Here is a 55460-nt window from a genome sequence, read left to right as displayed (position 1 = left end):
TCGAGCAGCACCGTGCCCAGCGCCACTTGCAACAGATAGAGGCCGATGAAGGGATTGGTCGCCCCGCCGCTCAGGTAAAGCTGCGCCGTCAATACCAGCACGTCGAACAGCAGGGCAAGGAACAGTTCGGGCCGGGCCACGTCGGTCCGGCGGCGTAATATCGCGAAGCTCGCGACGTTCATCGCGCAGGCCAAGGCCGCGATCAGCAGCATCGGCGCGATCGGCAAGTGGATGCCCATGCCGAAATGCACGATCAGGATCGTCGCGACCTGCCCGGCGATGGCGATCCAGCGCAACTGCACCAGCAGCGCCATGTTCCGCCGCCCGGCGGCGTCGGCGGGCCACTGGCTGGGCAGCCACTGGGCATTGATCGGCAATTTTTTCATTCCGCCCCGCGCGCTGTCAACTCCTGACGCATGACGAAGATGTATGCGCCCGCGCTCATGATCGCCAGAGCGAACCATGTGATCGCGTAGGAAAGATGGCTATTGGGAAAGCGCACGACCGTAAGCCCGCCGACGGGCAGCGCGTAGGGGGAGGGGGACGCCTGGGCGTCGATGAAATAATTCGCGACCGGCCTTAGTCCGCGTTTCGCCGCGATGGCTGCCACGTCCCGCGAATACCAGCGGTCCGCGCCCGGATCGTTGGCGCGCAGGAAACCGCCGCCCGGCTCGCTCAGGCGCAGCAGCCCGGTCAGCGCCACGCGGCCCCTTGGCTGTTCATAGCTGGCCTTCGCTTCCGGCGGCACGAACCCGCGATTGACGATCACGGCGAAACCGCGATCCGTCATCAGTGGCGTCATCACCCAATAGCCGGAGCCGCGCACCGTGGACGCCTGAACCAGCGCCGCCCTGTCATGCAGGAAATGCCCCTGCACGGCGACGCGCCGATATTCGTCGGCTGCGCTCGCCATGGCGGGCGCCGCCACCGGAGCGGCATGAACCCGCGCATCCACCCGCGCGATCAGGTCTCGCTTCCATGCCAGCCTGTGCACCTGCCAGACGCCCAGCGCGCCAAAGCCCGCCACCAGCATCGCCGCGATCAGCGTCAGCCCGATCAGGAACCCCGCTGACCGCCGCTTCGCCTTCACGGCATCTGGCTCATGTCATGCGCGCTCATGCCCTGCATCTGGGGCATCATATTGTGATTGAGGTGATACATGACCCACATCGACCCGGCCAGCGTGATGACGACCAGCACCAGCGTGAAGATCAGCGCCATCATCGTCCACCCGCCTTCCGACCGGGTGTTCATGTGCAGGAAGTAGATCATGTGCACCACGATCTGCACCACGGCAAAGGCCATGATGACCATGGCGGTCGTCTGCGGATTGGCGAAATAACCCGTCATCACCAGCCAGAAAGGGATGGCCGTCAGGATCACCGACAGGCCGAAACCGATCATATAGCTGCCGAAAGTGCCATGGGCATGGCCATCGTCATGATGACCGTGATTGCTCTGTTCGTGCGCGCTCATCGCAGCATCCCCATCAGGTAAACGAAGGTGAAGACGCCGATCCAGATGACGTCCAGAAAGTGCCAGAACATCGAAAGGCACATCAACCGACGCTGATTGGCGGGGATCAGGCCCTTTTTGGCGACCTGCACCATCAGCGTCGCCAGCCAGATGATGCCGAAGGTGACGTGCAGCCCGTGCGTGCCGACCAGCGCGAAGAAGGCGGACAGGAAACCCGACCGCATCGGCGTCGCGCCTTCATGGATCAGATGCGCGAACTCATAAAGTTCGATGCCGAGAAAGGCGAGGCCGAACAGTCCGGTGATCGCCAGCCATCCCTGCGTCGCGCCGATCCGGTTCTTTTCCACCGCCAGCATGGCAAAACCATAGGTGATGGATGAAAAGAGCAGCATCGCCGTGTTCAAAGCCACCAGCGACAGGTCGAACAGGTCTTTCGGCCCCGGTCCCGCCGCATAATTGCCGCCCAGCACGGCATAGGTCGCGAACAGGCAGGCGAAGATGAGGCAATCGCTCATCAGATACATCCAGAAGCCCAGCATGGTGCTGGACCCTTCCGGATGATGCGGTTCATGCTCCAGGTGGAAGAGCGGCTTGCCGTCCTTGTCGAGGAAGGCGGGGTCTATGGTGGGTGCGCTTGCCATGATATTAGCCCTGCATCGCGAGCTGACGGGTGCGCTCGCCCTCAGTGCGCTCGACCACGTCCCTAGGGATATGGAAGTCGCGCTTATAGTTGAAGGTATGGCCGATCGCGACGGCGAGGATGCCGACGAAGCTCAATCCCGCAAGCCACCACATGTACCAGATCATGCCGACCGAAAAGGCGATGGAAAGCCCCGCGATGATGACCCCCGTGCCGGTGTTGCTCGGCATATGGATCGGCTCGAACCCGCTGGTGGGGCGCTGATATCCGCGCTTCTTCATGTCCGCCCATGCGTCGCCGTCATGGATGACCGGCGTGAAGGCGAAGTTATAGTCGGGCGGGGGCGAACTGGTCGCCCATTCCAGCGTGCGGCCGTTCCACGGGTCGCCGGTGGTGTCGCGCAGCTTGTCGCGGTTCTTGATGCTGACCCCGAACTGGATGAACATGCAGGCGATGCCGGCGGCGATCATGACCGCGCCCAGCGCCGCGATCTCGAACCATATCTGAAGGCTCGGATCGTCGAACACCCGCATCCGGCGCGTCACGCCCATCAGGCCCAATATGTAGAGCGGCATGAACGCGAACCAGAAGCCCACGACCCACAGCCAGAAGCTGTAGACGCCCCATTTGCGGTCCAGCTTGAACCCGAATGCCTTGGGCCACCAGTAGTTGATCGCCGCGAACAGGCCGAACAGCACGCCGCCGATGATGACGTTGTGGAAGTGCGCGATCAGGAACAGCGAGTTGTGCAGCACGAAGTCGGCGGGCGGCACCGCCAGCAGCACGCCGGTCATGCCCCCGACCACGAAGGTCAGCATGAAGGCGACCGTCCACATCATCGGCAGTTCGAAGCGGATGCGTCCGCGATACATGGTGAACAGCCAGTTGAAGAGCTTCGCGCCCGTCGGGATCGAAATCACCATCGTCGTGATGCCGAAGAAGCTGTTGACGCTCGCGCCCGACCCCATGGTGAAGAAGTGGTGCAGCCACACGAGGTAGGACAGGATCGCGATCACGACCGTCGCATAGACCATCGACGAATAGCCGAAGAGCCGCTTGTTCGAGAAGGTCGAGGTGACTTCGGAAAACACGCCGAACAGCGGCAGGATGAGGATATAGACTTCCGGGTGGCCCCATATCCAGATGAGGTTCACATACATCATCGGATTGCCGCCCATGTCGTTCGTGAAGAACGCCGTCCCGACATAGCGGTCGAGGCTGAGCAGCGCCAGAACGGCGGTCAGCACGGGGAAGGCCGCGACGATCAGCACGTTGGCGCAGAGCGACGTCCACACGAAGATCGGCAGCTTCATCATCGACATGCCCGGCGCGCGCATCTTCACGATGGTCGCGATCAAGTTGACGCCGGACAGCAGCGTCCCGATGCCCGCTATCTGTAGCCCCCATATATAATAATCGACGCCGACGCCGGGGCTGTAGGCGATCCCAGACAGCGGCGGATAGGCCAGCCAGCCCGTCCGCGCGAACTCGCCCACGAACAGCGACATCATGACGATCACGGCGCCCGCCGTGGTCATCCAGAAGCTGAAATTGTTGAGGAAGGGGAAGGACACGTCCCGCGCGCCGATCTGCAACGGCACCATATAGTTCATGATCCCGGTTATCATCGGCATCGCGACGAAGAAGATCATGATGACGCCATGCGCCGTGAATATCTGGTCGTAGTGATGGGCGTTCAGATAGCCTTCCGATCCGTTGAAGGCCATCGCCTGCTGCAACCGCATCATGACCGCATCGGCAAAGCCGCGCACGAACATGATGAGGCCCAGGATCATGTACATGATCCCGATGCGCTTATGATCGACCGTCGTGAACCAGTCGCGCCACAACATGCCCCACAGCCGATATTTGGTGACGAGGCCCAGCACCGCGACGCCGCCGATGGCGACCGCGATGAAGGTGCCGATCAGGATCGGCTCATGGATCGGAATCGCGCTCCAGTCGAGCCGTCCGAAGATCAGTTTCCAGATGCCGCTATTTTCCGAGGCGGGATGAGGGGACATGGTCAAGCCTTCAGGCGAAAGGAAAGGGGGAAGGGACGGCGGGCGCTCGGGGCGCGGGGTGGGGGATCACATGCCATGATGCCCCTCATGCCCATCCTGATCCTGCTGATGCGGCGCCTGATGACCCTGCTCTGCCGGAGTCTTTTCGGCGGCGGGCGTCATGCCCGCGGGCTGGGCGATCTCGCCCGCCCGTCCCGGCTCGACCGGATGGAAGCCGCCGACATCGATGGTGCCGTCATGACGCAGCCCTTCGGTGTCGCGGGCCGATTCCTTGCCCGCGCCGCCCCTGGCGTCGGTCATCATCACCGCGTCCATGCATTTCTTGCCCGGTTGGACGCACATGTTGAGCGCGGCGTGGAACAGGTGCGGCTCGACGCTGCCGAAATAGATCGGCGGCACCTTCTCGCTCGGCTGCTCCAGCTTCACATAGGCGGCGCGGTCAAGGCTGGCGCCGCTGGCCTTCACCTTGGCGACCCACTGATCGAAGCCCGCCTTGTCCAGCGCGTGAAAGCGGAACCGCATGTTGGAAAAGCCCGCGCCCGAATAATTGGCGGAAAAGCCTTCGAAATTTCCCGGCTTGTTGGCGACGGCATGCAGCACCGTCTGCATCCCCGGCATGGCATAGATCTGTCCGGCCAGCGCCGGCACGAAGAAGCTGTTCATGATGCTGGACGATGTGATCTTGAACTCGATAGGCTGGTCCACCGGCGCGGCCATCTCATTCACCGTCGCGATGCCCAGTTCCGGGTAGATGAACAGCCATTTCCAGTCCATTGCCACCACTTCGACCTGCAGGCGTTTGGCGGCCGGGTCGACCCTGCGCTCATGGTCGATGCGCTCAATGGGGCGGTATGGGTCCAGCAGATGCGTGCTGGTCCAGGTGATCGCGCCCAGCGCGATGATGATGAGCAGCGGCGCGGACCAGATCAGCAGTTCCAGCGTCGTGGAATGATCCCAGTCGGGATCATGGTCCTTGGCCTGCGCCTTTTCCCGATAGCGCCACGCGAACCACACGGTCATCGCCATGACCGGCAGGATGATGAGCAGCATCAGGGCGGTGGAGATCAGGATCAGGTTACGCTGCTGCAATGCAACATCGCCCGCCGGATTCATCAAAATCCAGTCGCAACCGCCCAGCGGCAGCAGCAGGGCGGGGCTGAGGCGGCGCAAAAATGCGGAACGATCAAGGAAGCGGCGAACGGTCATGCTGTCCGCATAGGCTGGGCGTTTACGGATCGACATTGGACCTTTTGTCCTATCCCCTCGCAGGTGCAAAATAGGGCATGGCCTGTTCGACCACCGGTACGATTCGACTTGTTGCAACGAAATGCGGCATGGATCGTTCCGCAGACTGAAGGCCAGCGAGACACCATGACTTCCGTGACGACCACGCCCAGTTCGACCGCGATGGAACGCGATGCGCGCAATGTGACCGCGCGGGACAAGCGCGTCGCGCCCGGCGAGATCGCCATCGGCGTCATCATCGGCCGCACGTCGGAATTTTTCGACTTCTTCGTCTATGCCATCGCATCGTGCATCGTCTTTCCCGCGCACGTCTTCCCCTATCTCAGCCCTCTCGCGGGGACGCTCTGGTCTTTCGCCATCTTCGCGCTCGCCTTCATCACGCGGCCCATCGGCTCGGTCATCTTCATGTGGGTGGACCGGCATTATGGCCGGGGCGTAAAGCTCACCATCGCTCTTTTCCTGCTGGGCGGATCGACGGCGGCCATTGCCTTCCTGCCGGGCTACGACACCATCGGCCATTGGTCGGCGGCGCTGCTGGCGCTGTTCCGCTGCGGGCAGGGCGTGGCGCTTGGCGGCACATGGGACGGCCTCGCCTCGCTGCTGTCGCTCAATGCGCCGAAGAACAAGCGGGGCTGGTACGCCATGATGCCGCAGCTTGGCGCGCCGCTCGCGCTGCTGGTGGCGAGCGGCCTGTTCGCCTTCTTCCTGTCCACCCTGTCGCGCGCGGATTTCCTCGACTGGGGCTGGCGTTATCCTTTCTTCGTGGCCTTCGCGATCAACGTGGTGGCTCTGTTTGCCCGCCTCCGCATCGTCGTCACCCATGAGTTTGAGCGCCTGTTCGAATCGAAGGAGCTTCAACCCTCGCCCGTGCTGGAAACCATCCGCGGCGATGGGCGCAACATCGTCATCGGCGCGTTCGCTCCGCTGGCGAGCTTCGCGCTGTTCCATATGGTGACGGTATTCCCGCTCTCATGGATCGCGCTTTACACGGAGCAGCCGCTGGAGCGTTTCCTGGGCATTGAGATGATCGGCGCGGTCGTCGGCATCCTCGCGATCGTCGTGTCGGGCTTCGTCGCCGATCAGGTCGGCCGCCGTTCGCTGCTGGGCTATTCGGCGATCGGCATCGCGATTTTCGCGGTGGCTTCGCCGCTGCTGCTGGATGGCGGCGAACTGGCCGAAGTCGCCTTCATGGTGCTGGGCTTCATCCTGCTCGGCCTCAGTTTCGGCCAGTCGTCGGGCGTGGTCGCGTCCAATTTCTCCAGCGCCACACGCTATACCGGCTCCGCGCTGACGTCCGATCTCGCCTGGTTGGTCGGCGCGGGCTTTGCGCCTTTGGTCGCGCTGGCATTGTCGGCCAGCTTTGGCCTTGCCGCTTCGGGCGTCTATCTGCTGTCGGGCGCGGTCGTGACGGGCATCGCCCTTTTCATCAACAAGGAACTGGCGGGCCGCGACCGCTGAACGGGATCAGGCCCGGCTCTGCCTCTGCATCCGGGCCAGCGCCTTGCGATCGAACCAGCCGGTCATCCCCCCTCTCGGTCTGAAGCGCGGCAGCCATTCGCCATAAAGATCCTCCATCCGGTGGGGCAGTCCTTGCGGACCTTCCCGCCCCATGATGTCGGAAATGATGCGGTTCTGGAAATAGCGCACCGAATAATTGCTCATCCGTCGATATTGCATGCGCCAGCTTGCCGGGCTGAGCAGGCTGACCGGCTCGCAGCGGAAGCCCGCGCCTTCGCATGGGACGATCCGCTCGGACACCCAGTTCGCGTCGCGTTCCAGATCGGTATGCGCCCATGCGGCGACCATCCCGTCGTCGCCGACCAGATCGTCGGGCAGGCGTAGCCCCCGCTCCCGGATCGCGGCGAGAAATCGCCGGGGCAGGGCATAAAGATCGCCGAACAGCCCGCGCTCCACCTTCAGATTGTGCCGGTAAATCTGCGCCCGCCGCCCATTCATCGGCATACCGGCGGCGGCATTGGCTTCCGGATGGGCCGCGAGATCCGCGACCAGGGCGTCGATGGAGCCGGGCGTGATTTCGGCGTCGCCGTCCATGAAGATGACGGCCTCTTCCTCTCCGGTCAGCAGATCGTGCACGAAATGATTCCAGGTCCGCGACTTGCCTCCCTGAGCGATGTCGTGGACGACGACATGCGTCCGCCCCGCCGCGATCCTTTGCGCGTGTTCCACGGTCGCATCGGTGGTGCCGTTCACCAATATGTGGAAGCGGATGTCCGCCCTGTCCAGCGGCAGCGAGCCGAGGCACAGGCCGATGCGCCGTTCCTCCTGATGCGCGAAAATGCCGACCGCGATCGTCATGTTTCAGTGGATATCCCAGGCCTGTTCGCCGTGCAGCGCCATATCCAGTCCGGTTTCCTCCTCCTTGGCGCTGGCCCGCAACGGAAGGAGCATGGAAATCAGCAGCGCCGCGATGGCGGTCCCCGCCATCGACCACAGGGCAACCGCGGCCACGCCGGTAATCTGGCTCAGCATCGCGTCGCTCAGGCTGATCGCGCCTTCAAAACCGACGCCGCCCAGCATGGGAAGGATGAAGACCGGCAGCAAAAGGACGCCCGCAAGTCCACCGATCCCGTGAAGCACGAAAATCCGCGCCGGATCGTCCGCCCTCTTTCCGATGAAGCCAATGATTCCACGGCAGATCGCCGCCGCCGCAAGGCCGATCAGCATCGCGCCGCCCGCGCCCACCAGCGCCGCGCTCGCCGCGATGGCCGCGATACCCGCCAGAGCGCCCGAAACCGCGCCCGTCGCGGCGGCGCGCCCGCTCAGCACTCTGTCCAGCGCCATCCAGCCCAGCGCGCCCGCGCAGGCCGCGAAATGCCCGTTGAGAATGGCCGTCGCCGCATCGTCGGTCGCGCCCAGCGCCCATCCGCCGACGCCGCCCGCCAATCCCAGCCAGATCAGCGCACCGCCCGCCATGCCCAGCACCGGCGCATGGCCGCTTGCCGTGGCGGAGGCGCGCCGTCCCGCGATCAGGGTCAGCGAAAGCACGGAAAAGCCCGCGCACAGATGCACCACAAGCCCCCCGGCGAAATCCATGACGCCCAGGCCCGCCAGCCATCCGCCGCCCCATGTCCAATGGGCGACCGGCACATAGACAAGCAGCAGCCAGAGCGGCGCGAACAAGACCATCCATCCCGTCCGCCCCCGATCGACGACCGCGCCGCCGACCAGGCAGGCGGCGAAGACGGCAAGGCTCATCTGGAACAGGACAAAGGCCGATTCCGGCACGGTCATGCCCTCGCGCAAGGCTGCCAGATTGGCGAGCAGCAGATTACCGCTTCCCCCCAGCCACGCATCGCCCGGCGCATAGATCAGGCTGTATGCCGCTATGGCCCAGGCCAGCGACACGCCCGCCGCGACGCCCATATTCTGCGCCATCGCGCAAAGGGCGCTTCGCACGGAAGATGCCCCCGCCAGCCGCAGCGCCAGCCCCGGCAAAGCCGCCAGCAGAACCAGCATGGCGCACAGCATCATCCATGCGGTGTCGCCGCTGTCGGCCGCCGCGACCTGCGCGAAGGCGGCTTGCGGCGTCAGCAGGGCCATGGCGAAGGGCAGGGCAAGAAAAGGGCGCATGATGAAGACCGGCTGTTTCATATCGGCCTTCCTTAATCCTCCGCCGGTAAAGACTTCGATAAAACAGGCGCGGACGGCGGACATCGTGGCCGCGATGCCTGCCCTCCATCTCCATCGGAACGATGATTCTAGAAGGATTTGCCGCCGCAACTGATGCGGCCGGTCCCGCGATTGTCGACGCTGCACGCGGCCTTGCCCGCGACCGTGATATCGCCCGATCCCGATGCGGTCACTCTGGCGTTCACGTCGGCGGTGATGGAAACGCTTCCCGCACCATCGTTGCTGATTCTGGCCTGCCGCGCCGAAAGCCCCTCGGCGGCGACAGCGCCCGGTCCCGTGATACGAATGTTCGCATCGCCCGCACGGCCGTTCAGCGTAGCCCGGCCGCCGCCTGCCAGCCCAAGGTCGAGCTGGTCCAGCGTCACCGCATCCACCGTGACGTCGCCATTGCCGCCCAGCAAGATTTCGCCGCGCAAGCCCTTCATGCGGTCGATCCTCACCGATCCGCCGCCCGTCAGCACGACGCGACCCAGCGCGCCGGTTGAAAGGCGAAGGGTTACTGGCCCGCCGCCGCTTTCGCCCGGCCGCGCCCGTTCCATGGTGATGGAGAGCAGCCGTCCCGATATGTCGATTTTCAGCCGGTCAAGCATATGCTGGTCGCCATCGGCGCGGGCGGACGGTCCCATGCCGGTGGCGACGACGACATTCACGGGCGCTTCCACCCGGATCGCATCGAAGCTGGTGATGGTATAGCCCCGGCTCGCCGCGTCGGCCGACGCACCGCATCCCGCAGCGCCCAGCAGGATCAGGGCGCGCAGCGCGCCTCGCCCGGGCCGATACCATTTGTCCTGCATTGTGCCTTGCCCTTCACCGTAACATTGCCCGGTCCCATGATGTTGATAGCAACCGCGCCGTCGGACGCAAAGTCGATGTCGCCGCTGCCCATCAGCGAAGCGTCCGCCTTGCCCAGTTTCAGCTTTTCTCCATCGATATCGCCCGATCCGGTGAGGGACAGCTTGCCTTCATCCGCCGTGCCCGCGATCTCGATGGAGCCGGAGCCGGTAATATCGGCCTTCAGGCTACCCAGCCGCACAGCGCCGATCTCCATGTCGCCCGATCCGGTCAACGACAGGTCCAGCGCCTTGCCTTCCGCGCGATCGAGGTCGAAATCTCCCGATCCGGTCAGCGTGACAGCGGCAATGGAGGGCATGGTGACGCGGACCGTCGCACCCCTGTCGCTGGAGCCGGTCCATTGCGACTTGCGCCCGATCTTCAACCGGCCATTCTCGACCTTGATCTCCAGCTTTTCGATGGCATTGGGATCGCCCTCCGCCTTCACGGCAAAGCCGTTGCCGATGGTCACGGCCACATCATCCGGCCCCACGGCCTCGATAGAGCTGAAGTCCTTGAGTCCCGACCAGTCTTGCGCGGCCTGCGCGCCCTGATTGCCCGAAGGCGCGGCATTGCCGCCGCTTTCCTTCGAACAGGCAGGCGTCATGATGGAAAGGCCCGCCAGCAGCAGCGCGGACAAGGGAAGGGATTTGGGCATCGCACACTCCTTAACTGTATTGTATTGTTAATACAGAATGCCGCTTCGGGTTCCAAGTCCCAATGGTTCGCGGATGCATAGAACGCCGGATCTGCCCATGTCCTTCCTGACAAGGAGCAAAGTCCAGCCAAAATGCGCCTCGTGTAACCGCCCCGGACATGCTTTGCCCCCGCCTTCGCTTGATCCGGGAAGGGGAGGGGCCTAAACCCCGCCCATGACTTACGCTTCCTATCCGGCGCTGCGTCTGCGCCGCCCCCGCGCTTCGGCCTGGAGCCGGGCGATGCACGCCGAAAACCGCCTCAGCCCCGCCGATTTCATCTGGCCGCTGTTCGTGACCGAAGGGCAGGAGGTGGAGGAACCCATCGCCGCGCTCCCCGGCGTGTCGCGCTGGTCGGTCGACCTGATGGTTCAGCGCGCGAAGGAAGCCCGCGACGCCGGTATCCCCTGCCTCGCGCTCTTTCCCAACACCCAGCCCGAACGCCGCAGCGACGACGGCGTCGAAGCGCTCAACCCCGACAATCTCATGTGCCGCGCCATCCGCGCCATCAAGGACGCGGTGCCCGACATCGGCATCCTGACCGACGTGGCGCTCGACCCCTATACCGCGCACGGGCAGGACGGCCTGCTGGACGAAGCGGGCTATGTCCTGAACGACGCCACCATCGACATGCTGATCGGCCAGTCGCTCAATCAGGCGGCGGCGGGCGCGGACATCATCGCGCCCAGCGACATGATGGACGGTCGCATCGGCGCGATCCGCGAGGCGCTGGAGGAGGAAGGCCACGCCAATGTGCAGATCATGGCCTATTCCGCCAAATATGCGAGCGCCTTCTATGGCCCGTTCCGCGACGCGGTGGGATCGCGCGGGCTGCTCAAGGGCGACAAGAAAAGCTATCAGATGGACCCCGCCAACAGCGAGGAGGCGCTGCGCGAAGTCGCCCTCGACCTGGAGGAAGGCGCGGACAGCGTCATGGTGAAGCCGGGCCTGCCCTATCTCGACATCATCGCCCGGTTGAAGGACGCCTTCGCCGTGCCCGTCTTCGCCTATCAGGTGTCGGGCGAATATGCGATGATCGAGGCCGCCGTGGCCGCCGGGGCAGGGGACCGCGACGCGCTGGTGCTCGAAACGCTGATGGCGTTCAAGCGGGCGGGCTGTTCGGGCGTGCTCACCTATCACGCGCTCCACGCCGCGCGCCTGCTCCATGGCTGATGTCGCGCTGGAGACGGAGCGGCTGATCCTGCGCGCATGGCGCGACGCGGACGCCGCGCCCTTTCAGGCGATCTGCACCGATCCCCTTTCGGAGGGGAACCCCTTCGCGCCCATGTCACCTACAGCCTAAACAGACCGAATTGAGGACGCCTGCCATGACCAACCATCCCGGAGCGACCATCATCCCCTTCAACGGCAAGATGCCGGTCATTCACCCCAGTGCCTTCATCGCGCCGGGATGCCGCATCATCGGCGATGTGGAGATCGGGGAGGACGTCTCCATCTGGTATAATTGCGTCATTCGCGCCGACGTGAACCGCATCCGCATCGGCGCGCGGACGAACATCCAGGACGGCACAGTGGTTCATTGCGACAGCCCGGACGAAGGCCATGGCCCGGCGGAGGGCTATCCCACCCTGATCGGTGAAGAGGTGCTGATCGGCCATATGGCGATGATCCACGGCTGCACGCTGCTGGATCGCGCCTTCATCGGCCTGTCGACGGTGGTGATGAACGGTTGCGTGGTGGAAAGCGACGCCATGCTCGCCGCCGGAGCGCTGCTGTCGCCAGGCAAGACGGTCCCCCACCGCCAGCTCTGGGCAGGCCGCCCCGCCAAATATATGCGCGACCTGTCGGACGAGGCGCTGATCGGGATGCGCGAAGGCGTCGAACGCTATGTCCACAATGGAAAGGCGCACAAGGGCGTGGTCAAGGCCGCGCGCTGATAAGGGTTCAGGGCTGAGCCAACCGCGCCCGGAGCGCGTCCAGCCGATCGTTCTGGCCGTCCACGATGGCGAGTGCGGTCGACCGTGCGGCATCGATCTCCTCCGTGCCGCCCTGTTCCTCGCCCTCGGCGATGGCGTTGCTGCGTTCGACATACAGTGTGTCGAGGCTGGCGAGCGCCGATACGCTGTCGTTGCGGGCGGACTCCAGCGAACTGACAAGGACCTGCGCCGCGATCCAGCCATCGCTTGATACCGGCGCGCCGCGTGCCGCCTGCGTGGCACGGTCCGCCGAGGGATAGGCATTGTCGAAGGCGGTTTTCCCGGCCTGCGCCTGGGCGGAAAGCTTGCCCAACTGCGCTTTCAACGCCGCATCGGCCGCGACAGGGACGGACGGCGGAGTGACTTGCGCCATCGGCGCGTCTTCCACTGCGCGCTTGGCCAGCGAAGGATAACCCTGCTGCGTCCCCGCGCAGCCGGACAGGAAAAGAGCGATGGAGGTCAGCAGCCGGCGCGATATCATGGCCTTCCATCTAGGGGGCGGCGGCGCGGCGCGCAATGGCGCTTGTGCCGCGTCAATCCTTCGGCTTGTGCTTTGAAAACAGATAGCGCCACACGCCGATCGCGTTGATGACCAGCAGCGCGACATTCTGCCATCCAATGCCTTCGCTGTCCTCCGCCAGGAATCCCCAGAGGATCAGCGCGACCGATGAGGTGACGAAAAGGACAAAGGCCCATCCGGTGATGCGCCGCCCCAGATGCAGCGACACGACCAGCGCCGCCAGCGTCGCCGCCCCCGCGCCATAATATTGAAATGCGTCAAGGACGGTTTCGCTCACCCCTGTTCAACGCCCATCGCACGCCAAAGGTTGCGGGGCGGCGATACCCTCTTTAGGCACGGGGCGATGATCGCCAGCATCGAACCCTTTCACGCCATCGCCATCAGCCGCGAAGCCCATCGGCTGGAAGCGGAAGGGCGCTCCATCCTCCACATGGAATTTGGCCAGCCCTCGACCGGCGCGCCCGCCGCCGCCATCGCAGCGGCCCATGACATCCTCGACACCGACCCGATGGGCTATTGGGAAAGCCCCGCGCTCAAGGCCCGCATCGCCCGCCTCTACGACGAACGCCATGGCGTGACGGTCGACCCGGAGCGGATATTGCTCACCTGCGGCGCATCGCCGGGGCTGGTGCTGGCGCTGTCCTGCCTGTTCGCGCCGGGGGCGCGGGTGGCGACGGCGCGGCCGGGCTACGTCGCCTACCGCAATACGCTCAAAACCCTCTATCTGGAGGTGGAGGAGGTCGATTGCGGCCCCGCCGACCGCTACCAGATCAGCGCGGCCGCCCTCGTGAAGCTTGACCCAGCGCCCGGCGGCCTGATCCTCGCCAGCCCCGCCAATCCCACCGGCACCATCATCCCGGCGGAAGAACTGGCGGCCATCGCGCAGGTCTGCGCGGAGCGAGGCATCCGCATCATCTCAGACGAGATCTATCACGGCCTCTCTTATGGCGAGCCTGCCCATTCCATGCTGGAATATGCATCCGGCGCCCTCATCGTGAACAGCTTTTCCAAATATTTCAGCATGGCCGGATGGCGGCTGGGCTGGATCGTGGTGCCGCCCGGCCTGATCGATGCGGCAAGGGCGCGCATGGGAAACCTGTTCCTGACGCCGCCGTCCCTTGCGCAACATGCGGGCTTGATCGCCATGGACTGCGCGGAGGAGTTGGAGGGGCATGTCGCGACCTATCGCTGCAACCGGCAATTGCTGCTGGATGCGCTGCCCGCGCTCGGCCTCAAGGAAATCGCGCCGCCGGACGGGGCCTTCTACATCTATGCCGATGTGGGACACCTCACCAATGACAGCCTGTCCTTCTGCCGGAAGCTGCTGCGCGAAACTGGCGTCGCCGCCGCGCCCGGAATCGATTTCGATCCCGTGGACGGCCAGCGCCACATCCGTTTCAGCTTCGCGGTGTCGACCGACAGGGTGGAGGACGCCATCGCCCGCATGATTCCCTGGTTCGCCGCGCAGGGAATTTGATTGGAGATTATATGGTCTGCAAACGTCCGCGCCGAATGGCGATTATAAGGGTGTGCGGACGTCGCTCATATCGTTTCCGTCATGCCGGCGAAAGCTGACATCCGGCCCTAAAAAGCCGGACGCGGAAGTCAGCCGCCCGTCCTGTCGAGCAAAAGCTGCTCGGCGGCGTGCAGGCCCGCGGCGCTTTCTATCGCGAGATCCAGCGGACGGGCGCCCAGCGCCTCGTCATGTCCGTTCAGGAACGCGATGGCGTTTTGCGCGCCAACGCGCGCGATCGCCAGTTGCGATATGCGCCCCTGCCGTACCGCCTGTTCGGGTGAAAGGCGAGGACCGCCTGCATTTTTCCTGAATTGCCTAGCCAATGGACTGCTCCTGATCGATCGCCTTTGCGGCGATTTGCCGCTTGCGATCCGCTTCCCCTTTCAGAACCCGGTCGGCCATGGCCTGCCATGCCGCCTCGGCCCGCAGGCAGCGCTCGCGGACATTGACCAGATTGGTTTCGCCGGCCTCACGCTCGCATTGTGCGGCGCGGGCCAGATAGAAATCGCTGGTGGCGGACATGGCAATCTCCCGGACGGGCGGAGGCCGAAGCCTTTCAGCCGAGCATTTCGGCTACGATACGGCGCAGATCCTGCGTTGACAAAATACCGGCGGGGATGGGCTTGCGCTGCGAACGGAGAAGCCGGCGATGGGAAAGGGAAGAAATAGAATGTGTCTTGAAACTCATGATAATCCTGGCGCGCAACAGGCGCGCAATGGGTGGAAAAGGGCGCCGCGTTCGTTAAGCGCGGCCCGCGCCGGCAGACTTGCATCGGTGCAAGCCCGCGGGCTGAAAAATCGGCCGCGCCAAGGCGGCGGCTCCCTGCGTTCAGGGGGACAGCCTCCGCATTCCCATCAGCCGTGCGGACAGGAATGCGAAGAATGTGGTCCGGCAACGCCGATGGCCTTGCCGGGATAGGATCGGACTTTGCGTGAAAACCAGGTTTACCGCAAATCCGGCCTTCAAACCGCTTCGAGGTTGACGGCGGACTGCTTGCCACGGCGGTCGGTTTCGACTTCGTAGCTCAGCCGCTGGTCCTTTTGAAGCGTGGCCATGCCAGCGCGTTCTACGGCGGAGATATGCACGAAGCTGTCATTGCCGCCGTCTTCGGGCGCAATGAAGCCATAGCCTTTGTCGGCGTTGAAAAATTTGACGGTTCCGATGGGCATGAGGTGTTTCCTTTCACGAAAACGATTGACCCGCCCGCAAAAAGCACGGGCGGAGCTGGTAGCGCGAGAAGGGAAGGAGAACCCCATGGGGTCAAATTCCGTCGCAGGCGACGTTAGCGCACCCTATATCGACCATATTCCCGGAAAAGTCAATGCGGCGCCTTCGCGGACGGCATCGCGTACCAGCCCGCCGCCGATCTGCCGATAGAAATGGCAGATGGCGGCGATAGATTCGGCGGACAGGAAAAGCCGGGGATATTCATCGTCGATTACGTCGCGGCCCGTGGCCAGGCGAAGATCGTTCCTCAATGCGGGGGCGTGGATCACCCCGGAACAATGGTGCAGGCAGGCGGATATTCGCCCGATGGCGCGAAGGCGCGGGATGGAGGGGCCGTCCAGGTCCATCATCCTCGCGACGGCAATCAGCTTGCGCGGCGTGTTGCGCTGCCGCGCGAAGGCGCGCCGGTCATGGCCGGGGCCGCCATGGCGAAGAGCCGCTTCATCCAGAAGGACGGACAGAAAGCGATCCAGCTCCCGCAGCCGGTTGCCGGTCAGGCGCGCGACTATCGTGGACCTGCGCCCGGTGGCCAGCTTGTCGCCGATCGGGGCATGGCGTTCCCAGAAGGAACAGCCCGACAACAATGTCAGATAGGCGCGCGTCAGCGGATCGCAGGCGGCGTCTGCTTCGGGCCGGCAGGATCGCGATGGCTGGGTGACGCGCAATTCCCATCAAAAAGCACCGCGCCGGAAAGCGCGCCGTATTGCATGACGGGAACGATTAGCATTTCAGCATCCGGTTCGCCACTTTTCGCCGTCCCTTATCGCGGCGTCCCGCGGACCACGCTGACCGTCACGTCGCCATTGGCGGCATAGGCGGTGGTGGCCTGGGCCTGCGCGGTTTGCGGGTCCTTGCCGTCGATGATGGCGGCGATCTGGCGCGTGCTGGGAACGCGGTCATAGACGCCGTAAAGGTCGGTCCGGCCCAGCGCGTGCATCGACAGGCGGTAGCCCGTTCCGTCCGCCGCGGGATCGAAGGCGATCAGGCCGCCCATGTCGTCCGTCGGCACGATGATCGCGCCGCCCTCCACCCCGGCCTGTTGCAGCATCTCATAACGGCCCTCCGCCGTTTCGATGGTGCCGCGCAGGCACAGGCTACCCTGACCGTCGCGGGGAATCGCTATTATGCCGCTTCCTTCCGCGCCGGCGGGGGCCGCATCGGTGAGGCGGGCGTCGCGGCTGTCGGGGGCGGGGCAGGGGTTGATCTTTGCCGGGGCGGCCGCGTGGAGCGTCTTGGGATCGTCGAAGGCGAGGCTTGCGATCATGCCGTCCAGCCCCGCGAGCACGTCCTTGCGGCGCTCGGCAGGGCCGGTGACGCGCATCTTCACGACCCAGCGGCCCGCATGGACGAAGGCGGCGGCGGTGGCGAGCGCGCCATCGGCGGCATCGTCATAAACCGCGCGGATGGCGGTGCCGGGATGGCCGCCCGCCGCTACGCTGGCGTAGCTGGTGCGGCGGGTCTTCGCGCCGAAGCGCTCCATCACCGCCTTGTCCGTCATATATGCGGCGAGCGCGGCGTCGGCGTAGCTAGGCAGATAGACGTAGAGCGTCGCCTGGATCGTGCCGTCTTCGGACAGATATTGGGCGTAGTTGTCGATGCCCTTGCCGCCGTTCGACGCTTCTCCGCTCTTGGCGAGGGAGAGGCCCGCCACCGTCTGCGGCAGGGCTATGCCCGCGGCATTGGCGCGCAGGGCGGTTTGCGTGGGCGTCCAGGCTTCAACGGCGTCAGCCGCGCGCGCGGAGGCGGGCGCGCTGAGCGCCAGCAGGACCGAAACGAGGGGCAATGCACGCGGCAGGGGCATATCGGCATCCTTTTCCTGATCCAGACCGTCTTGGCGCAGCCTTGAATGACAGGAAATCAGGATGCCGGGCTTGCAAGCGCTCGGCAAGGGATTCGGTCAGGATTTTGATCGCGAAGACGCGGAGAGGCGGAGAGTAGCTTACAACCTCTGTGCGGAATGGCGGTTATGGAGGTGGATTCCTGCCATTCCTCCGACATATTGAATGGCGGAAATGGCCGAAAACAATCCTTGCATGAGCGGATTTGCAAAACTGCATAACCTCCCAACAAAAAGCCTTCGGCCGCGTCCATATTCTCCGCGTGAACCGGCCCCGATCTAGCGAAAGCGGACTTACCGCCCCTGCCGCCGCGCCATGAAGGCGAGGCGTTCGAACATCATGATATCCTGCTCATTCTTGAGCAGCGCGCCATGGAGGGGCGGGATCGCCTTGGTCGGGTCGCTGTTCTGGAGCACGTCCAGTGGCATGTCCTCATTGAGGAGCAGCTTGAGCCAGTCTAACAGCTCGCTGGTCGAAGGTTTCTTCTTGAGGCCGGGCACTTCGCGGATGTCGTAGAAGATATCCATCGCCTTGCTGACCAGGATCTTCTGGATGCCGGGGAAGTGGACGTCGACAATGGCCTGCATCGTCTCGCGGTCGGGGAATTTGATATAGTGGAAGAAGCAGCGGCGCAGGAACGCGTCGGGCAGTTCCTTCTCATTGTTGGAGGTGATGACGACGACCGGGCGTTCCTGCGCGGCGATGGTTTCGCCGGTTTCGTAGACGTGGAAGGCCATGCGGTCGAGTTCCTGCAACAGGTCGTTGGGAAATTCGATATCGGCCTTGTCGATCTCGTCGATCAGCAGCACGGGCAGCCTGGGTGCGGTGAACGCTTCCCACAGCTTGCCCTTGCGAATGTAGTTGGAAATCTCATGGACGCGCGGGTCGCCGAGCTGCCCGTCGCGCAGGCGGGCGACCGCGTCATATTCATAGAGCCCCTGATGCGCCTTGGTCGTGGACTTGACGTTCCACTCGATCAGCGGAGCGTCCAGCGCCTTGGCGATTTCCTGCGCCAGCACGGTCTTGCCGGTGCCCGGCTCCCCCTTCACCAGCAGCGGGCGGCGCAGCAGCACGGCGGCGTTGACCGCGACCTTCAGATCATCGGTGGCGACATAATCCTGCGTGCCTTCAAATCGCATGGTGTTCCCGTTCCTTGCTGTCCGTCCAACGGACTAGGCAAAGCGAGGGGCGGGCGCAATGCGTTTTGTGCGGCGCGGCGGATGCCGGGCGATCAGGAGCGGGCGCGGATTTCGGCGCGGGCGGCCATCAAATCCCACAGGCCGCGATGCTGGGTCAGCAACTGGCGCGCACCGAACTGGAGCGCACGGTCGATGGCGTCGTCGCCGCCGATGGCGCGGGCGACGTCCAGCGTGGCGCGGCGGTCGGGAAGCGTGGAAAGGGCAGGTTCAAGGCCCGCGCGAATCGCGGCCTTGTCCAGCACGCGGCGCACGGCGCGCCAGTCGAGCGCCAGCGCCAGCGCCGCGCCCATCGCGCAGCCGCGCCGGTCGGACTGGGCGAGCATGTCGAGCGCATGGCGCTGCTGGCTGACGGTCGTTTCGCAATCGGCCTGTCCGGCGGTGCTGGGGGCGGGGCCGACTGCCACGGTCACCTGCGTCAGATAGGCGCGCTCGCGGGCGAATCCGTCGGCGGTGGCAATCAACCATTGGCGCGCGGCATTGTCGGCGGATCGGGTGGCGGCATGGTCGATGACGCCGGGATGGCGTCCATGAAGCAGGCAAAGATAATAGGCGGCGTCGGCAAGGTCCGACAGCGACGGCAGCGCGTCGCGCAGACCGTGATCGCCAGCCGCCCGATGCGCATAATGATGAGCGCCGGTGCCGTCCGCCGCGATCAGCGAGTCGAGAACCTGCGCTATGTCCCCAGGCCGATAGCGTTGCGCCGCGTCGTTCATCACCAGAAAACCCCTGTGCCCACATGCATTTAAGGCTGAGGGGAGAAACTATCGCACCGGGGTAAACGAGGGGTTTACGGCAAGAAAAAAGGCGGCTTTTTCCGCCGCCTTTTCCCCGATTTCGTCGTGCAAACCTCTCTATTGGTCGAGGAAGCTGCGCATCTTGCGCGAGCGCGACGGGTGCTTGAGCTTGCGCAGCGCCTTCGCCTCGATCTGACGGATGCGTTCGCGGGTCACGCTGAACTGCTGGCCCACTTCCTCCAGCGTGTGATCGGTGTTCATGCCGATGCCGAAGCGCATCCGCAGCACGCGCTCCTCGCGGGGGGTGAGCGACGCCAGAACGCGCGTCACCGTTTCCTTAAGGTTCGCCTGGATCGCCGCGTCCACCGGGATGATGGCGTTCTTGTCCTCGATGAAGTCGCCCAGATGCGAATCCTCCTCGTCGCCGATCGGCGTTTCGAGCGAGATCGGCTCCTTGGCGATCTTCATGACCTTGCGGACCTTCTCCAAAGGCATGGAGAGGCGTTCGGCCATTTCCTCGGGGGTCGGTTCGCGGCCCTGCTCGTGCAGGAACTGGCGGGACGTGCGGACCAGCTTGTTGATCGTTTCGATCATATGGACCGGGATGCGGATGGTGCGGGCCTGATCCGCGATGGAGCGCGTGATCGCCTGCCTGATCCACCAGGTCGCATAGGTGCTGAACTTGTAGCCGCGCCGATATTCGAACTTATCGACCGCTTTCATCAGGCCGATATTGCCTTCCTGAATAAGATCAAGGAATTGCAGCCCTCTGTTCGTATATTTTTTAGCGATGGAGATGACAAGGCGCAGGTTCGCCTCCACCATTTCCTTCTTCGCGATGCGCGCTTCGCGCTCGCCCTTCTGCACCATGTTCACGATGCGGCGGAACTCGCTCAGGGACATGCCGGTCGCCTGCGCGATTTCGCTCACCTCGTTGCGGATGCGATCGACCGCGCGGGCTTCGGCGGCGGCGAAGGCGGCCCATTTCTTGTCGAGGCCGCTGACCTTGTCGAGCCAGCCGTCGTCAAGCTCGTGATTGACATAGCGCCCGAGGAAATCCTTGCGGCTGACCTTGTGCCGTTCGGCCAGCCGCAGCATCTGCCCGCCCAGCGCGGTAAGGCGCCGGTTATAGGCATAAAGCTGGTCGACCAGATATTCGATCTTCTGCTGGTGGAACTGGACGCTTTCGACTTCGGCCGTCAGTTGCTCGCGCAATTCCTGATAGCTGTCCTCCGCCTTCTGGCTCAGGGTTTCGCCATTGGCCATGGCAGCCATGCGCGCCGCCTGGGCGTTCGAGAAGGTTCGGAAAATTTCCGTGATGGTGGCGAACTTCTCCAGCGCGACCGGCTTGAGCGTCTCTTCCATCTGGGCGAGGGAGAGGGTGTTGTCTTCCTCTTCTTCCTCTTCCACCCGGCGGGAGCGGCGTTCGGTCAGGCCGTCCTCATCCTCGTCGGCGTCGGCGGATTCCTCCTCCGGCTCTTCCTCTTCCTTGAAGCTGGGGCCGGCGGTCTTTTCACTGATTTCGCCGTCATCATTCTCGGCCCCTTCCTCCAGATTTTCCGGAGCCGGATCCTTGGACAGCATGGCGTCGAGGTCGAGGATCTCGCGAAGCTGCATCTCGCCATTGTTGAGGGCGGTCGACCATTCGATGATCGCGTTGAAGGTCGTCGGGCTTTCGCAAAGCCCAAGGATCATCGTGTCGCGGCCCGCCTCGATCCGCTTGGCGATGGCGATTTCGCCTTCGCGGCTGAGCAGTTCCACCGCGCCCATTTCGCGCAGGTACATGCGGACCGGGTCGTCGGTGCGATCGATGGTTTCCTTCTTCTTTTCGGCGACCGGACGCGGCGAGCCATCGTCTTCGGCGCTCTCGTCGGCGCTGTCGTCCTCGGCATCGTCGCGCTGATCGTCGCCGTCTTCGCTGGCTTCCTCATTCTCGACGATGTTGACGCCCATTTCGTTGAGCGCGGACATGATGTCCTCGATCTGCTCGGAGGACATCTGGTCCTGCGGCAGGGCGTCGTTCAATTCGTCATAGGTGATATAGCCGCGCTTCTTCGCACGGGCGATCAGCTTCTTGACCGACGCCTCGTTCAGATCGAGCAGCGGCGCGTCGCCGGTATCCGTATCCTCACCTGAAGCCTTGCCGTTCGCTTTGGTCGCCATTTATTCGCCTTAAACTTCATCGGCCCGAAAGGGACGATCCAATCAAATAATGTCTTCGGACTGCGCCAGTTCCGCCAGGCGGGCCAGATGGTTCCGATGCGCGGTCAGGGCCTGTTGCTGAGCGGACAGGTTCGCCTCACTGACATCTTCCATCGCCCGCCGGGTGGCCGCAGCCAGGTTCATTTCAAGCTCCGGTCCCTGCGCCATCACCCGAATCGCTTCATCCAGATCACGCGCCGCGCGACCGGGGTCGGCTGTCATTCTGTGGGGGGTGAATGTGAACGTGTCGGCCCGGAGCATCCCCTTCGCCATATTATACACTTCACCTTGCCCCAATATGGTAAGGAGGCCCTGGGTTTCAACTGTTTCTTTGCGGAAGGACGCTGCAATCATCGCGTCGAGCAATTGCGCGAGCGCGGAGTCGGCGATCTGAAGCCCCGAAAGCATCTCGCGATGGAGCGCGATCTGTTCGGGATGACGCAGCAGGCTGGCGAGAACCGCGCGCAAAAGGCGCTGTTCCATGCCGCTTTCGCCGATGGCGCGGACTTCGGTTCCGGCGGGCGGGAGCGGCGGTTTCCAATTGCCGCGCCGGTCGCGCTGCCAATTGCCGCCGCCCGTGCGCGGGCTGTGACGCGGGCCGGAGGCGAAGGCCGGGCGGCGGGCGAAGAACAGGGCGTCATAACGCTCGCGGAACGCCTGCACATAATGGGCGCGCACATCGGGATGGGCGATGGCGTCGGTCAGGGCGGAAAGGCGCTGCTTGAGCGCGGCCCGCTGTTCGGGCGTGTCGAGCGGGGCAGCGCCATGCTCATGCTTCCACAGGCGCTCGACCAAGGGTTCGGAGCTTCCCAGCACGGTTTCCATGGCGGCGGGACCTTCGGCGCGGATCAGGTCGTCCGGGTCCTGCCCGCCCGGCAGGGTGGCGAAGGCAAGGCTCATGCCGGGGCGCAGCAGGGGCAGGGCGCGGGCGGCCGCGCGGATCGCGGCCTTCTGCCCCGCCGAGTCGCCATCGAAGCAGAGGATCGGCACGTCCGCCATCTTCCACAAGCGCTCGATCTGGTGCTCGGTGAGCGCGGTGCCGAGCGGGGCCACCGCTTCGGCGAAACCGGCCTGCGCCAGCGCGATCGCGTCCATATAGCCTTCGACCACGACAATGCGGCCCGACCGGCGGCTGGCGGGCGAGGCGCGGTCGATATTGTACAGCGTGCGGCCCTTGTCGAAGAGGGGCGTGTCGGGCGAATTGAGATATTTCGGCTCGCCTTGGCCCAGGATGCGGCCTCCGAAGGCGATCACGCGGCCCCGGATGTCGCGGATCGGAAGCATCAGGCGGCCGCGGAAGCGGTCGTAGCTGTCGCGCTTGCTGGTTTTCCCACTATCCGGTTCGGCGCCATCCGGGTCGATGAGCAGCCCGGCCTCGATCAGCACGGATTCGCCGAAATCCTTGAGCGCGGTCTTGAGCTTGCCGCGCGAATCCGGGGAATAGCCGAAGCCGAAAGCGCGGCGGGTGGCGTCGCTTATGCCCCGGCGCTGGAGATAGGCGCGCGCCTCCGCCCCGTCGATGCCGCCCAGTTGCTCCTCGAAGAAGCCCTGCGCCGCGGCCATGACGTCGTGCAGCCCTCTGGTCTGTTCGGCGCGGCGGGCGGCGCGGGGATCGGGCGCGGGGACATCCATGCCCGCCGCTTGCGCCAGTTCCTTCACTGCCTCCATGAAGGGCAGGCCCCGCTGGTCGGTCATCCAGCGGATCGCGTCGCCATGCGCGCCGCAGCCGAAGCAGTGATAGAAGCCCTTCTCATCGTTGATCGTGAAGCTGGGCGTCTTCTCATTATGGAAGGGGCAGCAGGCTTTATACTCGCGGCCGGCCTTCTGGACCTTCACGGTACGGCCGATCAGCGTCGAGAGCGACGTGCGCGCGCGCAGTTCGTCGAGGAAGGCGGGGGAAAGACTCACAAGCTCCCCTCCCGCTTGCGGGACGGGTCGGGGGAGGGCGTGTCCGCAATCACCGGTTCGATTTCCGCAGCCGCTCCGTCCAGATTTCCCAGCACTTCATTATTCCAGAAGCGGATCACCCGATAACCTTCCGCTTCCAGATAGCGAGTCCGCGCTGCATCGGTTCCCGCGCTATGCTGGCCGCCATCGGCCTCCACCACCAACAGGAGCGAGCGCGCGATGACGTCGCAGATATAAGGGCCGACCGGCGCCTGTCGATTGAAACGCACGCCAGCGACTTTTCGGGCGCTGATCGCCCGCCATAAGGCGCATTCTGTATCTGTCGCGTTGTTGCGAAGCTGCCGTGCTTTGGCTGTGGGGCGGGCATAGCCTTCGTCCATGGGCGTTGAACATTCCCTCCCCAAACCCCTCCCGCAGGCGGTGGGGAGCTATAAGCACTGTCAGATCAAAGCCGCCTTCACCAGCCCGCCGGCCTTGCTCATGTCGATCACCGATCCGTGGCGTTCCTTGAGCGCCGCCATCACGCGGCCCATGTCTTTGACGCTCGACGCGCCGACTTCGGCCTTGATCGCCTCGATCGCGGCCTTCGTCTCCTCCTCGCTCAGTCGCGCGGGGAGGAAGCTGTCGATCACGTCCAGTTCCGCCTGTTCCTTCGCGGCGAGTTCGTCGCGGCAGCCATTCTGGAACATCTCTATCGATTCGCGGCGCTGCTTCGCCATCTTCTGGAGCACTTCGACCACGACCGTATCGTCGTCGGGAACATTGCTGGCGGTCCGCAGTTCGATGTCGCGATCCTTGAGTTTCGCAAGGATCAGGCGCACGGCGGCGAGGCGCTCCTTGTCGCCGCCCTTCATGGCTTCGACCTGGGCGCTCTTTAGCTGCTCGCGAATCATGGCGATGAGAATCCTGTCTACCGGGAAAGAGACAGATATAATGCGAAAAGAGATTTTGAACAGGAGTTGACCGCGCGGCCTGCTAGGCATAGGTGGCGGGCCGTTTAACCCGTTGAAGACGGGGTCCCGCAAAAAGCATAAGAAGGACTTGCAAGCCATGGCCGACGCCAAATCCCTGACCGTGCCCAAAGGAGCGACGGGGGTATTGGTTTTCGCCGATGGCTCGGCCGTGTTCGGACGCGGTTTCGGTGCGGTCGGCGAAGCGGTGGGAGAGCTTTGCTTCAACACCTCCATCACGGGCTATCAGGAGATCATGACCGATCCCAGCTATGCCGGGCAGATCATCAACTTCACCTTTCCCCATATCGGCAATGTCGGCACCAACCTGGACGATGTGGAGGCGGACAGCCCCCATGCGCTGGGCTGCATCGTGCGGCAGGACGTGACCGAACCCAGCAATTTCCGCAATGTCGAACCCTTCGACCAATGGATGAGGGAGAAAGGCCGCATCGGCCTCGCGGGCGTTGATACCCGCGCGTTGACGCGGATGATCCGGATGAAGGGCGCGCCCAATGTCGTGATCGCCCATGATCCCGAAGGCCGGTTCGATCTCGCCGCCCTCGCGGAGAAGGCGGCAAGCTGGCCGGGGTTGGAGGGCATGGACCTCGCCATCGAAGTCACGGGCAAGGAAAGCCGTCTCTGGAAAGACGGCGTGTGGCGTCTGGGCTTCGGCTATGGGCTGGGAGAAGCGGGGGATGAGCGGCCCCATGTGGTTGCCATCGACTATGGCGCGAAGAACAACATCTTCCGCAATCTGGTGAAGGCCGGCGCGCGCGTGACCGTGCTGCCGGCCACCGCGACCTTCGAGCAGATCATGGAGCAGAAGCCCGACGGCCTGTTCCTCTCCAACGGCCCCGGCGATCCGGCAGCGACGGGCGACTATGCGGTGCCGGTGATCAAGCAGGCGTTGGAGGCGGAGGTGCCGATCTTCGGCATCTGCCTCGGCCACCAGTTGCTGGGCCTCGCGGTCGGCGCGAAGACGGTCAAGATGCATCAGGGCCATCGCGGCGCGAACCATCCGGTCAAGCGCCTGTCGGACGGGCTGGTCGAGATCACCAGCATGAACCACGGCTTCGCGGTCGACACGGACACGCTCCCCGCCAATGCCAAGCCGACCCATGTGTCGCTCTTCGACGGTAGCAACTGCGGCATTGAACTGACGGACAGGAAAGCCTTTTCGGTCCAGTACCACCCCGAAGCCTCACCGGGGCCGCAGGACAGCTTCTATTTGTTCCAGCGGTTCGTGGAGGGGTTGAAGGCGTGAGCATCAAATTGCCCGCGGTCGATCCTGCCCGCCTCGACGAGGAGTGGGAAGCCGACAAGGGCGTCCTTGCCAATCTCGCCAAAAATGGCGACAAGCCGCGCATCCCGCGCCTCGTGGACGTCAGCTTCCGTGGAAGCGAGAAGGATTTCGAACGCGTCGTGACGATCGCCAGCCAATTCGGTTTTGTCGAGCTGGACCGGGAAGAAGGCGAGGACGGGGAACTCTACCTCTTCCTCGAATGCGAACAGGCGGTGGATGAACAGTCAATCCGCGCGCTGACCCTCAAATGCCTTCAGATCGAAATCCTGTGCGGCGTCGAATATGACGGCTGGGGTTGCGAAGCCCGGACAGGGGCAGTGCATTGACCATCGCTTCACGAACAGCCTTCGACGGCGCCGATCCTTATAAATCAGAGGCCGAATAATGCCCAAACGCACCGACATCTCCTCCATCCTCATCATCGGCGCGGGGCCGATCATCATCGGCCAGGCGTGCGAGTTCGACTATTCGGGCACGCAGGCGGTGAAGGCGCTCAAGGAAGAGGGCTATCGCATCATATTGGTGAACTCCAACCCGGCCACGATCATGACCGACCCGGAATTCGCCGACGCCACCTATGTCGAGCCGATCACGCCCGAAATCGTGGCGAAGATCATCGAGAAGGAGCGGCCGGACGCGGTGCTGCCGACCATGGGCGGGCAGACGGCGCTCAACACGGCGCTGGCGCTGTTCAATGACGGCACGTTGGAGAAATATGGCGTCCAGATGATCGGCGCGGACGCCGAGGCGATCGACAAGGCGGAAGACCGGATCAAGTTCCGCGACGCCATGGACAAGATCGGCCTGGAAAGCGCCCGCTCGCGCATCGCCCACACGATGGAAGAGGCGATGGAGGCGCTGGAGTTCACCGGCCTGCCGTCGATCATCCGTCCCAGTTTCACCATGGGCGGCACGGGCGGCGGCATCGCCTATAATCGCGATGAGTTCATGAGCATCGTGCGGGGCGGCCTCGACGCTTCGCCCACGACCGAGGTGCTGATCGAGGAATCGCTGCTCGGCTGGAAGGAATATGAGATGGAGGTGGTGCGTGATCGCGCCGACAACGCCATCATCATCTGTTCCATCGAGAATATCGATCCGATGGGCGTCCATACCGGCGACTCCATCACTGTCGCGCCCGCGCTGACGCTGACCGACAAGGAATATCAGATCATGCGGAACGCGAGCATCGCGGTCCTGCGTGAAATCGGCGTGGAAACAGGCGGTTCCAACGTGCAGTTCGCAGTCAATCCGAAGGACGGCCGCCTGGTCGTCATCGAGATGAACCCGCGCGTTTCCCGTTCTTCCGCGCTGGCCTCGAAGGCCACTGGCTTCCCGATTGCGAAAGTCGCGGCGAAGCTGGCGGTCGGCTATACGCTGGACGAGATCGAGAACGACATCACTGGCGCGACGCCCGCGAGCTTCGAGCCGACCATCGACTATGTCGTGACCAAGATCCCGCGCTTCGCCTTCGAGAAATTCAAGGGGGCCGAACCGCTGCTTGGCACCGCGATGAAGTCGGTGGGCGAGGTGATGGCCATTGGCCGCAACATCCATGAATCGATGCAGAAGGCATTGCGGGGGCTGGAAACGGGCCTGTCCGGCTTCAACAATGTCGATCATCTGGAGGGCGCGTCCAGGGACGACATCATCGCCGCGCTGGCCCAGCCGACGCCCGATCGCTTGCTGGTCGCCGCGCAGGCGTTGCGCGCGGGCCTCAGCGTCGAGGAAATCCACGCCGTCGCCAAATATGACCCCTGGTTCCTGGAACGGATCAAGGAGATCGTCGACGCCGAAGCGGAAATATTGGCGAACGGCCTGCCGCAGGATGCGGACGGGATGCGCCGCCTCAAATCCATGGGCTTTTCCGACAAGCGGCTGGCGTGGCTGGCGCTCAAATCCGCCAATCTGCGGGGGATGGAGCGGGGTATCGCGCGCGGGTCCGGCCTGATCCATGAGGCGGTCGTCGCCATGACCGGCGGCGTGACGGAGGAGGAAGTGCGCAGCTTGCGCCATAGGCTCGGCGTGCGCCCGGTCTTCAAGCGGATCGACACCTGCGCCGCCGAGTTCGAGGCGAAGACGCCCTATATGTATTCGACCTATGAAGCGCCGATCTTCGGTGAGGCCGAAAACGAAGCCCAGCCGAGCGATGCGCGGAAGGTCGTCATCCTGGGCGGCGGACCGAATCGGATCGGGCAGGGGATCGAGTTCGACTATTGCTGCGTCCATGCCTGCTTCGCGCTTTCCGAGGCGGGTTATGAGACGATCATGATCAACTGCAACCCGGAGACGGTTTCGACCGACTATGACACGTCCGACCGCCTCTATTTCGAGCCGTTGACGGCTGAGGACGTGCTGGAGATTCTGGAGGTCGAGAAATCGAACGGCACGCTGGTCGGCGTCATCGTGCAGTTCGGCGGGCAGACGCCGCTGAAGCTCGCGCAGGCGCTGGAGGATGCAGGCATTCCGATCCTGGGCACCTCGCCCGACGCCATCGACCTTGCCGAGGATCGCGAGCGGTTCGCCGCGCTGATCGACAAGCTGAAATTGAAGCAGCCCGCCAACGGCATCGCCCGCTCGCGCGAGGAAGCCATCGCGGTCGCCAACCGCATCGGCTATCCAGTGCTGATGCGTCCGTCCTATGTGCTGGGCGGCCGCGCGATGGAGATCGTCGACGGCCAGGCGCAGCTTGAGGAATATATCGCGACCGCCGTCCAGGTCTCGGGCGACTCGCCGGTGCTGATCGACCAGTATCTGCGGGACGCGACCGAGGTGGACGTGGACGCGCTGTGCGACGGCGACGATGTGGTGGTCGCGGGCGTGCTCCAGCATATCGAGGAGGCGGGCGTCCATTCGGGCGACAGCGCCTGCTCGCTTCCGCCCTACAGCCTGCCCGACGCCATCATCGCGGAGATCGAGCGGCAGACCGATGTGCTGGCCCGCGCGCTGCATGTCCGGGGGCTCATGAACATCCAGTTCGCGGTCAAGGACGGCACCGTCTACCTGATCGAGGTCAACCCGCGCGCCAGCCGCACCGTGCCTTTCGTCGCCAAGGCCATCGGCACGCCCATCGCCAAGATCGCGAGCCGCGTGATGGCGGGCGAGAAGCTCAAGGACCTGCCGAAGATCGACCGCAATGCCATCGGCCATATCGCGGTCAAGGAAGCGGTGTTCCCCTTCGCGCGCTTCCCCGGCGTCGATCCGGTGCTCTCACCGGAAATGAAAAGCACGGGTGAAGTCATGGGAATCGATAGTAATTTTGCGACCGCCTTCGCCAAATCGCAGCTTGGTGCCGGCACGGTGCTGCCGACGGAAGGAACGGTGTTCGTCTCCTTGAAGGACAGCGACAAGCCGGTGATCCTGCCTGCCGCGCGCAAGCTCGTTTCCATGGGCTTCGGGATCGTCGCGACAGGCGGCACCGCGCGCTTCCTGGAAGAAAACGGCATCCCCGTCGAAACGGTGAACAAGGTGGCGCAGGGCCGCCCGCACATCGTCGACCGGATCAGCGATGGCGGCGTGGACCTGATCTTCAACACCACCGAAGGCTGGCAGTCGTTGAAGGACAGCAAGGCGATCCGCACCAGCGCGCTGCGGCAGAAGGTGGCGATCTTCACCACCGCGGCCGCCAGCCTGGCCGCGGTGGACGCAATCGAGGCGCTGCGCGGTCACGCCCTTGAAGTGCGCTCGCTCCAGTCCTATTATCCAAGGCCGCAAGCCTGACCCCCTGCATGAAGGAACACGCTGCGGGCGACCTCTTGGATGAGGCCGCCGGAGGGAAGTTTTGACGAAGGATTTGCAATAATGGCGACCGTCGAGAAGATGCCGATGCTTCAGATGGGCTATGACAAGCTCACGGCGCAGCTTCGCGAGTTGAAGGCTGAGCGGCCTCTGATCGTGGATGCGATCGAAGAAGCGCGCGCGCATGGCGACCTGTCGGAAAATGCCGAATATCACGCGGCGAAGGAACGGCAGGGCCAGGTCGAAGCCACCATCGCCGATCTGGAGGACAAGCTGTCCCGCGCGCAGGTCATCGATCCCAGGACGCTGTCGGGCGACAAGGTGATCTTCGGCGCGACGGTGACTCTGCGGGACGAGGACGACAAGCCGGTCCAATATCAGATCGTGGGCCAGGCCGAGGCGGACGCCAAGGTGGGCATGATAAGCTATAACAGCCCGCTGGGCCGGGCGCTGATCGGCCGCGAAGTCGGCGACGAGGTGGAAGTGTCCGTCCCGTCGGGCGACAAATTCTACCTGGTCGACAAGATCGCGTTCCTCTAATCCCGTGAGACTGCCGATCGGCCGCATGACCAATGGAATCGCGGCGATCACCTTCGCCGCGTTCCTGCTCTTGTATCTGACCGGGCAGGTGGACAATGCCGCGATCATGGGCGGGTTCATCCCCGCCCGGATCGGCGATCCCCATCTTCTCGAAGGCATGTGGGCGGTGCCGGCATGGCTGACGCCGCTCAGCTGCACGTTGATCCATGCGGGCTGGCTGCATATCGGATTCAACCTGCTGATGCTGGTCTTTTGCGGGCGGCAGGTGGAGCATGTGCTGGATCGCTGGGGGACGCTGATCCTCTATGTCGCGGGCGGTTATGGCGCGACATTGGTGCAGTGGGCGGTCGATCCCGGCTCCACCGCACCGATGGTGGGCGCGAGCGGGGCGATTTCCGCTGTCATCGCGACCTATTCGCTGCTCTATAGCCAGCAGAATGTGCGGCGGATCGGGCCGCTGTCCGCCAATCTGGTGCGGGTATTGTGGCTGGCGGCGGGCTGGATCGCGATTCAGTTGATGATCGGCATTGCGACAGCGGGCGGCATGGGCGGTCTGGGACAGATCGCCATTGCCGCGCATATCGGCGGCTTTCTGGTGGGGCTGGCGCTGACGCGGCCCTTGTTACGTTGGCGGTTCCGAAAGCGGCCCCAGCCTGTGAATTGAAAGCTCGCAGGCCTGCCGTCTTCGACGACTGCCTGCCACCCCGCCACCGCATTCCCCCAAACCCTCATTCCGTCGTCGGCAGTTCCGGCTCCAGCAGGCGGTGCAGGTGCACGATCACATAGCGCATCTCGGCATCGTCCACCGTGCGCTGCGCCGCGCCGCGCCATGCCTTTTCGGCGCTGGCATAGTCGGGAAACACGCCGACGATATCGATTGCGTTAAGGTCCTCGAATTCGAGGGTCTGGGGATTTTTGACACGCCCGCCCATCACAAGATGCAGCTTGCTCATGACTTTCTCCTCATGGATCAGGGCGGGCTATTAGCAGCGCTTGCCGGAGCGTCCAAGGGAAAGCCCCGGCAGGAGCGATTACCGTTTCGGCAATCGCGCCTTGAGGGCGTCGCTGACGGCATCGGCTTTCGCGGCGACCAGGGCGATCACGTCGTCTGCGAGGCGGGACGCCTTGCCCGGCAGATCGGCCGCCATCGCGCTTTCGCGGGCATGGGCAGCAAATTCGGCCGCATTCTCCTTTGCGGCTTGAAGCGCGACGCCGGCGGTTTCGCGCGCGGTGTGGAGGGTTTCGCCCGCGCTGTCCCTCGCTGCGTGGAAAGCGTCGGCGGCGCTGCTTTTCGCGGCGCTCGCATTTTCCGTCGCTGTGGCGCGGGCGGCAGCGGCGGCCTCCAATACACGGCCCCCGGCGGTGACGGCCAGAGCGGGGAGGGCTTTCATCATCCTGCGGCTTTTCGGGAACATCCAGGCGATGAGGGCGCCAGCGGCGACCGCGCCCGCCACGGCGGTGACGGGATGCTGCTGCACGATCTCATTGGCGCGCGCCGCGACCTTTTGCGTGCGGTCGCGGGCGTCGGCATAGGCGGCGCTGGCTCGTTCGCGCGAATTGGCCAGCGCTTCCCCGGCGCTGTCACGCGTGTCGCGCAGCCGGTCCGTCGCGCCTGCGGCGATATCGTTCGCCGCATCGCGAGCGCGGGTCAATTGGGTTTGGATGTCAGCCATCTTCATTCTCCGGATTGGGATTTTTCCAACGAACGTGCAGGCGGTGGAAAAGTGCCGCCAAGGGACGCCGGGCAAGATAGAGAAGGAAGGCGGTCAGCCCCGCGCCCGCGGCGACCGGATTTTCCTGCACCTTGGCGGCGGCATGGGCGGCCCCGTCCGTCGCGAGCGAAATCACCTTGTCCTTTGCGTCCTGTTTCAGCCGGGCAGGGGCGACGCGGGCCTTCGCGGCCTGGGCGGACAGCAGAAATTGCGCCTTCTTCTCTTCGGCCTGCGCGACGGCCTGGCGATAGGCGGCTTCGCGGTTCATGGCTTCATCGCCCTTTTCATGCGGCCGATCCGCGCCTTCGCCAGCAGCAGCAGGATGAGAACCGCCAGCAGCGTTCCGCCCAGCACCGCGCCCGTCGCGCCAAGCGGCCCAAGCGCGGGCGCCAGGCTGAGGATAAGGCCCACCAGCACGGCGACGACAACGCCGAACGACAGCATCAGGGCGGCCGCTCCCAATAGGGCGGCATCGCGCACGCCCGCCGCTGCGATGCCCGCGCGCCGCTTCTGCCGCTCGACCTCCGCCTCGGCATAGGCGCGGCCGTCGGCATAGAGGCGGGCAATGCTGTCGCGGACGGATTCGTCGTGCCCATCGGGCTGCGGCGCTTCCACCATATCCGCCGGTTCTTGCGTCAATGTTTCCTCCGCCCGCTCTGGTCAGGGCATTTGGCCGGTTCCGGAAGGTTCAGCCTTCGTCCGAAGAGCCTCTGGCGAGGCGCATCAGCACGAAGCCGACCACCGCCGCCGCCCCGATGGCGACCGCCGGACTTTTCCGCACGAAGTCGCGCGCTTCGCCCATGAGCTGGTCGACATCCTTGCTGTCGAGCGCATCGGCGGCCCCGGCGACCGATTCGGCGGCCTGGCGGGCATAGTCGCCATATTGCGGCCCCAGTTTCGCATCCACCGTGCCCGCCGTTTCGGAGATCAGCTTCGCAAGGCTCTGCATGGCCGATCCGGTCTGTCCCTTCGCGGCGGTCGCGGCGGAGCGCGCGGTCTTCCCTGCCTGTTCCTTCAATGGATCGATATGGGATTTCCAGTCGACGGCGTTCAGCTTGTCCTTCGCGCTTCTTGCCGCCTTTTCCGCCTGCGCCTTGATGGGGGCGATCTGCGCGCTCCAGCCGGCGCCTTCGGCCTTCTCCGCCTTCACGGCGGGTGCCTCGCGGGTGGCGGCCGGCTTGACCGGCGCGGAATCCGTGGCCGCTTTTACATTGGGCGTCTTGGTTGCGGCGGCTTTCCTGCCCTTCTTGGCGGGCGTGTCGCTGGTGTCGGCCATGGTCGATTGTCTCCCTTCACATCAGGCTGTTGGGCAGCGGCGGATCGCCGGGCGGAAACGCCGTTTCCATGCTAATGCACGGCGGCTGCCTGTAGTTCCGTTGCCGTTACCATTTAGAGCATCGGCATTTTTGCCCCGGTTGCAAGCCCCTGCATTGCAAAGAGGGCAGGTGCTGGCTAAGCGGAGCGCGAAAAGCCGCCGCACAGCATTTTCAGGAGCGATCATGACCGCCATTCTCGACATCCATGCCCGTCAGATTCTGGACAGCCGGGGCAACCCCACCGTCGAAGTCGACGTGATGCTGGAGGATGGCAGCTTCGGCCGCGCCGCCGTGCCTTCGGGCGCTTCGACCGGCGCTTATGAAGCCGTCGAGAAGCGGGACGGCGATGCTTCCAAATATCTGGGCAAGGGCGTCCTGGCCGCGGTCGCCGCCGTGAATGACGAAATCGCAGAACAGATCGTCGGCCTCGACGCGGAGGATCAGGCCGAAGTCGACGCGGCGATGATCGCGCTCGACGGCACGGAGAACAAGAGCCGCCTCGGCGCGAACGCCATCCTGGGCGTCAGCCTCGCCACCGCGAAGGCGGCCGCCGACGCGCGCGGCCTGCCGCTCTACCGCTATGTCGGCGGCGTCAATGCCCATGTGCTGCCGGTGCCGATGATGAACATCATCAATGGCGGCGAACATGCCGACAATCCCATCGACTTCCAGGAGTTCATGGTGATGCCGGTCGGCGCGGAAAGCATCGCCGACGCGGTGCGGATCGGTTCGGAAATCTTCCACACGCTCAAGAAGGGCCTGCATGACAAGGGGCTGGCGACGGCGGTGGGCGATGAAGGCGGCTTCGCGCCCAACCTCGCCTCGACCCGCGACGCGCTCGACTTCATCATGGCGAGCGTGGAGAAGGCGGGCTACACGCCGGGCGACGATGTGGTGCTGGCGCTCGATTGCGCGGCGACCGAGTTCTTCAAGAACGGCCGGTATGAGATTTCGGGCGAGGGCCTGTCGCTCAGCCCCACGGAAATGGCCGACTATCTGGCCGCGCTGTGCGCCGACTATCCGATCAAGTCGATCGAGGACGGCATGAGCGAGGATGATTTCGAAGGCTGGAAGGCGCTGACCGACAAGATCGGCGGCAAGGTCCAGTTGGTCGGCGACGACCTGTTCGTGACCAATCCCGCGCGCCTGTCCATGGGCATCGGCAAGGGGCTGGCCAACTCGCTGCTGGTGAAGGTCAACCAGATCGGCACGCTCACGGAGACGCTCGCCGCCGTCGATATGGCCCACCGCGCGCGCTACACCGCCGTCATGTCGCACCGTTCGGGCGAGACGGAGGACGCGACCATCGCCGACCTCGCCGTCGCCACCAATTGCGGGCAGATCAAGACCGGATCGCTGGCCCGTTCGGACCGGCTCGCCAAATATAACCAGTTGATCCGCATCGAGGAGGAACTGGGCGACGTGGCGGTCTATGCGGGGCGTTCGATCTTCCGTTAAGGCCCTTTTCAACGGTTGGCCGCAAGATAAATGATTTTTCGCTTGCGGCCCGCCTTTTCCTGTGATTCATCGGCTGTATGGCCCACATCGCGAAGCTTCGTCTCCTGCTCTTTTCGGCCTTTGGTCCGGCGATCGCGGTGCTGCTCCTCATCCTGTTCGCGGGCTATGTCGTGCTTGGCTCCAACGGGGTGCTGGCATGGGGGGATTATACCCGCCAGCTGCGCGACGCGCGCGTCCAGTTGAAACAGGTGGAGGCGCACCGGCAGGAGCTTCGCAACCGGGTCGACCTGCTCGATCCGCGCCGCGTCGATCCGGACCTCAGCGATGAACTGATCCGCCGCCAGCTCGGCGTCGTTCATCATGACGAAGTCATCGTTCCGCTGAACTGACGTTCCATGCCTAATGCGGCTTGCGGCGTTGCATTGCCGCGCTTCGTGCCGCTATATCTGGCCTTTCTGTCATACCATCCACGCAAAGAGGATATAGTCTTGGCGAAACCAACCACGCCGCGTCCTTCCCGCGCCAAGCCCAAGCCGGCCATTCCAGCCGGAGCCGACCATAATCGGCCTCGGCCGGACGCGCCCGTCGACTACAAGGCGAGCAAGGAGGAACTGCTGGAATTTTATCGCCAGATGGTCCTGATCCGCCGGTTCGAGGAAAAGGCGGGGCAGCTTTACGGCCTGGGCTTCATCGGCGGTTTCTGCCACCTCTATATCGGGCAGGAAGCGGTCGCCGTGGGCATCCAGTCGGCGCTGGAGCCGGGCAAGGACAGCGTCATCACCGGCTATCGCGACCATGGGCACATGCTGGCCTATGGCATCGATCCCAAGCTCATCATGGCGGAACTGACGGGCCGCGAGGCGGGCATTTCCAAGGGCAAGGGCGGGTCGATGCACATGTTCAGCGTCGATCACAAATTCTACGGCGGCCACGGCATCGTGGGCGCGCAGGTGTCGCTGGGCGCGGGGCTGGGCTTTGCGCATAAATATAGGGGCGACGGCGGCGTGTGCGTCGCTTATTTCGGCGACGGCGCGGCCAATCAGGGACAGGTCTACGAAAGCTTCAACATGGCCGAGCTATGGAAGCTGCCGATCATCTTCGTGATCGAGAACAACCAATATGCCATGGGCACCAGCGTCAACCGCTCTTCGGCCGAGGACCAGCTCTACCGCCGGGGCGAAAGCTTCCGCATTCCAGGTTTGCAGGTGAACGGGATGGACGTGCTCGCCGTGCGCGGGGCGACCGAAGAGGCGCTTAAATGGGTGAAGGACGGCAATGGCCCGATCCTGCTGGAAATGAAGACCTATCGCTATCGCGGCCATTCCATGTCCGACCCGGCCAAATACCGCTCGCGCGAGGAAGTGCAGGAGGTGCGGGAGAAATCCGATCCCATCGAAGGCGCGAAGAAGCATCTGGAAGCCGCCGGCATCAGCGAGGAGGAGCTCAAGAAGATCGATCAGGACATCCGCAAGATCGTGAGCGACGCGGCGGATTTCGCGGAAAGCTCGCCCGAACCTGACCTCGACGAACTGTATACCGACGTGCTGGTGGAGCAATATTGATGGGTATCGAAATCAAGATGCCGGCGCTCTCGCCGACCATGGAGGAAGGCACGCTGGCCAAATGGCTGGTGAAGGAAGGCGATGAAGTGCGGTCCGGCGACATATTGGCCGAGATCGAGACCGACAAGGCGACGATGGAGTTCGAAGCGGTCGATGAAGGCACCATCGGCAAAATCGTCGTGCCCGAAGGGACCGAGGGCGTGAAGGTCGGCACCGTCATCGCCGAAATGGCGGGCGAGGACGGTGAGAGCGCGGAGACCGCGCCCAAGGCCGAGGAAAGCGCGCCGCCCGCCAGGCCCGAAGCCGCGCCCGACGCGCCGAAGAAGGCGGAGAGCGGCACGGCCAAGCTCGCCACGCAAGCCAAGGCCACCATCGCAGATCCGGACCTGCCCCAAGGCACCGAATATCTTAAAACCACCGTTCGCGAAGCGCTGCGCGACGCGATGGCGGAGGAAATGCGCGCGGACGAGCGCGTCTTCGTGATGGGCGAGGAAGTCGCCGAATATCAGGGCGCCTATAAGGTGACGCAGGGCCTGCTCGAAGAGTTCGGCGACAAGCGCGTCATCGACACGCCGATCACCGAATATGGCTTTGCCGGGATCGGCGCGGGCGCGGCTATGGGCGGGCTCAAGCCCATTGTCGAGTTCATGACGTTCAACTTCGCGATGCAGGCGATCGACCACATCATCAATTCGGCGGCCAAGACCAATTACATGTCCGGCGGCCAGATGCGCTGTCCCATCGTGTTCCGCGGCCCCAACGGCGCGGCGAGCCGCGTGGGCGCGCAGCACAGCCAGAATTACGGGCCATGGTATGCGTCCGTGCCGGGCCTGATCGTGATCGCGCCCTATGACGCGGCCGACGCCAAGGGCCTGCTCAAGGCGGCGATCCGGTCCGACGATCCGGTCGTGTTCCTGGAAAACGAACTGGTCTACGGCCGCAGCTTCGACGTGCCGAAGGTGGACGACTATGTCCTGCCCATCGGCAAGGCGCGGATCGTGCGTGAAGGCAAGGATGTGACGCTGGTCAGCTACTCGATCGGCGTGGGCGTGGCGCTGGAAGCGGCCGAGGCGCTGGCGGGCGAGGGGATCGAGGCGGAGGTCGTCGACCTGCGCACGCTGCGCCCGCTCGATACCGCGACGGTGCTGGAAAGCCTGAAGAAGACCAACCGGCTGGTGGTGGTCGAGGAGGGCTGGCCGACCTGCTCGATCGCTTCGGAGATCGCGGCTGTGGTGATGGAGCAGGGCTTCGACGACCTCGATGCCCCGGTGCTGCGCGTCACCAATGAGGATGTGCCGCTGCCCTATGCCGCAAACCTCGAAAAGGCCGCGCTGATCGACGCGGGGCGCGTGGTTCAGGCGGTCAGGAAAGTGTGCTACAAAAGCTGATCGGCAAGGATGGGGACGGCGGCTCATCGCCGTCTCCCTCCTCCCCGATCCATCATGTGCAGGTGGACGGCGTCACATCTTCGCTGGGTTGGACCCCCGTCAGGTCACGGTTGTCACGCACGTTGAAGGCCGCCGTTTCGGAAATGTCGTGCAGCGGCAAGTCTAGCAGCGGTAGGATGCGGCGGTAGCGGTAGCTGATTTCCACGACCATCACCGCCGTGCCTTCCGCCGCCGTCACGCGGTTATTTTCGGGACCCATGCCGGGAAAGCTGGTGCCCGTTTCGCCGTCGCCCTCATCGCCATAGGATGAAGGATGCGGCAGGGCGCCGAAGCAGCGCTGCCATTTGATCCACTGGCCGCCTTCTTCGTTCTGCTGAAGGCTGGACAGGATGATCCGGCCTCGCGTGGCGAAGTCCAGCCCGCCGCCCTGCATATCCGCCCCGATGAACACATCGTTGATTTCGGCTTCGCTGATCTGCTTGTCGTTGAGCGCGCTCTGCGCCCCCATGCGGGAAGCGTTGTCGGCGACCAGCACGGCGATTTCGCCGATCCGCTTGGTCGTTATGACATAGTTCGCCAGCTCCAGGCCCGATGTGACGAGGATGAGGAGGATCGGCAGCGAAAGGGCGAACTCCACCAGCGCAAGGCCGCTCTGGTCGCGCCGGAAGCGATGGAGCGCCCGGCGGCAATATCCCTCCGGGCGTTCGGGCTTTCCGGCGATGCGGGCGGAAACGGACATCCGGGCGGTCCTCACAAACATGTGCCGATCAACGGTTCGATCTGCTTGTCGAAGGGCTGGTTGCGCAACAAGGTGGTGGAGGACATGGTGACGTCCTTGCCCCATCCCATGAAGCTTGCGATGGGGAAGATGCGGTCATAGCGCAGCGTGGCCGTGTAGACCGTCACGTCCTTCGCGCCGCCGCCGCCGCTGATGCCCGAGTCCAGGTCCCGCACATGGTTGCGGTTGGCGTCATCGAAGCTTTCGCCGGCGTCGCAAACGCCGTTGCCGTTCTCGTCCTTGAAGGCTTCCGCCTTGGCCTGCGCGCGCCCATAGTCGATATAGGCGGTGCGCTGAAAACGCAGTTCGCCATTGGGCACGAGCTTTTTCACTGCATCGCTGACATGCTGGTCCAGCGTGTCGCGCTGTTCGTCCGTCGCGGTTTCCAGCGTGGAAGCGCGCCCCGCCGCGTTCATCTCCCCGGCAAGCACGGCGTTCGCATAGAGGTAATAGCCCGTGTCGAACAGGAACATCAGCATCGCCAGCAGCACGGGCGCGACGATGGCGAACTCGATCGCCGTCACGCCGCGCTCGTCCCTTGCCAGACGAGGAAAATGAACCCTGCGGCCTGCCATTATTTCGTGATCCGCAACTGCGCGATCTGCGAGGCGATCTGGGAGAAGGTCGCCGTCAGTTCCGCCGCATTGTTCGCCTGATAGGCCCGCCCGGACGACGCGCAATTGGTGAGCAGGCTGGTGAGATCGGTGCCGAACGCGATCACCCAGACGGTGATGTTCTTGTCGTTTTTCGCGAGCGTGCAAAGCTCCCTTAGCCGTGTTTCGGTGATCTCGTTCTGTTCGTCATCGGTCGGGACGCGGTCGGTGGGCGTGCGTCGCCGCGCCATGGCCGATACGCCCCACGCGTCATAGGCGCCGATACGCGTGTCGGTTTGGCCATCCGTCATGAAGATCAGGTGGCGGGCGATCTTGCCTGAGGCGGCGGCGGCCGCATGTTCCGATGCGAACAGACCGTTGGGCGACATCAGGCGCAGGCCCCACAACATGCCGATGTCGTGATATGTGAAGCCCGCCGGCGTGAGGCTGTTAAGATATGTGTTAAGCGTATTGGCATCGATTTCCGACAGCTTGCGGGCAACAGTAGGGCAGGCCCCCGATTGCGTCAGGTCGACTGACGGCGTGTAATAATTTGTAGCGGTGATGCTGACATCGCGCGTCTTGGTTTGCGGCGATCCGCTAAACGCCCATCTATTGAGCCAGGCAGCAGGGTATCTGACCCCAGTGAGTGCGGGCTGCTGATATCCTGTTGTCGTCTGATTGCGGCCATAGACAAGACGCGGCAGATAGGGCTTCCATTGCGTTTCAGGTTGCCCGGGGTTGGGCACCAGATCGACGTCCATGTCATACGGGTTGCCGCGTTCCTCGATGCAGCCGTTGGACGCGTTCCAGGTGATGGTGCGGTCCCTGGGATGGCCGGTTACGTTCCCGTTCTCAACTGGCGCCTTGAAGCTGCTGCCCTTGACGTTTCCGTTGCTATCGGTCGCTTTCAGGGCGGAAATATCATAGGGAATCGGTTTGTATATCCATTGGTAATATGTGGTGGTGGTGGTGGTTTCCTTTACGGGAATGGGTTCGCCGGCATTGGGGTTTTTGTCGACCGTTTCCGTCCGCTTTTCGACCAGATTGTTGTAAACGGTTGGCGTGATCGTGCACACGCCATTTAAAAGCTTGGCGGTATAGGTTGTGCCGTTTCGTGTGCGTGTGTTGACACGAGAACGCGGCACGGCGCTTGAACTCGGAGTCCAGCTCCCATTGACTGTTTTGTCTGTCTGGGTATTGGCCGGGGCGACACAGTTTTCCGCTGGCCCATTATATGGCGTGCCTTGACCGGATGAACCGCTGAAGATTTCCCACGATGAGTAAGTCGTGATCGTATCGGGCTGCACGCCGCCGCCCGATGTTGAGGTTGTGGTCAGGTCGGCAGTGCCATCCGCCTCGCGCGAGTCATAGATAGGATTGTCCTGAAGCCAGTCCGGCTTCAGCAGCGTTCCAACATTGACCGTTCCCGAATAGGGAACGAACCCGTAGCGAATATGGCTGCCTGCTGGTTTCACCCTCTGCAATTCGGTGTAGAAATTGCTGACGGCTTCGCGCAGCACGGCGATGCGGCTTTGGCTGTCGCCCGGATTGGCATCGTTCATCGACAAGGTCGTGTCCAGCACGAACATGACGTCCGTATTGGGCAATTGCAGGTCCGCCGTGCATTCCGCGTGGATCGTCTTGTCGGGCATGTTGAACAGCGACATCAAGGTCATCGGCACCACGACGCTGGCTGTGCCCGTCACCGCGCCCGTATTGGACGCGCTATAATCGACGGCGGTCGTGCCCGTCCCGTATCGCCCATCGGGGAAGTTCATGTGGAAGAATTGTTCGGCGACGATGTTGTTCGCATCGGTCCAGGTGATGCCGGACATCGCCTTCCGCCCGGCCAGCGCGCCCGCGTCGCAAGCCTGCTGCAGGCGCGTCTTGGTCAGATAGAGGCGGCTGATGTCGATGCCCCCGCCGATCATCGCGGCAAGGGGGAATATGGCCGCGGCGACGATCGCCAATGTATTGCCCGACGCATCGCGCCGTAACCGCCCCAGAAAACCCGTGCTCTTGACTGCTTTCTCGCTCATCGCCGCTCATCACCTGCTGGTCCGAACACATCGGATCATGCTCATCGCCCCCAAAGACGATGACGGAAAATGCGCAAATAGCGTATCGGTGGTTAAGGAACGGATAAGGCAGGATCGAACGCCATGCCTGTCCTGCCCGAAGACATGGAGGGCATTTTCCCTGACAATATGGAAAGCGCCTGTATCGGGCGGTTACTATTTGATAACAGGGTGCTTGTCTTGGGCGCGGGCCATCTTCAAAGCTGGGCTGTGCCGTCTTTCAGGCATTCCATTCAGTTGAAGCCGCTTCGTCATGCCGCCAGCCGATTTCGAAATAGCTCCCCTCGCCCGCCTGCTGAGCGCCTATGCCGGGCGCGACGCGCGGCGGCATCGGCTGCTGTGGGCGCTCGATCGGCGGATGGCGGCGCTGGCCGCCGCCACCAGCGAGCCGATGATCGGGCAGATTCGCCTGGCCTGGTGGGGGCAGGCGCTGGAAGATGAATCCGGCGTCGAAGGGCGGGGGGAGCCGCTGATCGATGCGATGCGCGCGGCGGGCATCGCGCCGCCGCCGGGGCTTGTCCCATGGCTGAACGGATGGGAGGCCCTGCTGGGGGATGCCGACCTTGCCGCCTTCGCGGCGGGACGGGGCGGCGGCTTGTTCCGCGCGCTGGTGGGGCGGGAGGATGTGCCGGACTGGCTGACGCGGGCCGGGGCGGTCTGGGCGCTGTGGGATCTGTCGGGGCATGGCGGCGACGGGGATCTGGCGCGCGAAGCGGTCGATCTGGCTCGGCGGCATCTGCCCGGCGCAGCGTTGCCATGGCCCGCGGCCTGGAAACCGTTGCGGATCGCCTTCGGGCTTGCGCGCGCGGATGTGGCGAAGGGGCGGCGCGCTCCGCCCGCATTGACGCCGGGGCTGTATCTGCGCCTGATCGCGCTTGCCCTGCGCGGACGTTGAAAGAAGGGGAGGGGGATCGACGATGACACGGATATTGGCCGGAGCGATGGCCGCGCTGCTGCTGGTGGCGGGCGGGCTGTTCTGGTGGCAGGGGCGGGCGCGGAGCGGGCCTTTGCCGCAGGCGCTGGTCGGGCCTCCGCCGCCGCCGGCGGTCGAGGACCTGCCCGAAGGCGATCCCGATGCCGTGGGCAAAGCGCCGCCCATGCCCGCCGAAGCCAGCCCGCAAAGCCGAGAGGAGAAGCGCTTCGCCCGTTATGACCGCAACCGCGACGGCGTCATCACCCGCGTGGAGATGATGGGCAGCCGGGTGAAGGCGTTCAAGGCGCTGGACAAGGACAATGACAATCTCCTGTCCTTCGAGGAATGGGCGGCGGCGACGGCGGACCGCTTCGCCAAGGCGGACGCCGATGGAAACGGCAAGCTGACCCCGGCCGAGTTCGCCGCCACGGCGCCCAAACGGTCGCCCAAGCCCCGATGCAAATGCTGAGTTAATTCGTCGGCGATGATATCATTTTGCAAACGCTTCGACGTGATGGCCGATTTCGAGTGGTTTGCGGACATCAGACAGGCTGCAATGCTTCGCCCAGCCACCGGCCGAGCGACGCGCGGGCGCGGGCGGTCATGGCTTCCTTGCGCTGCTTCTTCTTCACATCGTCAAGCGGCGGGAACAGGCCGAAATTGACGTTCATCGGCTGATAGTCCGCCGTTGCGACATTGCCCGTCACATGGCCCAGCAGCGCACCCAGCGCCGTATCGGCGGGGGGCGGGGCGAACGGGCGGCATAGCAGCTCCGCCGCCGCGAACCGCCCGGCGAGCAGGCCGATGGCGCTGCTTTCGACATAGCCTTCGCAGCCGGTCATCTGCCCGGCGAAACGGATATGCGGGGCGCTCCGCAGGCGCAGCGTGGCGTCCAGCAGCTTGGGCGACTGGATGAAGGTGTTGCGATGAAGGCCGCCCAGGCGCGCGAACTCCGCTTTCTCAAGGCCGGGAATGGTGCGGAACAATTCCAGCTGCGCCCCATGCTTGAGCTTGGTCTGAAAGCCGACCATGTTCCAGAGCGTGCCCGACGCATTGTCCTGCCGAAGCTGCACCACGGCATAGGGCCAGCGGCCCGTGCGCGGGTCGTCCAGGCCCATGGGCTTCATCGGTCCATGCCGCAGCGTTTCGGGACCGCGCGACGCCATCACCTCGATCGGCATGCAGCCTTCGAAATAGGGGGTATCCTTCTCCCACTCCTTGAACTGCGTCTTCTCGCCGTCCAGCAAGCCCTGGACGAAAGCCTGATATTGCTCCCGGTTCATGGGGCAGTTGATGTAGTCCTTGCCCTCGCCGCCGCCGGGGCCGATCTTGTCCCAGCGGTTCGCCATCCAGCATTGGTCCATGTCGATGCTGTCGAAATGGACGACCGGCGCGATGGCGTCGAAGAAGGCGAGATGGTCCATGCCCGCCGCCGCGCCGATGCTGGCCGTCAGCGCCGGAGCCGTCAGCGGGCCGGTGGCCACGATGGTCAGGCCTTCGCCGGGCAGGGCGTCGATCCGCTCGCGCACGACTTCCACATGGGGATGATCGCGAAGGGCGCGGGTGACGCCCTGGGAAAAGACGTCGCGATCCACCGCCAGCGCCGATCCGGCGGGCACCTTCGCCGCGTCCGCCTGCGCCATGATGAGCGAGTTCAGACGGCGCATTTCCTGATGCAGCAGGCCCACCGCATTCCGGTCCGCATCATCGGAACGGAAGCTGTTGGAGCAGACCAGCTCGGCCAGCCCGTCGGTCTGGTGCGCCGGGGTCATGTCGCCCGAACCGCGCATTTCGGACAGGCGGACCTTCACGCCCGCCTGCGCCAGCTGCCATGCCGCTTCGGACCCGGCAAGGCCGCCGCCGATGATGTGGACCTGATGACCGGTCATATGCCGCGCCGCGTCAGCCCCGCGCCGCCACGCCGTTCGCGGCGGAAAGGACAGCCTGGACCGATGCGGTGGCGACGTCCGTGTCGGTGCCGATGCCGAAGACCGTGCGGCCGTCCGGGGTGCGGCATTCGACATAGGCGGCGGCCGCCACGTCCGTTCCCGCACCGATGGCGTGCTCGCTATAGTCGGCAATGTCCAGATCGACGTTCAACTCGTCGCGCAACGCGGCCAGCACCGAGGAGAGCAGGCCGTTGCCGCGCCCGGAAATGGAGCGTTCTCCGCCCTGATAGGCGATCTTGCCGGTGAAGACCCGGTCGCCCGCCGCGCCGCTTTCATGATAGTCGATCAGGCGATAGGCCTGATCGCCCGACAGGCGGTAATGATCCTCGAACGCGGTCCAGATATCGGCGGCGTTGAGTTCGCGGCTGCTTTCGTCGGCCAGCGCCTGCACGACCCGCGAAAAATCCGCCTGCATCCGCTTGGGCAGTTTCAGGCCCTTGTCCTGCTGCAAGACCCAGGCGACGCCGCCCTTGCCGGACTGCGAATTGACGCGGATGACCGCTTCGTAATTGCGGCCCAGATCGGCGGGGTCGATGGGCAGATAGGGCACGTCCCACATCTCGTCGTTGCGCACTTCCTGCGCGGCGAAACCCTTCTTGATCGCGTCCTGATGGCTGCCGGAAAAGGCCGTGAAGACCAGTTCGCCGCCATAGGGATGGCGCGGATGGACGGGAAGCTGGTTGCAATATTCGACCGTCTGGATGACCTCGTCGATGTCGGAGAAGTCCAGGCCGGGATTGATCCCCTGCGAATACATGTTGAGTGCGACCGTCACCAGATCGCAATTGCCGGTGCGCTCGCCATTGCCGAACATGCAGCCTTCGACACGGTCCGCGCCCGCCATGATGCCCAGTTCCGCCGCCGCGACGCCGGTGCCCCGGTCGTTATGCGTGTGCAGTGAGATGACCACGCTGTCGCGCCGGGAAATATGGCGGCAGAACCATTCGATCTGGTCGGCATAGATATTGGGCGTTGCCGCTTCGACCGTGGCGGGCAGGTTCAGAATCAGCGGCTTTTCCGGCGTCGGCTGGAGAATGTCGATCACCGCCTCGCAGCATTCCAGGCTGAAATCCAGTTCGGCGGTGGAGAAGGTTTCGGGGCTGTATTCGAAATGCCAGTCGGTATCGGGCTGCTTCGCCGCATTGTCGCGCAGCAGCTTGGCGGCGTGGACGGCGATCGCCTTGATCTCCGGCCGTTCCATGCCGAAAACGATGCGCCGCCATGCGGGCGAGATCGCATTGTAGACATGGACGATGGCCTTGTCCGCCCCGCGCAGGGATTCGAATGTGGTGGCGATCAGGTCGTCGCGCGCCTGCGTCAGCACCTGCGGCGTCACGTCGGCCGGGATGCGGCCGGTGCGGACCAGATCCTGGATGAAGTCGAACTCGGTCGCGCCCGCCGCGGGGAAGCCGATTTCGATTTCCTTGACGCCGATCTTCACCAGCAGGTCGAAGAAGCGCGTCTTCTTTTCCGCGTTCATCGGGTCGATCAGCGACTGGTTGCCGTCGCGCAGATCGGTCGAGAGCCAGCGCGGCGGCGCGGTAATGACGCGCGAGGGCCACTGGCGGTCGGGCAGGTCCACCTGCGGGAAAGGGCGGTATTTGACGGAAGGATCGGTCAGCATCATCGGAAAAGCTACTTCTCTGCATACGGGCGCGCGAAGGTGCCCGGTGGAACGACTGTTTGCTTGAAAGTGCCCTTAGGCGTCTTGCCGGCGCATGAAAATGGCGCGCAGCACAAATATCACGCCTAAGGGCGTGTAAGTCGTAGCAGGGATAGGAGCATATGCTGCGTCATGGGAAGCGCCATAACCTCATTCGGCCAACCGCGTCCAGTCGTTTCTTGCGCGTGGCGGGCAGGAGTGAAGGGAACTGTCAAAGTTCTTGCCGGCCCGGAATGACGAAATTTTCACGCGCGCGCGCTGAATGGGGGAAAATGGCCGAAACCAGCCCGGATGCGATGGACCGGAACGGCGGGTTCAGGGAAGCGCCGCCGTTCCGGTCCATCGCTTACTGTTTTTCGAAGGCAGCGACGATCTTCAATTCGATCGCGTCGCCGACCATCGGTACGCCATAGCTCATGCCGAAATCGCTGCGCTTGATCGTGGTCGTGGCGGTGAAGCCGATATTTTCCTTCTTGTTCATCGGATGCGTGCCGACGCCGTAGAAGTCGGCGTCCAGCGTCACGGGCTTGGTGATGCCCTTGATGGTGAGGTTGCCGGTGATGTCGGCATCGTCGCCGTCGACCTTCACGCCGGTCGACACGAAGGTCGCCTTGGGGAATTTTGCCGCGTCGAAGAAATCCGCTTTCATGAGGTGCGCGTCGAGATCGGGAACGCCGGTCTTGAGGTTCGCGATGGGCACATCGACCGAGACTTTCGCGGCCGCCGGGTTCTTGGGATCGAGCGTCAGCGTGCCGGTGGGCTGGGCGATGATGCCGATATTGTTGCTGAAGCCCATATGGTCGTATGCGAAGACGATCTGCGTGTGGCCGGGGTCGATCTTGTAAGTGCCGCCTGTAACTTTCGACACATCCTTGGTGCCGGGAGCGGCGGGCATCTGCTGCGCGACGACGACGGTGCCTCCGGCCAGCGCGACCAGTGCGGCGGCGGGGATCAGATATTTTCGCATTTCGCAACTCTCCAAAACGTTCAAGGGGCGCGGCCAGAATAGGCCACGCCCCTCGATTGTTCCAGTGCGGAAAGCGGAAACGGATCGTTCCCGCGAACGGACCTAGTTCTTGTCCTTGTCCACCAGCTTGTTGGCGCCGATCCAGGGCATCATGGCGCGCAGCTGCTCGCCGGTCTTTTCGATCGGGTGCTGGGCCTGGAGCTTTCGCTTCGCCTTCATTTCCGGATAGCCGGTCTTGATGTCGGTCATGAAGCGCTGGACGAACTTGCCCTGCTGGATGTCGTTGAGGACGCGCTTCATTTCGGCCTTCGTCTCGTCGGTGATGACGCGCGGGCCGGTGTGATAATCGCCATATTCGGCGGTGTTGCTGATCGAATAGCGCATGTTGGCGATGCCGCCTTCATACATCAGGTCGACGATCAGCTTCACTTCGTGGAGGCATTCGAAATAGGCCATTTCAGGCGCATAGCCGGCTTCCACCAGCGTTTCGAAACCCGCCATGATGAGGTGGGTGAGGCCGCCGCACAGCACGGCCTGTTCGCCGAACAGGTCGGTTTCGCACTCTTCCTTGAAGTCGGTCTGGATGATGCCCGACCGGCCGCCGCCGACGCCGCTGGCGTAGGACAGGGCGATGTCATGAGCGTTGCCGGTCGCGTCCTGATGGATGGCGATCAGGCAGGGCACGCCGCCGCCGCGCTGATATTCGCTGCGGACGGTGTGGCCGGGACCCTTGGGCGCGATCATGATGACGTCGACGTCGGCGCGCGGCTCGATCAGGCCGAAATGGACGTTGAGGCCGTGGGCGAAGGCGAGCGCGGCGCCGGGCTTCATGTTCGCGTGAATGTCGGCGGCATAGATCTCCGCCTGGAACTCGTCGGGGGCCAGGATCATGAGGACGTCGGCCCATGCGGCCGCTTCGGCGTTGGGCAGGACCTTGAAGCCCGCGCCTTCGGCCTTCTTGGCGCTGGCGGAACCGGGGCGCAGCGCGATGGCGACGTCCGCGACGCCGCTGTCGCGCAGGTTCTGGGCATGGGCGTGGCCCTGGCTGCCGTAACCGAGGATGGCGACCTTCTTGCCCTTGATCAGGCCGATGTCCGCGTCGCGATCGTAATAAACCTTCATGTTCCGTTCCTTCTTTCTGTCCTTTTTGCTCCTTTTAGGGAGCCGTGATTGCTGGTGGTGAGCGGGGCGGCCCTCACCCTCCCATCGCGGTGCGATGGCCCCTCCCTCTCCCGCAGGCGGGAGAGGGATGATTCGTTATGCCGCTTCCTTGCCGCGCGTGAGGCCGACGACACCGGTGCGGCCGACTTCGACCAGGCCGATCTGGCGCATCAGGGCGACGAAATTGTCGATCTTGTCCGTCGTGCCGGTGATTTCGAAGATGAAGCTCTCGATGGTCGTGTCGACCACCTTGGCGCGGAACACGTCGGCGAGGCGCAGCGCCTCGATCCGGTCCTCCCCGGTGCCGGACACCTTCACCAGCGCCAGCTCGCGCTCCACGAAGGGACCGGCTTCGGTGAGGTCCGTCACCTTGTGCACCGGCACCAGCCGCTCAAGCTGGGCGATGATCTGGTCGATCACCTTGGGCGGGCCGCCGGTGACGATGGTGATGCGGCTGATCGCATGGTCGGTCGTGATGTCCGCCACCGTCAGACTGTCGATATTATAGCCGCGCGCGGTGAACAGCCCGGCGATCCGCGCCAATATGCCCGCCTCGTTCGCGACCGTCAGCGACAGGACGTGCCGCTCGTTCAGTTCTTCCTGGATATGCATCAAATGCCTGCCCCGTTGTCCGGTTCTTCGTCCTTGCGCTCATGGCGCTGCGAGATCATGCCCGTGAAGGCATAGTGCCATGCCCCGTCGCCGCGATAGGCGAGGCGGACGGGAAAGCCCGCCACCGCGTCGAACATCCGCGTCAGATGCTCGCCCACATAGCGCGGCCCGGCCAGCAGGCGGCCGATGCGGCGTTCGTGGAAATCGAACCCCTCGTCCAGATGCACTTCCCATTCCTCATTGTCCGGGTCCGCATGATCGACGGTCCAGCCGGTCAATTCGGCCGTGCCCGCGATCCGCTCGAAATCCCACGGTTCGCTCACATGGATGCGAAGCTTGAGATGTCCCGTCACACCAGCGCCTTCGCCTCGTCCGACAGGCTGCCCGACACCTGACTGGGATCGAGCAGCATGTCGGTATGGGCCGCGCCCGACGGAATCATCGGGAAGCAGTTGGAAAGCTTCGCCACGCGGCAATCCACGATCACCGGGCCGGGCGTGTCGATCATCTGGCGGATGCCGCTTTCCAGCTCCTGCGGCCCTTCGATGCGGATGCCCGTCCAGCCATAGGCCTCCGCCAGCTTCACGAAGTCGGGCAGGCTGTCCGAATAGCTGTTGGAATAACGGCTTTCATAGGTCAGTTCCTGCCACTGGCGGACCATGCCCATATATTCATTGTTGAGGATGAAGAGCTTGACCGGCGTGCGATACTGGCTGGCGGTGCCCATTTCCTGAATGTTCATCTGGACCGAAGCGTCGCCCGCCACGCAGATGACGAGGCTGTCGGGATTGCCGACCTGCGCGCCGATGGCGGCGGGGAAGCCATAGCCCATGGTGCCCAGGCCCCCCGAGGTCAGCCATTTGTTCGGCGCGTCGAAGCCGAAATGCTGGGCGGCCCACATCTGATGCTGGCCGACTTCGGTGGTGATGATGACGTCTGTGGCCGAGCGCGTCGCCTTGTAAAGCTGGGCGATCGCTTCCTGCGGCATGATTTCGGTGGCGCTCTCGGGATAGGCGAGGCTTTTCTGCTCGCGCCAGCCGTCGATCTGCTTCCACCATGCGGACAGGTCCGCCTTGTGGTGATTGCGGGATTTCCAGAGCGCGATCATGTCGGCCATGGCGCTGCCGACGTCCGCGACGATAGGCAGGTCGACCTCCACCGTCTTGTTGATCGAGCTGCGGTCGATATCGATATGGACCTTGCGGCTGTTCGGCGCGAAGGCGTCCAGACGGCCGGTCACGCGATCATCGAAGCGCGCGCCGATGCAGACGATCAGGTCCGCCTGATTCATCGCCCAGTTGGATTCATAGGTGCCATGCATCCCCAGCATCCCCAGCCATTGCGGCGAGGAAGCGGGGAAGGCGCCCAGACCCATCAGCGTCGAGGTGACGGGCGCGCCGGTCATGTCGGCCAGTTCGCGCAGCAGACGGGCGGCTTCCAGCCCCGAGTTGATGACGCCGCCGCCGGTATAGAGGATCGGGCGCTCCGCCGCCGCCAGCATTTCGACCGCCGTGTCGATGGCCTTCGCGTCCGCCTTGATCTGGGGACGGTAGCTGGCATGTTCGAAAGCTTCCGGCTTTTGATAGGGCGCGGTGGCGACCTGCACATTCTTCGGAATGTCGACGACGACCGGGCCGGGACGGCCGGTGGTGGCGATATGGAACGCCTCATGAATGACGCCCGCCAGCTTGCCGGGGTCCTTCACCAGATAATTATGCTTGGTGCAGTGGCGCGTGATGCCGATGGTGTCGGCTTCCTGAAAGGCGTCGGTGCCGATCAGTTGCGTGGCGACCTGCCCTGTCAGGACGATCATGGGGATCGAATCCATCAGCGCGTCGGTGATGCCGGTGACGGCGTTGGTCGCGCCGGGGCCGGAGGTGACGAGCACGACGCCGGGCTTGCCGGTCGAGCGCGCATAGCCTTCCGCCATATGGGTCGCGCCCTGTTCGTGGCGGACGAGGACGTGGCGGATCTTCGGATGGTTGAAAAGCGCGTCGTAAATGGGCAGCACCGCGCCGCCCGGATAACCGAACACGACTTCGACGCCCAGATCGATCAGGCATTCAACCAAAATGTCCGCGCCGCTCTTTTCGGCCACGATGAAATCCTTCCCTTGCGTGCGAGGCAGCCCTTTGCGCCCGGATGAGCGGAAAGGCAAGGTGGGTGCCTCTATTGGGTATAAAATGGCAAGTCAACAGTCATTGTTGTAATTTAATTACTAATTCTGCAATTAATTTCGTATCAATCTGTCTCATTTCGCGGGGCCAGCCATCCGGGGGCTGGCGCGAGAACCAGGTATATTGGCGTTTGGCATATTGACGGGTGGCGATGCGGCCGCGCTCCAGCATGGTGTCGCGGTCGATCTCTCCGGCGAGCCATGCGGCGATTTCGGGCACTCCTATGGCCCGCATGACGGGGAGGTCGGGGGAGAGATTGCGGGCGAGCAGGGCCTGCACTTCCTCGACGGCGCCCTTTTCCGCCATCTGCCCGAAACGCAGGTCGCAGCGGGCGATCAGCCATTTGCGCGGCGGCAGGAGGATGAGGGGCGAGAGGCGGATGCGATGGGCGATGCCGCCGCTTTTATGCCTCTGCCATTGCGACAGGGGCTTGCCGGTGGAGCGCACCACTTCCAACGCACGGGCGACGCGGCTGGCGTCGGCGGGCGCGAGGCGGGCGGCGGCGTCCGGGTCTTCCTGCGCGAGGGCGGCATGGGCCTGCGCCAAGGGCAGCGCGCGGACGGCTTCGCGGATGGCGGGGTCTATGTCCGGCACCGGGGCGATGCCGTCGAGCAGCGTGCGGATATACATGCCCGTTCCGCCGACGAGGACGGGGAGGCGGCCTTCGCCATGGGCGCGGTCTATTTCCGCGCGCGCCTCGGCCGCCCAGCGGGCGGCGGTGCAGGCTTCCGCCCCGTCGATATGGCCGAAAAGGCGGTGCGGAGCCTGCGCCATATCCTCCGCGCCGGGACGGGCGGAGAGGATTTGCAGGTCGGCATAGACCTGGCTTGCGTCCGCATTGATGACCGTGCCGTTCGCCGCCTCCGCCAGGGCGATGGCAAGCGCGCTCTTGCCGCTGGCGGTAGGCCCGGCAATAAGCGCGACGCGTGGGCGGGATTCGCCCGTCTTGGGATCGGGAGTGTTCATGTTCGTCGCGACCTTAGTGGCAAGTGCGTCCTTGAGTCAGGGGGATATTGCGGAAGCGGTCGGGCGGCTCTCCGTCGCCGGTTGCGCGCCGGTCGATAGCGCATGGCTGGACGAGGGCAAGGCGGCGGACATCTTCTTCGGCGCGGACCCGGTGGCGGCGCGGGCTGTTCTCGCCGATCTGGGCGCGGTGGACGTGATCGTCCAGCCCGCCCAAGGGCGCGAAAAGAAGCTGCTGATCGCGGACATGGATTCCACCATGATCACCGTCGAGTGCATCGACGAACTGGCCGATTATGCCGGGATCAAGGCGCAGATCGCGGAGATCACAGAACGGGCGATGCGCGGCGAACTGGACTTTGCGGGTGCGCTGCATGAACGGGTCGCGCTGCTGAAGGGGCTGGAGGACGCGGCCATCGACCGCTGCCGCGCGGAGCGGGTCGTCATCATGGCCGGCGCGAAGGCGCTCGTCCGCACGATGAAGGCGCGGGGCGCGCGGACGCTGCTGGTGTCCGGCGGGTTCACGCGCTTCACCGGGCCGGTGGCCGAAGAGATCGGCTTCGACGGCGCGGTCGCCAATGTGCTGGAGATCGCGGACGGCGCTTTACTGGGGACGGTGACGGTGCCGATCGTGGACGCGGCGCGCAAGCGGGCGGAACTGGAAGCGGCGGTCGCTGGCGGGATCGACCGGGCGCTGACTCTGGCGGTGGGCGACGGCGCGAACGACATCCCGATGATCGAGGGGGCGGGGCTGGGCGTTGCCTATCACGCCAAGCCCAGGACCCGCGCGGCCGCCGATGCGGAGATCGTGCATGGCGACCTGTCGGTGCTGCTCTACGCGCAGGGCATCGCTTCGGCCGATTGGGCGGATTTCAACGCTTGATCCTGGTTAAGGGTCGGTTCGCCGTCATTGCGGTTGGGTAATGGAATCCTTTCCGGCTTTCGGTCGTTGAAAGTCGGCTGCGTCCTGCAGCATCGAGTAATGCAGGGCATCCGCCGTTCGCGCGGACGCCACAGGGAGATGCTATGAATATACGGCAAATGGCTCTGGCCGCCGCGGGGGTGCTCGTTCTGAGCGCCTGCGCCTCCACCAAGGACGAACCCGTTGCGCCGGCGCCGCCGCTCGGGCCGGGTGCGATAGCCGGTACGGTCGCGGCGGACCGCGATGGAGACGGTATCATCGACGGTTATTACACCGCCGACGGTATCTATAACGCGATCCAGGGGCCGCCTTGCCCGCCGCCTCCGCCGCCCATGCCGTCCCGCCGGGGAGAACGCGGCTGATCACCCGACCTTTCCGGGCGCGGCGCATCCGCCGCGCCCTTTTCTGTCCTCAAATCCTCGTCCTTGGCCTGATCGCGAGCGCCGGCGCCGCGCCGATGGCGCGCGCCCAGGACGCCGCCCTGAAGGAAGCCCCCGCGCGGTCGAGCGTCGCGGCGGAAATCCGCGCGCAGGTCGGCGGCAAGCTGCGCGACTTCTACGGTCCGCGCGGCTTCTGGCCGGTCTGGGTGGAAAAGGACGCCGTCGGACCGCAGGCGGATGCGCTGCTGAAGCTGATCGACAGCGCGGAGGCCGATGGGCTGAAACCCGGCAATTACGATCCCAAGGGGCTGCGCCGCGCCATCGAGGATGCGGACGGCAGCGGCGATCCCAAGGCGCTGGCCCGCGCGGAACTGGCGCTGTCGAAGAGTTTCGCGAAGCTGGTCGCGGACATGCGGGCGCCTTCGCGGGCGGTGAAGATGCGCTATCTCGACCCGGAAGTGGAGCCGCGCGATCCCGGCCCGGCGGATATATTGCGCGCGGCGGCGGTGACATCTTCGTTCGAGGACTATGTGGAGAAGGCTGGCTGGATGAGCCCCTTCTACATGCAATTGCGCAAGGCGCGCGCGGACTATGGCAAGACATGGGCGGATTTGCCCGATGTGGCGGTGCCCACGGGGCTGAAACTGAAGCCGGGCGCGAAGGGGCCGGGCGTCGGCGCGCTGCGCGAGCGGCTGGGGCTGTCGCCGGGCGGCGGATATGACAAGGCGCTGGCCGCGAAGGTCAAGGCGTTCCAGGGCGATCACGGCCTGACGCCCGATGGCATCGCGGGGCCGCAGACGGTGACGGCGCTCAATCGCGGGCCGAAATATTATGCGCGCGCGCTCGCGCTCAACATGGAGCGGACACGGCTGCTGCCGGGGCCATGGGTGCGGCATGTGGTGGTGGACGCGGCTTCGGCGCGGCTCTGGTATTATAGCGGTGGCAAGCTCGACGGCACGATGAAGGTGGTGGTCGGCGCGAAGGAAAGCCAGACGCCGATGATGGCGGGCATGATCCGCTATGCGACGCTCAACCCTTATTGGAACGTGCCGCCCGATCTGGTCGAGCGCAAGATCGCGCCCAAAATCCTGGACGGCGCTTCGCTCCAGAAGATGAATTATGAGGCGCTTTCGGACTGGAGCGCCAATCCGCAAAAGCTGAACCAGAGCAGCATCGACTGGCAGGCGGTGGCGTCGGGCCGGCAGGAGCTGCGCGTGCGGGAGCTGCCGGGGCGGAGCAATTCCATGGGGCGGATGAAGTTCATGTTCCCCAACGACCTTGGCATCTATCTGCACGACACGCCCTCGCGCGATCTGTTCGGCAAGCCCGCGCGGCAGTTCAGCAACGGCTGCGTGCGGCTGGAGGACGCGCCGCGATTGGGCAAATGGTTCTTCGGCAAGACGCTGACGACCGATTCCGACACGCCGGAACAACACAGGCCGCTGCCGCAGCCGGTGCCGGTCTATCTCACCTATCTGACCGCGGCGTCGGGCAAGGATGGGGTGGCGTTTCGGCCCGACGTGTACGGACGCGACTAGGACGGATCGATTTTCCCGCGCGGAGCTTCCTTGCCGCCGATATGCCCCTCCGCTGCGAAGGGATCGTCATACAGGGACCGCCCCGCCGTCTCCGGCATGAAGCGCAGCGCGAAAAGACCCACGGCGCATGCCAGCATCATGTAGAATGCCGGCATCAGGTCATTGCCCGTCAGGCCGATCAGGCCGCTGCCGATCGCGGGCGCCGTCCCGCCGAAGATCGACGTGGACACATTATAGGCGACGGCAAAGCCCGCGAAGCGCACCTGCGTCGGGAACAGCGCGGGAAAGGTCGCCGATATGGTCGCAAGCTGCGGCACATAGAGCAGGCCCAGCAGGACGAAGCCGGCGATGGCGCCCGCCAGTCCGGTCGCCATCAGCATATAGAGCGGCGCCGCCCCGACGAGCAGCCCGATCAGCGACACGCGCCACATCGGCCGCCGCCCGACCCTGTCGGACAACCCGCCGGCGAAGGGCAGGAAGACCATCATCAGCAGCATGCCGATGATCGGGACGATCAGCGCCTCGTCGGACGACAGGCCGATACGCCGTTGCAGATAGGTCGGCATGTAGCTCAGCAACGTATAGTTGACGACGTTGAGCGCGACGACCAGCCCGCCGACCACCAGCATCGGCCGCCAGTGCCGCCGAGTCAGCAGGGCCAGGCCGGGCGAGGCTCGCCCGTTGTCATGCAGGCTGGCCGCCGCGCGGAAGACCGGTGTGTCTTCCATCTTCGAACGCAGATACATGCCGATCAGCCCCATGGGCGCGGCGATCAGGAACGGGATACGCCAGCCCCATGCGTGCATCGCCTCCTCTCCCAGCAGCAACGAAAATCCCAGCATCAGCGACGCGCCCAGCGAAAAGCCCGCCAGCGTCCCGAACTCCAGGAAGCTGCCATGGAAGCCGCGCCGCGCGTCGGGCGCATATTCGGCCATGAAGGTCGCCGCTCCGCCATATTCGCCGCCGGTGGAAAAGCCCTGCACCATGCGCAGCAGGATCAGCAGCGCCGGCGCCCAGAATCCGATGGCGGCATGGTCGGGGATCAGGCCGACGCACAGCGTCGCGGCCGACATCAGCAATATGGTGAGCGCCAGCACCGACTTGCGCCCCAGCCGGTCGCCCAGCGGCCCCCAGAACAGACCGCCCAAC

At 64.4% G+C, this 55460-nt stretch carries 60 protein-coding genes (2 of these 60 cut by a window edge); 19 read left to right on the top strand and 41 right to left on the bottom strand.

The genetic code is table 11. The features are described from left to right. The 6 genes from IQ35_RS02195 to cyoA form a co-directional block, all read right to left on the bottom strand. Positions 1-386, bottom strand: the 5' end (the start) of a protein-coding gene (locus IQ35_RS02195; protein ID WP_145071830.1) for an ATP-binding protein. Its footprint begins 946 nt before the window's first position; only the first 386 of its 1332 coding nucleotides appear in the window; its start codon is at positions 384-386; the stop codon falls past the left edge of the window. Continuing rightward, positions 383-1033, bottom strand: a complete 651-nt coding sequence (locus IQ35_RS02190; RefSeq protein ID WP_145071877.1) for an SURF1 family protein — start codon at positions 1031-1033, stop codon at positions 383-385. Before IQ35_RS02190 ends, IQ35_RS02195 begins: the two co-directional genes overlap by 4 nt. Positions 1034-1086: 53 nt before the next feature. After that, the gene (gene cyoD / locus IQ35_RS02185) at positions 1087-1476 is read right to left on the bottom strand and encodes a cytochrome o ubiquinol oxidase subunit IV (protein ID WP_145071829.1); all 390 of its coding nucleotides are present in this window, start codon (positions 1474-1476) and stop codon (positions 1087-1089) included. Continuing rightward, entirely contained in the window at positions 1473-2117 is a 645-nt protein-coding gene (gene cyoC, locus IQ35_RS02180) for a cytochrome o ubiquinol oxidase subunit III (protein ID WP_021243827.1), read from the bottom strand. The genes cyoD and cyoC overlap by 4 nt, the downstream gene beginning before the upstream one ends. 4 nt (positions 2118-2121) lie before the next feature. Then, positions 2122-4140, bottom strand: a complete 2019-nt coding sequence (gene cyoB / locus IQ35_RS02175; RefSeq protein ID WP_021243828.1) for a cytochrome o ubiquinol oxidase subunit I — start codon at positions 4138-4140, stop codon at positions 2122-2124. 66 nt (positions 4141-4206) lie between these two features. After that, entirely contained in the window at positions 4207-5346 is a 1140-nt protein-coding gene (gene cyoA / locus IQ35_RS02170) for a ubiquinol oxidase subunit II (protein WP_145071875.1), read from the bottom strand. A 165-nt stretch (positions 5347-5511) separates the two neighbouring features. Between cyoA and IQ35_RS02165 the strand changes: the two genes are divergently transcribed. Further along, the gene (locus IQ35_RS02165; RefSeq protein WP_021243830.1) at positions 5512-6843 is read left to right on the top strand and encodes an MFS transporter; all 1332 of its coding nucleotides are present in this window, start codon (positions 5512-5514) and stop codon (positions 6841-6843) included. 6 nt (positions 6844-6849) lie between these two features. Here the strand turns inward: IQ35_RS02165 and IQ35_RS02160 are convergent, their stop codons facing one another. The 4 genes from IQ35_RS02160 to IQ35_RS02145 form a co-directional block, all read right to left on the bottom strand. Next, entirely contained in the window at positions 6850-7701 is an 852-nt protein-coding gene (locus tag IQ35_RS02160; protein WP_021243831.1) for a glycosyltransferase family 2 protein, read from the bottom strand. Between the two features lie 3 nt (positions 7702-7704). Further along, the gene (locus tag IQ35_RS02155; protein ID WP_145071874.1) at positions 7705-8976 is read right to left on the bottom strand and encodes an ammonium transporter; all 1272 of its coding nucleotides are present in this window, start codon (positions 8974-8976) and stop codon (positions 7705-7707) included. A gap of 128 nt (positions 8977-9104) precedes the next feature. Then, positions 9105-9830, bottom strand: coding sequence for a GIN domain-containing protein (locus IQ35_RS02150; protein WP_021243833.1), 726 nt, complete (start codon positions 9828-9830; stop codon positions 9105-9107). Then, positions 9782-10525: a head GIN domain-containing protein gene (locus IQ35_RS02145; protein ID WP_145071828.1), complete on the bottom strand. Its 744-nt coding sequence runs from the start codon at positions 10523-10525 to the stop codon at positions 9782-9784. Before IQ35_RS02145 ends, IQ35_RS02150 begins: the two co-directional genes overlap by 49 nt. A gap of 214 nt (positions 10526-10739) precedes the next feature. On the opposite strand from IQ35_RS02145, the gene hemB reads away from it, so the two are divergent. The 3 genes from hemB to IQ35_RS02135 are packed head-to-tail and all read left to right on the top strand — an operon-like array spanning position 10740 to position 12460. Beyond that, complete coding sequence (gene hemB, locus IQ35_RS02140) at positions 10740-11735, top strand: porphobilinogen synthase (protein ID WP_145071827.1); 996 nt, start codon at positions 10740-10742, stop codon at positions 11733-11735. Beyond that, entirely contained in the window at positions 11728-11865 is a 138-nt protein-coding gene (locus IQ35_RS21015) for a hypothetical protein (protein WP_021243836.1), read from the top strand. The genes hemB and IQ35_RS21015 overlap by 8 nt, the downstream gene beginning before the upstream one ends. A 25-nt stretch (positions 11866-11890) precedes the next feature. Continuing rightward, the gene (locus tag IQ35_RS02135) at positions 11891-12460 is read left to right on the top strand and encodes a gamma carbonic anhydrase family protein (protein WP_021243837.1); all 570 of its coding nucleotides are present in this window, start codon (positions 11891-11893) and stop codon (positions 12458-12460) included. A gap of 7 nt (positions 12461-12467) precedes the next feature. Here IQ35_RS02135 and IQ35_RS02130 read toward each other — a convergent pair whose 3' ends face one another. After that, positions 12468-12980, bottom strand: coding sequence for a hypothetical protein (locus tag IQ35_RS02130; RefSeq protein WP_145071826.1), 513 nt, complete (start codon positions 12978-12980; stop codon positions 12468-12470). 52 nt (positions 12981-13032) lie between these two features. Further along, the gene (locus IQ35_RS02125; RefSeq protein ID WP_021243839.1) at positions 13033-13296 is read right to left on the bottom strand and encodes a hypothetical protein; all 264 of its coding nucleotides are present in this window, start codon (positions 13294-13296) and stop codon (positions 13033-13035) included. A gap of 66 nt (positions 13297-13362) precedes the next feature. Between IQ35_RS02125 and IQ35_RS02120 the strand changes: the two genes are divergently transcribed. After that, positions 13363-14496 carry a pyridoxal phosphate-dependent aminotransferase gene (locus IQ35_RS02120; protein WP_145071825.1) on the top strand — a complete coding sequence of 378 codons (1134 nt, stop codon included), beginning with the start codon at positions 13363-13365 and terminating at the stop codon, positions 14494-14496. Between the two features lie 128 nt (positions 14497-14624). On the opposite strand, the gene IQ35_RS02115 is transcribed toward IQ35_RS02120, so the two are convergent. The 12 genes from IQ35_RS02115 to IQ35_RS02065 form a co-directional block, all read right to left on the bottom strand. Continuing rightward, positions 14625-14858 (bottom strand): hypothetical protein, encoded by a 234-nt coding sequence (locus IQ35_RS02115; protein ID WP_221441967.1) that lies wholly within the window; start codon positions 14856-14858, stop codon positions 14625-14627. Then, positions 14851-15057, bottom strand: coding sequence for a hypothetical protein (locus tag IQ35_RS02110; protein ID WP_021243842.1), 207 nt, complete (start codon positions 15055-15057; stop codon positions 14851-14853). The genes IQ35_RS02115 and IQ35_RS02110 overlap by 8 nt, the downstream gene beginning before the upstream one ends. A 34-nt stretch (positions 15058-15091) precedes the next feature. Beyond that, on the bottom strand, positions 15092-15223 hold the full coding sequence (locus IQ35_RS21720) for a hypothetical protein (RefSeq protein ID WP_260401389.1): 132 nt from the start codon (positions 15221-15223) through the stop codon (positions 15092-15094). A 275-nt stretch (positions 15224-15498) separates the two neighbouring features. After that, a complete protein-coding gene (locus IQ35_RS02105; protein WP_021243843.1) occupies positions 15499-15705 on the bottom strand; it encodes a cold-shock protein in 207 nt (68 codons plus the stop codon). Positions 15706-15828: 123 nt separating this feature from the next. Next, positions 15829-16428, bottom strand: coding sequence for a hypothetical protein (locus IQ35_RS02100; RefSeq protein ID WP_021243844.1), 600 nt, complete (start codon positions 16426-16428; stop codon positions 15829-15831). Positions 16429-16523: 95 nt separating this feature from the next. Further along, a complete protein-coding gene (locus IQ35_RS02095) occupies positions 16524-17564 on the bottom strand; it encodes a hypothetical protein (RefSeq protein WP_145071823.1) in 1041 nt (346 codons plus the stop codon). 330 nt (positions 17565-17894) lie between these two features. Then, positions 17895-18740, bottom strand: coding sequence for an AAA family ATPase (locus IQ35_RS02090; protein WP_021243846.1), 846 nt, complete (start codon positions 18738-18740; stop codon positions 17895-17897). Between the two features lie 92 nt (positions 18741-18832). After that, a complete protein-coding gene (locus tag IQ35_RS02085; RefSeq protein WP_021243847.1) occupies positions 18833-19513 on the bottom strand; it encodes a DUF6975 family protein in 681 nt (226 codons plus the stop codon). 138 nt (positions 19514-19651) lie between these two features. Continuing rightward, entirely contained in the window at positions 19652-21697 is a 2046-nt protein-coding gene (gene rpoD, locus IQ35_RS02080) for an RNA polymerase sigma factor RpoD (RefSeq protein ID WP_021243848.1), read from the bottom strand. 42 nt (positions 21698-21739) lie between these two features. Then, positions 21740-23644, bottom strand: coding sequence for a DNA primase (gene dnaG, locus IQ35_RS02075; RefSeq protein WP_145071822.1), 1905 nt, complete (start codon positions 23642-23644; stop codon positions 21740-21742). Beyond that, on the bottom strand, positions 23641-24024 hold the full coding sequence (locus tag IQ35_RS02070) for an endonuclease domain-containing protein (protein WP_145071821.1): 384 nt from the start codon (positions 24022-24024) through the stop codon (positions 23641-23643). The genes dnaG and IQ35_RS02070 overlap by 4 nt, the downstream gene beginning before the upstream one ends. Positions 24025-24084: 60 nt before the next feature. Further along, positions 24085-24537 (bottom strand): GatB/YqeY domain-containing protein, encoded by a 453-nt coding sequence (locus IQ35_RS02065; RefSeq protein ID WP_145071820.1) that lies wholly within the window; start codon positions 24535-24537, stop codon positions 24085-24087. A gap of 157 nt (positions 24538-24694) precedes the next feature. Between IQ35_RS02065 and carA the strand changes: the two genes are divergently transcribed. The 5 genes from carA to IQ35_RS02040 all read left to right on the top strand — a co-directional run bounded on the left by carA (position 24695) and on the right by IQ35_RS02040 (position 30842). Then, a complete protein-coding gene (gene carA, locus IQ35_RS02060) occupies positions 24695-25861 on the top strand; it encodes a glutamine-hydrolyzing carbamoyl-phosphate synthase small subunit (RefSeq protein WP_145071819.1) in 1167 nt (388 codons plus the stop codon). Further along, complete coding sequence (locus tag IQ35_RS02055; protein WP_145071818.1) at positions 25858-26226, top strand: ribonuclease E inhibitor RraB; 369 nt, start codon at positions 25858-25860, stop codon at positions 26224-26226. The genes carA and IQ35_RS02055 overlap by 4 nt, the downstream gene beginning before the upstream one ends. Before the next feature lie 58 nt (positions 26227-26284). Beyond that, the gene (gene carB, locus IQ35_RS02050) at positions 26285-29620 is read left to right on the top strand and encodes a carbamoyl-phosphate synthase large subunit (protein WP_145071817.1); all 3336 of its coding nucleotides are present in this window, start codon (positions 26285-26287) and stop codon (positions 29618-29620) included. Between the two features lie 81 nt (positions 29621-29701). Continuing rightward, positions 29702-30178, top strand: coding sequence for a transcription elongation factor GreA (greA, locus tag IQ35_RS02045; RefSeq protein WP_021243855.1), 477 nt, complete (start codon positions 29702-29704; stop codon positions 30176-30178). A gap of 25 nt (positions 30179-30203) precedes the next feature. Continuing rightward, positions 30204-30842 (top strand): rhomboid family intramembrane serine protease, encoded by a 639-nt coding sequence (locus tag IQ35_RS02040; RefSeq protein WP_031290629.1) that lies wholly within the window; start codon positions 30204-30206, stop codon positions 30840-30842. Positions 30843-30906: 64 nt separating this feature from the next. Here IQ35_RS02040 and IQ35_RS02035 read toward each other — a convergent pair whose 3' ends face one another. The 5 genes from IQ35_RS02035 to IQ35_RS02015 all read right to left on the bottom strand — a co-directional run bounded on the left by IQ35_RS02035 (position 30907) and on the right by IQ35_RS02015 (position 33166). Then, complete coding sequence (locus tag IQ35_RS02035) at positions 30907-31131, bottom strand: DUF4170 domain-containing protein (protein WP_021243857.1); 225 nt, start codon at positions 31129-31131, stop codon at positions 30907-30909. Between the two features lie 78 nt (positions 31132-31209). Next, positions 31210-31851, bottom strand: coding sequence for a DUF883 family protein (locus IQ35_RS02030; RefSeq protein ID WP_145071816.1), 642 nt, complete (start codon positions 31849-31851; stop codon positions 31210-31212). Further along, a complete protein-coding gene (locus IQ35_RS02025) occupies positions 31844-32158 on the bottom strand; it encodes a hypothetical protein (RefSeq protein ID WP_021243859.1) in 315 nt (104 codons plus the stop codon). The genes IQ35_RS02030 and IQ35_RS02025 overlap by 8 nt, the downstream gene beginning before the upstream one ends. Then, a complete protein-coding gene (locus IQ35_RS02020) occupies positions 32155-32529 on the bottom strand; it encodes a hypothetical protein (RefSeq protein ID WP_031290630.1) in 375 nt (124 codons plus the stop codon). The genes IQ35_RS02025 and IQ35_RS02020 overlap by 4 nt, the downstream gene beginning before the upstream one ends. Positions 32530-32578: 49 nt before the next feature. After that, positions 32579-33166 carry a hypothetical protein gene (locus tag IQ35_RS02015; RefSeq protein WP_145071815.1) on the bottom strand — a complete coding sequence of 196 codons (588 nt, stop codon included), beginning with the start codon at positions 33164-33166 and terminating at the stop codon, positions 32579-32581. Positions 33167-33389: 223 nt separating this feature from the next. Between IQ35_RS02015 and eno the strand changes: the two genes are divergently transcribed. The 4 genes from eno to IQ35_RS01995 all read left to right on the top strand — a co-directional run bounded on the left by eno (position 33390) and on the right by IQ35_RS01995 (position 37614). Next, a complete protein-coding gene (gene eno / locus IQ35_RS02010; RefSeq protein WP_021243862.1) occupies positions 33390-34664 on the top strand; it encodes a phosphopyruvate hydratase in 1275 nt (424 codons plus the stop codon). 77 nt (positions 34665-34741) lie between these two features. After that, the gene (locus IQ35_RS02005) at positions 34742-35053 is read left to right on the top strand and encodes an FtsB family cell division protein (RefSeq protein ID WP_021243863.1); all 312 of its coding nucleotides are present in this window, start codon (positions 34742-34744) and stop codon (positions 35051-35053) included. A gap of 99 nt (positions 35054-35152) precedes the next feature. Beyond that, positions 35153-36226: a pyruvate dehydrogenase (acetyl-transferring) E1 component subunit alpha gene (pdhA, locus tag IQ35_RS02000; RefSeq protein WP_145071814.1), complete on the top strand. Its 1074-nt coding sequence runs from the start codon at positions 35153-35155 to the stop codon at positions 36224-36226. Then, the gene (locus IQ35_RS01995) at positions 36226-37614 is read left to right on the top strand and encodes a pyruvate dehydrogenase complex E1 component subunit beta (protein ID WP_145071813.1); all 1389 of its coding nucleotides are present in this window, start codon (positions 36226-36228) and stop codon (positions 37612-37614) included. The genes pdhA and IQ35_RS01995 overlap by 1 nt, the downstream gene beginning before the upstream one ends. Positions 37615-37666: 52 nt before the next feature. On the opposite strand, the gene IQ35_RS01990 is transcribed toward IQ35_RS01995, so the two are convergent. The 3 genes from IQ35_RS01990 to IQ35_RS01980 are packed head-to-tail and all read right to left on the bottom strand — an operon-like array spanning position 37667 to position 41027. Beyond that, positions 37667-38353 carry a TadE/TadG family type IV pilus assembly protein gene (locus tag IQ35_RS01990; RefSeq protein WP_145071812.1) on the bottom strand — a complete coding sequence of 229 codons (687 nt, stop codon included), beginning with the start codon at positions 38351-38353 and terminating at the stop codon, positions 37667-37669. A gap of 11 nt (positions 38354-38364) precedes the next feature. Continuing rightward, a complete protein-coding gene (locus IQ35_RS01985; protein WP_242003268.1) occupies positions 38365-38916 on the bottom strand; it encodes a TadE family protein in 552 nt (183 codons plus the stop codon). Between the two features lie 50 nt (positions 38917-38966). Further along, complete coding sequence (locus IQ35_RS01980) at positions 38967-41027, bottom strand: pilus assembly protein (protein WP_021243868.1); 2061 nt, start codon at positions 41025-41027, stop codon at positions 38967-38969. 292 nt (positions 41028-41319) lie between these two features. Between IQ35_RS01980 and IQ35_RS01975 the strand changes: the two genes are divergently transcribed. Together IQ35_RS01975 and IQ35_RS01970 are read left to right on the top strand one after the other, a co-directional pair. After that, positions 41320-41961: a hypothetical protein gene (locus IQ35_RS01975; protein WP_145071810.1), complete on the top strand. Its 642-nt coding sequence runs from the start codon at positions 41320-41322 to the stop codon at positions 41959-41961. A gap of 22 nt (positions 41962-41983) precedes the next feature. Beyond that, entirely contained in the window at positions 41984-42448 is a 465-nt protein-coding gene (locus IQ35_RS01970; RefSeq protein WP_021243871.1) for an EF-hand domain-containing protein, read from the top strand. Positions 42449-42521: 73 nt separating this feature from the next. Here IQ35_RS01970 and trmFO read toward each other — a convergent pair whose 3' ends face one another. The 8 genes from trmFO to miaA form a co-directional block, all read right to left on the bottom strand. Then, positions 42522-43868 (bottom strand): methylenetetrahydrofolate--tRNA-(uracil(54)-C(5))-methyltransferase (FADH(2)-oxidizing) TrmFO, encoded by a 1347-nt coding sequence (trmFO, locus tag IQ35_RS01965; RefSeq protein WP_021243872.1) that lies wholly within the window; start codon positions 43866-43868, stop codon positions 42522-42524. 13 nt (positions 43869-43881) lie between these two features. Further along, positions 43882-45555, bottom strand: a complete 1674-nt coding sequence (gene leuA, locus IQ35_RS01960; protein ID WP_145071809.1) for a 2-isopropylmalate synthase — start codon at positions 45553-45555, stop codon at positions 43882-43884. 382 nt (positions 45556-45937) lie between these two features. Further along, a complete protein-coding gene (locus tag IQ35_RS01955) occupies positions 45938-46558 on the bottom strand; it encodes a YceI family protein (RefSeq protein ID WP_021243874.1) in 621 nt (206 codons plus the stop codon). 102 nt (positions 46559-46660) lie between these two features. After that, a complete protein-coding gene (gene ilvC, locus IQ35_RS01950; RefSeq protein WP_021243875.1) occupies positions 46661-47680 on the bottom strand; it encodes a ketol-acid reductoisomerase in 1020 nt (339 codons plus the stop codon). A 135-nt stretch (positions 47681-47815) separates the two neighbouring features. After that, positions 47816-48331: an acetolactate synthase small subunit gene (ilvN, locus tag IQ35_RS01945; protein WP_021243876.1), complete on the bottom strand. Its 516-nt coding sequence runs from the start codon at positions 48329-48331 to the stop codon at positions 47816-47818. Next, positions 48331-48684, bottom strand: coding sequence for a hypothetical protein (locus IQ35_RS01940; RefSeq protein WP_021243877.1), 354 nt, complete (start codon positions 48682-48684; stop codon positions 48331-48333). The genes ilvN and IQ35_RS01940 overlap by 1 nt, the downstream gene beginning before the upstream one ends. Further along, positions 48681-50429 (bottom strand): acetolactate synthase 3 large subunit, encoded by a 1749-nt coding sequence (locus tag IQ35_RS01935; protein WP_145071808.1) that lies wholly within the window; start codon positions 50427-50429, stop codon positions 48681-48683. Before IQ35_RS01935 ends, IQ35_RS01940 begins: the two co-directional genes overlap by 4 nt. A 100-nt stretch (positions 50430-50529) precedes the next feature. Further along, positions 50530-51474 (bottom strand): tRNA (adenosine(37)-N6)-dimethylallyltransferase MiaA, encoded by a 945-nt coding sequence (gene miaA / locus IQ35_RS01930; RefSeq protein WP_145071807.1) that lies wholly within the window; start codon positions 51472-51474, stop codon positions 50530-50532. On the opposite strand from miaA, the gene serB reads away from it, so the two are divergent. The 3 genes from serB to IQ35_RS01915 all read left to right on the top strand — a co-directional run bounded on the left by serB (position 51473) and on the right by IQ35_RS01915 (position 54311). Beyond that, on the top strand, positions 51473-52354 hold the full coding sequence (gene serB / locus IQ35_RS01925) for a phosphoserine phosphatase SerB (protein ID WP_021243880.1): 882 nt from the start codon (positions 51473-51475) through the stop codon (positions 52352-52354). The genes miaA and serB overlap by 2 nt on opposite strands. A 143-nt stretch (positions 52355-52497) precedes the next feature. After that, positions 52498-52755 carry a hypothetical protein gene (locus IQ35_RS01920; protein ID WP_021243881.1) on the top strand — a complete coding sequence of 86 codons (258 nt, stop codon included), beginning with the start codon at positions 52498-52500 and terminating at the stop codon, positions 52753-52755. Then, the gene (locus tag IQ35_RS01915; protein WP_479685474.1) at positions 52704-54311 is read left to right on the top strand and encodes a L,D-transpeptidase family protein; all 1608 of its coding nucleotides are present in this window, start codon (positions 52704-52706) and stop codon (positions 54309-54311) included. Before IQ35_RS01920 ends, IQ35_RS01915 begins: the two co-directional genes overlap by 52 nt. Here IQ35_RS01915 and IQ35_RS01910 read toward each other — a convergent pair. After that, positions 54308-55460, bottom strand: partial view of an MFS transporter gene (locus IQ35_RS01910; protein ID WP_145071803.1) — the 3' portion only. It continues 233 nt past the right edge of the window; the window shows 1153 of its 1386 coding nt (coding positions 234-1386); its start codon lies beyond the right edge, outside the window — the gene reads right to left on this strand; the stop codon is at positions 54308-54310. The two genes, IQ35_RS01915 and IQ35_RS01910, sit on opposite strands and share 4 nt — an antisense overlap.

Source organism: Sphingobium wenxiniae (assembly GCF_007830065.1).
Taxonomy (GTDB): Bacteria; Pseudomonadota; Alphaproteobacteria; order Sphingomonadales; family Sphingomonadaceae; genus Sphingobium; species Sphingobium wenxiniae.
This window is presented reverse-complemented; position numbering and strand designations above follow the sequence as displayed.

Coding starts and splice junctions, on each gene's coding strand:
- IQ35_RS02150 (WP_021243833.1), bottom strand. CDS start 9,830: ATGCAGGACAAATGGTATCGGCCCGGGCGAGGCGCGCTGCGCGCCCTG.
- IQ35_RS01970 (WP_021243871.1), top strand. CDS start 41,984: ATGACACGGATATTGGCCGGAGCGATGGCCGCGCTGCTGCTGGTGGCG.
- cyoD (WP_145071829.1), bottom strand. CDS start 1,476: ATGAGCGCGCACGAACAGAGCAATCACGGTCATCATGACGATGGCCAT.
- IQ35_RS01990 (WP_145071812.1), bottom strand. CDS start 38,353: ATGTCCGTTTCCGCCCGCATCGCCGGAAAGCCCGAACGCCCGGAGGGA.
- serB (WP_021243880.1), top strand. CDS start 51,473: ATGTTCGTCGCGACCTTAGTGGCAAGTGCGTCCTTGAGTCAGGGGGAT.
- IQ35_RS02090 (WP_021243846.1), bottom strand. CDS start 18,740: ATGCGATTTGAAGGCACGCAGGATTATGTCGCCACCGATGATCTGAAG.
- IQ35_RS02135 (WP_021243837.1), top strand. CDS start 11,891: ATGACCAACCATCCCGGAGCGACCATCATCCCCTTCAACGGCAAGATG.
- cyoC (WP_021243827.1), bottom strand. CDS start 2,117: ATGGCAAGCGCACCCACCATAGACCCCGCCTTCCTCGACAAGGACGGC.
- greA (WP_021243855.1), top strand. CDS start 29,702: ATGGCGACCGTCGAGAAGATGCCGATGCTTCAGATGGGCTATGACAAG.
- IQ35_RS02065 (WP_145071820.1), bottom strand. CDS start 24,537: ATGATTCGCGAGCAGCTAAAGAGCGCCCAGGTCGAAGCCATGAAGGGC.
- IQ35_RS02095 (WP_145071823.1), bottom strand. CDS start 17,564: ATGCCCCTGCCGCGTGCATTGCCCCTCGTTTCGGTCCTGCTGGCGCTC.
- trmFO (WP_021243872.1), bottom strand. CDS start 43,868: ATGACCGGTCATCAGGTCCACATCATCGGCGGCGGCCTTGCCGGGTCC.
- IQ35_RS02110 (WP_021243842.1), bottom strand. CDS start 15,057: ATGTCCGCCACCAGCGATTTCTATCTGGCCCGCGCCGCACAATGCGAG.
- cyoA (WP_145071875.1), bottom strand. CDS start 5,346: ATGACCGTTCGCCGCTTCCTTGATCGTTCCGCATTTTTGCGCCGCCTC.
- rpoD (WP_021243848.1), bottom strand. CDS start 21,697: ATGGCGACCAAAGCGAACGGCAAGGCTTCAGGTGAGGATACGGATACC.
- IQ35_RS01920 (WP_021243881.1), top strand. CDS start 52,498: ATGAATATACGGCAAATGGCTCTGGCCGCCGCGGGGGTGCTCGTTCTG.
- IQ35_RS02165 (WP_021243830.1), top strand. CDS start 5,512: ATGACTTCCGTGACGACCACGCCCAGTTCGACCGCGATGGAACGCGAT.
- IQ35_RS01955 (WP_021243874.1), bottom strand. CDS start 46,558: ATGCGAAAATATCTGATCCCCGCCGCCGCACTGGTCGCGCTGGCCGGA.
- IQ35_RS02085 (WP_021243847.1), bottom strand. CDS start 19,513: ATGAACGACGCGGCGCAACGCTATCGGCCTGGGGACATAGCGCAGGTT.
- ilvN (WP_021243876.1), bottom strand. CDS start 48,331: ATGCATATCCAGGAAGAACTGAACGAGCGGCACGTCCTGTCGCTGACG.
- IQ35_RS02105 (WP_021243843.1), bottom strand. CDS start 15,705: ATGCCCATCGGAACCGTCAAATTTTTCAACGCCGACAAAGGCTATGGC.
- IQ35_RS02070 (WP_145071821.1), bottom strand. CDS start 24,024: ATGGACGAAGGCTATGCCCGCCCCACAGCCAAAGCACGGCAGCTTCGC.
- IQ35_RS01995 (WP_145071813.1), top strand. CDS start 36,226: ATGGGTATCGAAATCAAGATGCCGGCGCTCTCGCCGACCATGGAGGAA.
- IQ35_RS02005 (WP_021243863.1), top strand. CDS start 34,742: ATGGCCCACATCGCGAAGCTTCGTCTCCTGCTCTTTTCGGCCTTTGGT.
- ilvC (WP_021243875.1), bottom strand. CDS start 47,680: ATGAAGGTTTATTACGATCGCGACGCGGACATCGGCCTGATCAAGGGC.
- IQ35_RS02040 (WP_031290629.1), top strand. CDS start 30,204: ATGACCAATGGAATCGCGGCGATCACCTTCGCCGCGTTCCTGCTCTTG.
- IQ35_RS01975 (WP_145071810.1), top strand. CDS start 41,320: ATGCCGCCAGCCGATTTCGAAATAGCTCCCCTCGCCCGCCTGCTGAGC.
- IQ35_RS02145 (WP_145071828.1), bottom strand. CDS start 10,525: ATGCCCAAATCCCTTCCCTTGTCCGCGCTGCTGCTGGCGGGCCTTTCC.
- leuA (WP_145071809.1), bottom strand. CDS start 45,555: ATGATGCTGACCGATCCTTCCGTCAAATACCGCCCTTTCCCGCAGGTG.
- cyoB (WP_021243828.1), bottom strand. CDS start 4,140: ATGTCCCCTCATCCCGCCTCGGAAAATAGCGGCATCTGGAAACTGATC.
- IQ35_RS02130 (WP_145071826.1), bottom strand. CDS start 12,980: ATGATATCGCGCCGGCTGCTGACCTCCATCGCTCTTTTCCTGTCCGGC.
- carB (WP_145071817.1), top strand. CDS start 26,285: ATGCCCAAACGCACCGACATCTCCTCCATCCTCATCATCGGCGCGGGG.
- carA (WP_145071819.1), top strand. CDS start 24,695: ATGGCCGACGCCAAATCCCTGACCGTGCCCAAAGGAGCGACGGGGGTA.
- IQ35_RS21720 (WP_260401389.1), bottom strand. CDS start 15,223: ATGAGTTTCAAGACACATTCTATTTCTTCCCTTTCCCATCGCCGGCTT.
- IQ35_RS02155 (WP_145071874.1), bottom strand. CDS start 8,976: ATGCGCCCTTTTCTTGCCCTGCCCTTCGCCATGGCCCTGCTGACGCCG.
- hemB (WP_145071827.1), top strand. CDS start 10,740: ATGACTTACGCTTCCTATCCGGCGCTGCGTCTGCGCCGCCCCCGCGCT.
- IQ35_RS02030 (WP_145071816.1), bottom strand. CDS start 31,851: ATGGCTGACATCCAAACCCAATTGACCCGCGCTCGCGATGCGGCGAAC.
- IQ35_RS02160 (WP_021243831.1), bottom strand. CDS start 7,701: ATGACGATCGCGGTCGGCATTTTCGCGCATCAGGAGGAACGGCGCATC.
- miaA (WP_145071807.1), bottom strand. CDS start 51,474: ATGAACACTCCCGATCCCAAGACGGGCGAATCCCGCCCACGCGTCGCG.
- IQ35_RS02035 (WP_021243857.1), bottom strand. CDS start 31,131: ATGAGCAAGCTGCATCTTGTGATGGGCGGGCGTGTCAAAAATCCCCAG.
- IQ35_RS02025 (WP_021243859.1), bottom strand. CDS start 32,158: ATGAACCGCGAAGCCGCCTATCGCCAGGCCGTCGCGCAGGCCGAAGAG.
- IQ35_RS02120 (WP_145071825.1), top strand. CDS start 13,363: ATGATCGCCAGCATCGAACCCTTTCACGCCATCGCCATCAGCCGCGAA.
- IQ35_RS21015 (WP_021243836.1), top strand. CDS start 11,728: ATGGCTGATGTCGCGCTGGAGACGGAGCGGCTGATCCTGCGCGCATGG.
- eno (WP_021243862.1), top strand. CDS start 33,390: ATGACCGCCATTCTCGACATCCATGCCCGTCAGATTCTGGACAGCCGG.
- IQ35_RS01980 (WP_021243868.1), bottom strand. CDS start 41,027: ATGAGCGAGAAAGCAGTCAAGAGCACGGGTTTTCTGGGGCGGTTACGG.
- IQ35_RS02015 (WP_145071815.1), bottom strand. CDS start 33,166: ATGGCCGACACCAGCGACACGCCCGCCAAGAAGGGCAGGAAAGCCGCC.
- IQ35_RS02190 (WP_145071877.1), bottom strand. CDS start 1,033: ATGCTGGTGGCGGGCTTTGGCGCGCTGGGCGTCTGGCAGGTGCACAGG.